51 protein-coding genes and 1 tRNA gene (1 of these 52 running past the window's edge) are annotated in these 57,671 nt (G+C 59.5%); 31 read left to right on the forward strand and 21 right to left on the reverse strand.

Features of this window, described 5'->3' with window-relative positions; translation table 11 throughout:
* A protein-coding gene (der, locus tag J2S67_RS02735; RefSeq protein ID WP_239446493.1) for a bifunctional cytidylate kinase/GTPase Der crosses the window boundary here: on the forward strand, positions 1-561 show its 3' end. Its footprint begins 1,596 nt before the window's first position; the window shows 561 of its 2,157 coding nt (coding positions 1,597-2,157); the start codon falls outside the window, past its left edge; it ends in the stop codon at positions 559-561.
* A gap of 152 nt (positions 562-713) precedes the next feature.
* Positions 714-2,135 (forward strand): argininosuccinate synthase, encoded by a 1,422-nt coding sequence (argG, locus tag J2S67_RS02740; RefSeq protein WP_035757534.1) that lies wholly within the window; start codon positions 714-716, stop codon positions 2,133-2,135.
* Between the two features lie 142 nt (positions 2,136-2,277).
* On the opposite strand, the gene J2S67_RS02745 is transcribed toward argG, so the two are convergent.
* Both J2S67_RS02745 and J2S67_RS02750 read right to left on the reverse strand, forming a co-directional pair.
* On the reverse strand, positions 2,278-3,804 hold the full coding sequence (locus J2S67_RS02745) for an amino acid permease (protein ID WP_377649904.1): 1,527 nt from the start codon (positions 3,802-3,804) through the stop codon (positions 2,278-2,280).
* A 139-nt stretch (positions 3,805-3,943) separates the two neighbouring features.
* The gene (locus tag J2S67_RS02750; protein WP_035757537.1) at positions 3,944-4,381 is read right to left on the reverse strand and encodes a hypothetical protein; all 438 of its coding nucleotides are present in this window, start codon (positions 4,379-4,381) and stop codon (positions 3,944-3,946) included.
* A 217-nt stretch (positions 4,382-4,598) separates the two neighbouring features.
* Between J2S67_RS02750 and J2S67_RS02755 the strand changes: the two genes are divergently transcribed.
* Positions 4,599-4,675, forward strand: a tRNA-Pro gene (locus J2S67_RS02755).
* Between the two features lie 138 nt (positions 4,676-4,813).
* On the opposite strand, the gene J2S67_RS02760 is transcribed toward J2S67_RS02755, so the two are convergent.
* Both J2S67_RS02760 and J2S67_RS02765 read right to left on the reverse strand, forming a co-directional pair.
* Complete coding sequence (locus J2S67_RS02760) at positions 4,814-5,992, reverse strand: IS1249 family transposase (protein ID WP_310245177.1); 1,179 nt, start codon at positions 5,990-5,992, stop codon at positions 4,814-4,816.
* Positions 5,993-6,237: 245 nt separating this feature from the next.
* Positions 6,238-6,498, reverse strand: a complete 261-nt coding sequence (locus tag J2S67_RS02765; protein WP_035757539.1) for a ribbon-helix-helix protein, CopG family — start codon at positions 6,496-6,498, stop codon at positions 6,238-6,240.
* Positions 6,499-6,885: 387 nt separating this feature from the next.
* On the opposite strand from J2S67_RS02765, the gene J2S67_RS02770 reads away from it, so the two are divergent.
* Together J2S67_RS02770 and J2S67_RS02775 are read left to right on the forward strand one after the other, a co-directional pair.
* Positions 6,886-9,027 carry a DUF5979 domain-containing protein gene (locus tag J2S67_RS02770; RefSeq protein ID WP_310246075.1) on the forward strand — a complete coding sequence of 714 codons (2,142 nt, stop codon included), beginning with the start codon at positions 6,886-6,888 and terminating at the stop codon, positions 9,025-9,027.
* A 172-nt stretch (positions 9,028-9,199) separates the two neighbouring features.
* Positions 9,200-9,973, forward strand: a complete 774-nt coding sequence (locus J2S67_RS02775) for a VOC family protein (RefSeq protein WP_310246078.1) — start codon at positions 9,200-9,202, stop codon at positions 9,971-9,973.
* 131 nt (positions 9,974-10,104) lie between these two features.
* Here J2S67_RS02775 and J2S67_RS02780 read toward each other — a convergent pair whose 3' ends face one another.
* Positions 10,105-10,647 (reverse strand): methylated-DNA--[protein]-cysteine S-methyltransferase, encoded by a 543-nt coding sequence (locus J2S67_RS02780; RefSeq protein ID WP_310246080.1) that lies wholly within the window; start codon positions 10,645-10,647, stop codon positions 10,105-10,107.
* A 135-nt stretch (positions 10,648-10,782) separates the two neighbouring features.
* On the opposite strand from J2S67_RS02780, the gene J2S67_RS02785 reads away from it, so the two are divergent.
* From J2S67_RS02785 to J2S67_RS02815, 7 genes are all read left to right on the forward strand, one after another.
* Positions 10,783-11,760, forward strand: a complete 978-nt coding sequence (locus tag J2S67_RS02785; protein WP_310246084.1) for a diaminopimelate dehydrogenase — start codon at positions 10,783-10,785, stop codon at positions 11,758-11,760.
* Entirely contained in the window at positions 11,760-12,194 is a 435-nt protein-coding gene (locus J2S67_RS02790) for an FHA domain-containing protein (RefSeq protein ID WP_070507215.1), read from the forward strand. The genes J2S67_RS02785 and J2S67_RS02790 overlap by 1 nt, the downstream gene beginning before the upstream one ends.
* A 50-nt stretch (positions 12,195-12,244) precedes the next feature.
* Positions 12,245-13,096 carry a hypothetical protein gene (locus tag J2S67_RS02795; protein WP_310246090.1) on the forward strand — a complete coding sequence of 284 codons (852 nt, stop codon included), beginning with the start codon at positions 12,245-12,247 and terminating at the stop codon, positions 13,094-13,096.
* An 84-nt stretch (positions 13,097-13,180) separates the two neighbouring features.
* A complete protein-coding gene (locus tag J2S67_RS02800) occupies positions 13,181-13,633 on the forward strand; it encodes an FHA domain-containing protein (protein ID WP_070490934.1) in 453 nt (150 codons plus the stop codon).
* Positions 13,630-14,430, forward strand: coding sequence for a transcriptional regulator FtsR (gene ftsR / locus J2S67_RS02805; protein WP_232219319.1), 801 nt, complete (start codon positions 13,630-13,632; stop codon positions 14,428-14,430). Before J2S67_RS02800 ends, ftsR begins: the two co-directional genes overlap by 4 nt.
* A gap of 26 nt (positions 14,431-14,456) precedes the next feature.
* Entirely contained in the window at positions 14,457-14,951 is a 495-nt protein-coding gene (locus J2S67_RS02810) for a bifunctional nuclease family protein (RefSeq protein ID WP_052048660.1), read from the forward strand.
* 258 nt (positions 14,952-15,209) lie between these two features.
* A complete protein-coding gene (locus J2S67_RS02815) occupies positions 15,210-15,743 on the forward strand; it encodes a MerR family transcriptional regulator (protein ID WP_310248687.1) in 534 nt (177 codons plus the stop codon).
* A gap of 272 nt (positions 15,744-16,015) precedes the next feature.
* On the opposite strand, the gene J2S67_RS02820 is transcribed toward J2S67_RS02815, so the two are convergent.
* Positions 16,016-16,882, reverse strand: coding sequence for a ParA family protein (locus J2S67_RS02820; RefSeq protein WP_083285184.1), 867 nt, complete (start codon positions 16,880-16,882; stop codon positions 16,016-16,018).
* 493 nt (positions 16,883-17,375) lie between these two features.
* Between J2S67_RS02820 and J2S67_RS02825 the strand changes: the two genes are divergently transcribed.
* Together J2S67_RS02825 and J2S67_RS02830 are read left to right on the forward strand one after the other, a co-directional pair.
* Positions 17,376-20,831: a pyruvate carboxylase gene (locus J2S67_RS02825; protein WP_310246103.1), complete on the forward strand. Its 3,456-nt coding sequence runs from the start codon at positions 17,376-17,378 to the stop codon at positions 20,829-20,831.
* A gap of 107 nt (positions 20,832-20,938) precedes the next feature.
* Positions 20,939-22,372 (forward strand): mycothione reductase, encoded by a 1,434-nt coding sequence (locus J2S67_RS02830; RefSeq protein ID WP_239446477.1) that lies wholly within the window; start codon positions 20,939-20,941, stop codon positions 22,370-22,372.
* Positions 22,373-22,411: 39 nt separating this feature from the next.
* Here J2S67_RS02830 and J2S67_RS02835 read toward each other — a convergent pair whose 3' ends face one another.
* The 3 genes from J2S67_RS02835 to J2S67_RS02845 all read right to left on the reverse strand — a co-directional run bounded on the left by J2S67_RS02835 (position 22,412) and on the right by J2S67_RS02845 (position 25,649).
* Positions 22,412-24,271: an AMP-dependent synthetase/ligase gene (locus tag J2S67_RS02835; RefSeq protein ID WP_084590500.1), complete on the reverse strand. Its 1,860-nt coding sequence runs from the start codon at positions 24,269-24,271 to the stop codon at positions 22,412-22,414.
* Between the two features lie 67 nt (positions 24,272-24,338).
* On the reverse strand, positions 24,339-24,869 hold the full coding sequence (locus tag J2S67_RS02840) for a hypothetical protein (protein ID WP_310246110.1): 531 nt from the start codon (positions 24,867-24,869) through the stop codon (positions 24,339-24,341).
* 6 nt (positions 24,870-24,875) lie between these two features.
* Positions 24,876-25,649 (reverse strand): alpha/beta hydrolase, encoded by a 774-nt coding sequence (locus tag J2S67_RS02845; protein ID WP_310248690.1) that lies wholly within the window; start codon positions 25,647-25,649, stop codon positions 24,876-24,878.
* Between J2S67_RS02845 and J2S67_RS02850 the strand changes: the two genes are divergently transcribed.
* The 3 genes from J2S67_RS02850 (at position 25,629) to J2S67_RS02860 (ending at position 28,196) form a co-directional block, all read left to right on the forward strand.
* The gene (locus J2S67_RS02850; protein ID WP_310248834.1) at positions 25,629-25,841 is read left to right on the forward strand and encodes a hypothetical protein; all 213 of its coding nucleotides are present in this window, start codon (positions 25,629-25,631) and stop codon (positions 25,839-25,841) included. The genes J2S67_RS02845 and J2S67_RS02850 overlap by 21 nt on opposite strands.
* A 94-nt stretch (positions 25,842-25,935) precedes the next feature.
* Complete coding sequence (locus J2S67_RS02855; RefSeq protein WP_035757569.1) at positions 25,936-27,315, forward strand: class II 3-deoxy-7-phosphoheptulonate synthase; 1,380 nt, start codon at positions 25,936-25,938, stop codon at positions 27,313-27,315.
* Between the two features lie 86 nt (positions 27,316-27,401).
* A complete protein-coding gene (locus J2S67_RS02860) occupies positions 27,402-28,196 on the forward strand; it encodes a nucleoside phosphorylase (protein WP_035757572.1) in 795 nt (264 codons plus the stop codon).
* Between the two features lie 85 nt (positions 28,197-28,281).
* On the opposite strand, the gene J2S67_RS02865 is transcribed toward J2S67_RS02860, so the two are convergent.
* Positions 28,282-30,477 carry a Stk1 family PASTA domain-containing Ser/Thr kinase gene (locus J2S67_RS02865; protein WP_310248695.1) on the reverse strand — a complete coding sequence of 732 codons (2,196 nt, stop codon included), beginning with the start codon at positions 30,475-30,477 and terminating at the stop codon, positions 28,282-28,284.
* A gap of 301 nt (positions 30,478-30,778) precedes the next feature.
* Positions 30,779-31,027: a WhiB family transcriptional regulator gene (locus tag J2S67_RS02870; protein ID WP_035757578.1), complete on the reverse strand. Its 249-nt coding sequence runs from the start codon at positions 31,025-31,027 to the stop codon at positions 30,779-30,781.
* A gap of 417 nt (positions 31,028-31,444) precedes the next feature.
* Between J2S67_RS02870 and J2S67_RS02875 the strand changes: the two genes are divergently transcribed.
* Positions 31,445-31,948 carry a hypothetical protein gene (locus J2S67_RS02875; protein ID WP_035757581.1) on the forward strand — a complete coding sequence of 168 codons (504 nt, stop codon included), beginning with the start codon at positions 31,445-31,447 and terminating at the stop codon, positions 31,946-31,948.
* 78 nt (positions 31,949-32,026) lie between these two features.
* Here the strand turns inward: J2S67_RS02875 and J2S67_RS02880 are convergent, their stop codons facing one another.
* Positions 32,027-35,761 (reverse strand): FHA domain-containing protein, encoded by a 3,735-nt coding sequence (locus tag J2S67_RS02880; protein WP_310246119.1) that lies wholly within the window; start codon positions 35,759-35,761, stop codon positions 32,027-32,029.
* Between the two features lie 446 nt (positions 35,762-36,207).
* Between J2S67_RS02880 and J2S67_RS02885 the strand changes: the two genes are divergently transcribed.
* From J2S67_RS02885 to prfB, 8 genes are all read left to right on the forward strand, one after another.
* Positions 36,208-37,437: a CpaF family protein gene (locus J2S67_RS02885; protein ID WP_070490916.1), complete on the forward strand. Its 1,230-nt coding sequence runs from the start codon at positions 36,208-36,210 to the stop codon at positions 37,435-37,437.
* The gene (locus J2S67_RS02890) at positions 37,434-38,288 is read left to right on the forward strand and encodes a type II secretion system F family protein (protein WP_310246124.1); all 855 of its coding nucleotides are present in this window, start codon (positions 37,434-37,436) and stop codon (positions 38,286-38,288) included. The genes J2S67_RS02885 and J2S67_RS02890 overlap by 4 nt, the downstream gene beginning before the upstream one ends.
* A gap of 152 nt (positions 38,289-38,440) precedes the next feature.
* Positions 38,441-39,232 carry a type II secretion system F family protein gene (locus tag J2S67_RS02895; protein WP_141739757.1) on the forward strand — a complete coding sequence of 264 codons (792 nt, stop codon included), beginning with the start codon at positions 38,441-38,443 and terminating at the stop codon, positions 39,230-39,232.
* Between the two features lie 33 nt (positions 39,233-39,265).
* A complete protein-coding gene (locus tag J2S67_RS02900) occupies positions 39,266-39,502 on the forward strand; it encodes a hypothetical protein (protein ID WP_035757590.1) in 237 nt (78 codons plus the stop codon).
* Between the two features lie 5 nt (positions 39,503-39,507).
* Complete coding sequence (locus tag J2S67_RS02905) at positions 39,508-39,918, forward strand: TadE/TadG family type IV pilus assembly protein (RefSeq protein WP_310246130.1); 411 nt, start codon at positions 39,508-39,510, stop codon at positions 39,916-39,918.
* Positions 39,918-40,409 carry a hypothetical protein gene (locus J2S67_RS02910; RefSeq protein WP_052048676.1) on the forward strand — a complete coding sequence of 164 codons (492 nt, stop codon included), beginning with the start codon at positions 39,918-39,920 and terminating at the stop codon, positions 40,407-40,409. Before J2S67_RS02905 ends, J2S67_RS02910 begins: the two co-directional genes overlap by 1 nt.
* Positions 40,406-40,837: a hypothetical protein gene (locus J2S67_RS02915; RefSeq protein WP_035757592.1), complete on the forward strand. Its 432-nt coding sequence runs from the start codon at positions 40,406-40,408 to the stop codon at positions 40,835-40,837. The genes J2S67_RS02910 and J2S67_RS02915 overlap by 4 nt, the downstream gene beginning before the upstream one ends.
* A gap of 105 nt (positions 40,838-40,942) precedes the next feature.
* Complete coding sequence (prfB, locus tag J2S67_RS02920; protein ID WP_070506400.1) at positions 40,943-42,061, forward strand: peptide chain release factor 2; 1,119 nt, start codon at positions 40,943-40,945, stop codon at positions 42,059-42,061.
* A 53-nt stretch (positions 42,062-42,114) separates the two neighbouring features.
* On the opposite strand, the gene J2S67_RS02925 is transcribed toward prfB, so the two are convergent.
* Together J2S67_RS02925 and J2S67_RS02930 are read right to left on the reverse strand one after the other, a co-directional pair.
* Entirely contained in the window at positions 42,115-42,834 is a 720-nt protein-coding gene (locus J2S67_RS02925; RefSeq protein ID WP_239446468.1) for an ABC transporter ATP-binding protein, read from the reverse strand.
* A gap of 73 nt (positions 42,835-42,907) precedes the next feature.
* Positions 42,908-44,035 carry an ABC transporter permease gene (locus J2S67_RS02930; RefSeq protein WP_310246138.1) on the reverse strand — a complete coding sequence of 376 codons (1,128 nt, stop codon included), beginning with the start codon at positions 44,033-44,035 and terminating at the stop codon, positions 42,908-42,910.
* Positions 44,036-44,267: 232 nt separating this feature from the next.
* On the opposite strand from J2S67_RS02930, the gene J2S67_RS02935 reads away from it, so the two are divergent.
* Positions 44,268-45,578: an ATP-binding protein gene (locus J2S67_RS02935; protein ID WP_310246140.1), complete on the forward strand. Its 1,311-nt coding sequence runs from the start codon at positions 44,268-44,270 to the stop codon at positions 45,576-45,578.
* A complete protein-coding gene (locus J2S67_RS02940; protein WP_070490909.1) occupies positions 45,575-46,210 on the forward strand; it encodes a response regulator in 636 nt (211 codons plus the stop codon). The genes J2S67_RS02935 and J2S67_RS02940 overlap by 4 nt, the downstream gene beginning before the upstream one ends.
* Positions 46,211-46,346: 136 nt before the next feature.
* Here J2S67_RS02940 and J2S67_RS02945 read toward each other — a convergent pair whose 3' ends face one another.
* The 4 genes from J2S67_RS02945 to J2S67_RS02960 all read right to left on the reverse strand — a co-directional run bounded on the left by J2S67_RS02945 (position 46,347) and on the right by J2S67_RS02960 (position 51,180).
* Positions 46,347-46,838 (reverse strand): Rieske (2Fe-2S) protein, encoded by a 492-nt coding sequence (locus tag J2S67_RS02945; RefSeq protein ID WP_239446465.1) that lies wholly within the window; start codon positions 46,836-46,838, stop codon positions 46,347-46,349.
* Positions 46,839-46,851: 13 nt separating this feature from the next.
* Positions 46,852-48,963, reverse strand: a complete 2,112-nt coding sequence (locus J2S67_RS02950; RefSeq protein WP_377650339.1) for a 3-hydroxyacyl-CoA dehydrogenase NAD-binding domain-containing protein — start codon at positions 48,961-48,963, stop codon at positions 46,852-46,854.
* A gap of 202 nt (positions 48,964-49,165) precedes the next feature.
* Positions 49,166-50,440 (reverse strand): HRDC domain-containing protein, encoded by a 1,275-nt coding sequence (locus J2S67_RS02955; protein WP_310246152.1) that lies wholly within the window; start codon positions 50,438-50,440, stop codon positions 49,166-49,168.
* Positions 50,441-50,520: 80 nt separating this feature from the next.
* Positions 50,521-51,180: a DUF3000 domain-containing protein gene (locus tag J2S67_RS02960; RefSeq protein ID WP_370977307.1), complete on the reverse strand. Its 660-nt coding sequence runs from the start codon at positions 51,178-51,180 to the stop codon at positions 50,521-50,523.
* Positions 51,181-51,428: 248 nt separating this feature from the next.
* On the opposite strand from J2S67_RS02960, the gene J2S67_RS02965 reads away from it, so the two are divergent.
* A complete protein-coding gene (locus J2S67_RS02965) occupies positions 51,429-52,958 on the forward strand; it encodes an ATP-binding cassette domain-containing protein (protein WP_083289404.1) in 1,530 nt (509 codons plus the stop codon).
* A gap of 1,082 nt (positions 52,959-54,040) precedes the next feature.
* The gene (locus J2S67_RS02970) at positions 54,041-54,370 is read left to right on the forward strand and encodes a hypothetical protein (protein WP_310246159.1); all 330 of its coding nucleotides are present in this window, start codon (positions 54,041-54,043) and stop codon (positions 54,368-54,370) included.
* Between the two features lie 125 nt (positions 54,371-54,495).
* Here the strand turns inward: J2S67_RS02970 and msrB are convergent, their stop codons facing one another.
* Positions 54,496-54,912, reverse strand: coding sequence for a peptide-methionine (R)-S-oxide reductase MsrB (gene msrB / locus J2S67_RS02975; RefSeq protein ID WP_310246162.1), 417 nt, complete (start codon positions 54,910-54,912; stop codon positions 54,496-54,498).
* A gap of 46 nt (positions 54,913-54,958) precedes the next feature.
* Between msrB and J2S67_RS02980 the strand changes: the two genes are divergently transcribed.
* Complete coding sequence (locus tag J2S67_RS02980; protein ID WP_310246166.1) at positions 54,959-56,164, forward strand: alpha/beta hydrolase family protein; 1,206 nt, start codon at positions 54,959-54,961, stop codon at positions 56,162-56,164.
* A gap of 81 nt (positions 56,165-56,245) precedes the next feature.
* Here J2S67_RS02980 and J2S67_RS02985 read toward each other — a convergent pair whose 3' ends face one another.
* Complete coding sequence (locus J2S67_RS02985) at positions 56,246-56,680, reverse strand: SufE family protein (RefSeq protein ID WP_035757603.1); 435 nt, start codon at positions 56,678-56,680, stop codon at positions 56,246-56,248.
* Between the two features lie 12 nt (positions 56,681-56,692).
* Complete coding sequence (locus J2S67_RS02990) at positions 56,693-57,613, reverse strand: sulfurtransferase (RefSeq protein ID WP_035757605.1); 921 nt, start codon at positions 57,611-57,613, stop codon at positions 56,693-56,695.
* Between the last annotated feature and the right edge of the window lie 58 nt (positions 57,614-57,671).

Below are 57,671 nucleotides of genomic sequence, written 5' to 3' on the forward strand. Positions count from 1 at the left end.
CTAGACAAGGCTGAGGCGGTCGTCGTGCTGTTGGCTGTGGATGAGGAGTTGGCCGAGCAGGACCAGCGGATCCTGCAGCAAGTGATTGACGCGGGCCGTTGCCTGGTTTTGGCGTTCAATAAGTGGGACACACTTGATGATGAGCGCCGCTACTATCTGGAGCGGGAGATCGAGCAAGACCTCAAGCATGTCTCGTGGGCTCCACGGGTCAACATCTCGGCGAAGACCGGCTGGCATAAAGACAAGCTCGCCCCGGCCCTGGATGTTGCCCTGGAGTCTTGGGACCGCCGTATCCCTACAGGCAAGCTCAACTCTTTCTTAGGTGAGCTGGTCGCTGAGCATCCGCACCCGCTGCGCGGCGGTAAGCAGCCTCGTATTCTGTTCGCGACGCAGGCGAGCGCGCGGCCACCTAAGTTCGTGCTGTTCACCACAGGCTTCCTGGACCCGGGCTACCGGCGCTTTATCGAACGCCGCCTGCGTGAGACGTTCGACTTCCGCGGGACCCCGATCGATATTCAGATGCGGGTGCGTGAGCGCCGCGGAAATAAGCGCAAAAAGTAACACTGGGTGCGCGGTTTCTCACGTTGAGAACGTGGATGCCGCACGAGTGCGCGGGCGCATGATGGTGCGCCCGCTGGAACTGTGACGCCTAGGATGCGGAAGTGACGTCTCGGATTCGGGGGCGCAAATTGTCCAACGTTAGAATGGCGAATATGTCTAAGGTTCTTTCCAATCTGCCCGTCGGCGAACGCGTCGGCATTGCTTTCTCAGGTGGCCTCGATACGTCTGTGGCTGTCGCGTGGATGCGTGAAAATGGCGCGATCCCGTGCACCTATACCGCGCACATCGGTCAGCCTGATGAACCGGACATCGAGGGAGTGCCTGGCCGCGCGAAAGAGTACGGCGCTGAGATCGCTCGCCTGGTTGATGTTCAGGACATGCTGGTTCAGGAAGGTATCGCCGCGCTACAGACGGGTGCTTTCCATATTCGTTCTGGCGGTAAGACGTACTTCAACACCACGCCTATCGGGCGCGCAGTGACCGGCATGATGCTGGTGCGCGCCATGAAGGAAGACGGCGTGAACATCTGGGGTGACGGCTCTACATACAAGGGCAACGACATCGAGCGTTTCTACCGTTACGGCCTCATGGCTAACCCGAACCTGAAGATTTACAAGCCGTGGCTTGATTCGAAGTTCGTTGACGAGCTAGGTGGCCGCCAGGAGATGTCTGAATGGCTCACCGAACGCGGCTTCCCGTACCGTGACTCCGCCGAGAAGGCGTACTCGACGGACGCGAACATTTGGGGTGCAACGCACGAAGCGAAGGATCTCGAGTTCCTCAACAACGGTGTGAACCTGGTTGAACCAATTATGGGTGTGGCTCCGTGGGATGAATCGGTTGAGATCAAGACCGAGGACGTCACGGTGACTTTCCACGAGGGCATGCCGGTTGCGATCAACGGCGTCGAATATGAAGACAAGGTCGAGCTGGTTAAGGAAGCCAACCGTATTGGTGGCCGCCACGGCTTGGGCATCTCTGACCAGATCGAGAACCGCATCATCGAGGCTAAGTCCCGCGGTATCTATGAGGCCCCGGGAATGGCGCTTCTGCACATCACGTACGAGCGCCTGGTCAACGCGATCCACAACGAAGACACGATCGCGACCTACCACAACGAGGGCCGCCGCCTGGGCCGGCTCATGTATGAAGGCCGCTGGCTGGATCCGCAGGCACTCATGCAGCGCGAAGCCCTGATCCGTTGGGTTGCGTCCGCTGTGACCGGTTCGGTGACGCTGCGTCTGCGCCGCGGTGACGATTACTCGATCATGAACACCGAGGGCCCGAACTTGTCCTACCACCCTGAGAAGCTTTCGATGGAGCGCGTGGGTAACGCTGCGTTCGGCCCGGATGAGCGGATCGGCCAGCTCACGATGCGTAACCTGGATATCGCTGACTCGCGTTCCCGCTTGGAGCAGTACGCGACCCAGGGCATTGTTGGCGGGGTGACCGCCCAGCTTGTAGGTGAGCTTGAGGCTGGTGGCGCTGACGCGATTGTTGCCGGCGCCGAGCAGGCTGATGAAGAGCTTGATGAGGCATCGAACCGTGCAGCATTCGACATGGGTACCGACTAACCCAGGGGTATCCTACTCAGCAATACAGCGCACGGCGTGCTGAGTCTCTCACTGACTCGAAACGTAGCGATGGGGCTGCGGTTCAGACGTTCAGACTGAACCGCAGCCCCATCGTTGTTTTGGATCGTAGTTCTAAAGGTTTTTACTCTTCGTTTGGTTCTGGGCTTACTTCCTGGCGTGGATCGTATTCGCCGGGTTTGAGGCCGGAGACGTCGATCTGATCGAGTGGGATGAGGCGGCCTTGTTTGGTGATGAGGGCGTGGATACCCCAGATCGCGAGGAAGATCGGCAGGCCGATGTATGAGGAGAGCACGGCTATGAGGTTCCCGTTTTGGATGGCTTCGAAGTTTTGGCCGATGGTGACCACGAAGATCACACTCAAGCCGACTATGGGCCCGAACGGGTAGAGCGGGGCCTTATACGGAAGCTCGGAGAGGCTGTGGCCTTGTTTGACGAAGGCTCTACGGAAGCGCAGGTGGCTCCAGGAGATGCCCGCCCAGACCGTGAAACCGCACAGCGCGGAGATGTTGAGTAGCCACGTGTAAGCCTGGCCTTCGCCCATGAGATGGGTAGTGAACGCGAACCCGCCGATCGCGGCAGTGGTGAGTAGCGCTGGGACAGGGACGCGCCGCTTGGACAGCCACGTGAAGATCTTGGGTGCACGGCCGGATTCGGCGAGTGCGTAGAGCATGCGGGTTGAGGAGTACAGGCCCGAGTTACCTGCGGAGAGGATCGCGGTGAGGATCACGGCGTTCATCACGCCTGCGGCGAGTGCGATGCCGGCGCGGTCGAACACGAGAGTGAACGGGGAAGCGGTGATGTCTTCGTCGTTGGCGGCCGCGAGCAGGCTCGGGTCCGTGTAGGGCAGCAGGAAGCCGATCACGGCGATCGCTGCGATGTAGAAGATCATGATGCGCCAGAACACGCCGCGGATGGCTTTCGGCATGTCGCGGCGCGGGTTCTTCGATTCTCCTGCGGCGACGCCTACGAGTTCGGTGCCTTGGAAAGAGAAACCAGCAACCATGAACACGGCGATGGTGGACCATGGGCCGCCCACGAACGGGGCTTCGCCTGTGGTCCAGTTGTGGAAGCCGGGGGACGGGCCGCCGATGATGCCGATGATCATGAGCACGCCGAGCACGAGGAAGACTAGGACCGTCACGACTTTGATGAGGGCGAACCAGAACTCGGATTCGCCGAAAGCGCGGGCTGAAAGTGCGTTGATAGTAGTTAGGAGAATGAGGAAGACGGCCGCCCAAACCCATCCGGGTACGTCGGGGAACCAGAAACGCATCACAAGCCCTGCTGCTACGAGTTCCGCGGCGAGGGTGATGGCCCAGTTGAACCAGTAGTTCCAGCCGGTAGCGAACCCGAATGAGGGGGATACATAGCGGGAGGCGTAGACCTCGAAGGAGCCTGCCACGGGTAGGTGGGTGGACATCTCACCCAGTGACTGCATAACCATGAGCACTACGAAGCCGATGAGTGCATAGGCCAGTAGCGCGCCGCCGGGGCCTGCTTGGGAGATGGTTGCACCAGATGCGAGGAATAGTCCGGTGCCGATCGCGCCTCCGATCGCGATCATGCGCATGTGGCGTGCGTGCAGGCTTCGGTTGAGCCTGTCTGCCGCATCGTTATGTGTGTGAGACGTGTGTTTGGTTGTGCCCATGGGGTGCCCTTCGCTTGTGTAGAGAACGCGTGAGGAGCTCACATCATGAGCGAAGACCTTACTCCTTTCTGGCCGCTTATGGGGGATAAAGTCACGAAGTGACGCGTGCAGGAACAGGCGGCAATAGCTTCTGCTGTGTTTACTGGTCTACGTAGGTGCAGAGGGCGCGGCCGGGTTTGACGTTGTCTTGGTGTTCAGCCACGACTTCACCGTTGATGAGGATGGTGCATTTCGCTGCCAGGTGCGCGGCTTGTGGCACGTCGAAGCTCACGCGCACGTCGGAGAGGTCGTTGCTTTCACGTTTCACAACGATCGGTTCGGTGGTTGCGGTGTCGAGTGTGCCGTGTTCACCGCCGATTGCTGGGCCGAGCTTCCAATCCATTGAGGTGAGGTCGGCCGGGTTGGTTGTGGTGGTTTGGGGTTGGGTTCCGGTTTCCACGGCGATGACGCGGAACTCGACTTCCACGGTTTCGGCGCCACAACCGGTGAGGCCCGCCCCGATCAACGCTGTAGCAAGGCCGGCTCCGAGCATCTTGGGCAAGCGACGTGCAGGTGTTGAGGCGTGGCGGGTGAACATACGGGCCTTTCAGTGTTTTGCGATCCACAATCGAAGCGTCAGTGATCTGTGATTGATCCGCGATTGTTCTGAGTTGTTGATCGTCATCATTGTCTCATCTGCTGATGAGCCGCGCGGGACTGCCATCGATTGGTCGCGTCATCGCGGCATAGTGTACGGTTGATCCGAGTCCGTCCCACCTTGTTTGGGTAGAGCCTATACAGTGCTGGATGGGTTGCGGGCTATGGCGCAGCTTGGTAGCGCGCTTGTCTGGGGGACAAGAGGTCGTCGGTTCAAATCCGGCTAGCCCGACCACGTTATATCGCTGGCGGGGTCACAACAGTTGTTGTTGTGACCCCGCCAGTGTTCTATCTAGGTTTTATCTAACTGTGCGGCCTAGAACTGGTGGGTTAAGGGTCAAAATGTGTGTCTGGTTTGGGTGTGTTGCGGGGGTTAGATGTGGCCTTTTTGGATGCCGATTGAGTGTGTGTAGGTGGTGTCGATAGCGTTGTCGTAGAGGGCTGGTCGTCCTGTTTGGTGGTCGGCTTGGTTCTTGTTGTGGGTCAGGGCTGGTACTTTGGCGAGTTGGTTTTGGCCCCAGTTGGACTGCCTGGCGATTTCTGTTGGATCGTCAGGCAGTTCTGTTTTCTGGTAGAGCCACCATTCCAGCATTTTTCGTTGGTGTTCTCCGGTTCTGCCGCGGTGGGTGCGGGTGAGCAGTTTCAGTTCGGCGTTGATCGCGCCTTCAAGGCTGTTGGTGGTGGATTTGATGCGGTGCCGGTGCTGTAGTTCGGTCGGTGGGTTGAGGTAGGTGAACAGGAGGTTGTTACGCCATAGGTGTAGCAGGCTGTTGTAGGCCTTACGGGTGTTCGGGTGTGTCCAGGCCCAGTGGCGTTGTTGGGTGATTGGGTCTGTGGTGAAGGTTTTCTGGTTGAGCCATCTCCGGTAGAAGGTGCCGTATTCATGGAGTTGCCTCGCCCAGGTGGCTGCTTCATCCAGGGTGGTGATCCGGGTCAGGTTCCGTGCTAGTTGATAGATCGCTTTGCCCGCATCGGTACGCGGGTGTGAGGTGGTGTAGCGTCGTACAACTCGTTGTGCATGCACCAGGCAGCGTTGGATCACGGTGGCAGGCCAGCATTTCTTGATAGCGCTGGCGGCTCCTTGTCCTCCATCGATGACAGCGATCACTGGTGCGGGGATACGTTGAAGTAGTCGTTGGTAGTCCAGGCTGGTTTCACGCTTGCACCAGTGCCAGGCCAGGACATGATCGAAGGTGGCTGCCACGATAAGACACCCGGCACCGGTGTAGGTTCCATCGATAAAGATCTGGTCATAGATCGTCCCGGCGTGTTTGATCATCGGGTCGGGTACTTCAACCAGCCAGCACCAGCTAAACCGTCGCTTCAACGTCGAAGGGCTCACCCCGGCCTGTTGTGCGGTGTCTTTCAAGCTACGGGTCGAGGTGCAGTGAGCGATGAACTGCTTGAACACTGCTGCTTTGGTGATGTCAGTCCGGGTTTTGGTGCTTGAGGCTCCACAGAGTTTGCACCGCCACCTTGTCCTACCTTGTGTGGTGGTGCCATTGCGTTTCATATCGCCACCGCAGTGGCATCGTGGTCTGTTCTTCGGCATCCAGCCACCACACCACTAGCCGGTAGCACATCAAGGGCACCACACCGAGGAATGAACGCTCACACCACCGATATATGCCCAGCAGCCATATATATCCGCTGAAACCCGCGCCAACACAGCCGAAAACACCAACCCCAGACACACATTCTGACCCTTAACCCGAACTGGTAGTCGGTGGCGTCGCTCGCGGGCCTCGGATTTAGCGTCTTTGATGGCCGCAAGAACAAGGGTGGCCAGGCGAATCATCATGCGCTGAGACTACGGGTCAATGCTTCTCTCGCGTACTCGCTTGTTGACATTCCGCGTCGTTTTGCCTCGGTCTCAACAAGCTTCCAAAGCTGTGCTGGGACGCGCACGCTGTGAACTTCCATCGGGTCAGTGCGAATCCAAGCGGGAGTTTCTTTAGTCAGGGTCGAGTCAGGGAATCCGGCTTCGGCTTCGTCCGCCCAGCGCTGCACGTCTGCGTCGGTAAATGCGACGCCGTTGACATCGGTGTATTTCGTCATCAGTCGTTCTGGCGTCAACCACCTCGTATCGACCTACGTGACGGGGTGGTGAAGTTGAAGCTATGAAATATATGCCCTGTGAAGTAATTCTGTGAGATCTATGCAGATCCCCAGATATTCGGCGCGAAATCGGCGAAAAGTACTCGAAACAAATCAACAATCAAGGCGTAACAGGTACTTGATGGTAGTCACATATAGATTCGGCGCATGCATGATCATCAAACTTCCTGTATTCTGTAAGGTTGTAAGCGGTAACAAGACTAGCCACCACTCGCGTGAGCCGCTTGTTGCGCTTAGTCCATGAAGTTCATGCAGTCTTTCTTAGCAGTTGAGCAAACCGCTAAAGCTCGGTCTAAGGAAGGCGTTCACCTCAGGAAGGAAAATTGCATGAAAACAAAGAAAAGTAGGCTAGGTGGCCTGCTTTTGGCGATGCTCCTGGGTGCGGCATCCCTGGTTGGAATCACCCCAGCCCAGGCAGCACCTGATTTCACTTACCCAGGCGCCATGTCCGACGTCAACGTGACGTTCAAGGATAAAGATGGCGGCCAGGCACGTGTCGATGACGAAGTAAAGGTCACGGCAAAGTGGAACGTTCCAAACGGAGCACAGGCTGGCGAAACCTTCGGCATGACCCTGCCGAAGGAATTCTCTAACTACGGTAACGGTGAGTTTTCGGTTCCAGATAAGGAAACAGGCGAAACCGTTGCTAACTGTAAGGTTACGAACGAGCCAGCGCCAACTGTCACCTGCACCCTGACTGACTTCGTCAACGGCAAGGAAGACGTAGGCGGCGAACTGTGGTTCCTCGCAACCCTCGACGAGCAGAGCGACAACAACACCGCTGATTTCATCATCGACGGCAAGACCGTCCCTGTTCCAATCCCAGGTGACGGCGGCATCGGCCCTGTAGGCCCAGGCCACGCAGCTGATGACCCATACAAGTACAGCGCACGCACCAAGCATGGTGCCGACGTGATCGCTTGGGGTATCCAGTTCCCTAACACCGTCGCCGAAGACGGTACTGTGACCGTTACTGACGCGATCGTTGATAACACCGAGTTCGAGCGTCACAAGGCCAACAACTTCGATATTGAGGTCGAATACCGCAACGTTGCCGAGGACGGCACCTTCGTTGAAGGTGAAGACTGGGCACCTGTTGACCCAGCTGACTTCGAGACCAACATTGCTGAAGGCAGCACCAACTTCACTGTCACGGTGAAGAACGTTCCAACCAATAAGCGCGTTCAGTACCGCATCCTTTACTGGACCAAGATGGACGGCAAGGCCTTCGAAGGCGACGTTTTCAAGAACACCGCAAAGGTCAACGGCAAGGACGCTGAGGCGACTTTCACCTACACCGCAATCGGTGGCGGTACTGGTTCCGGTAAGGAATACACCCGCTTCTCCATCGCCAAGGCAGTTGAAGGTAACGGTGCAGACCAGGTTCCAGCAGGCACCAAGTACACCGTGAAGTACACCGCTGCAGGTGAAGAGGACACCCTCGAACTCGAAGCCGGTGAAGAGAACCGCGTGAACTCCAAGCGCTACAAGATCGGCACCGAGTTCAAGATCACCGAAGTCAACCTTCCAGAGGTTGACGGTATCGAGTGGGGCGACTACGAGATCACCGGTGACGGCGTAACCAAGAACGAAGACGGTTCGTTCAGCGTTACCCCAGCAACCAATGAGCCAGCCAAGCTGACCTTGGTCAACAAGGCTGAGAAGAAGGTCCAGAACGGCAACCTGTCCGTTACCAAGGCGGTAACCGGCGACGGTGCTGACCTCGTTCCTGCAGACACCGAGTACAACGTCAAGTACTCCTACGAACTCGATGGCGAAGAGAAAACCGGCACCCTCACCGTCAAGAACGGCGAGACCGTGTCCCTGCCTGAGGACGTTCCTGCAGGCACCAAGGTCCGCCTGACCGAAGAGAAGCCAGCTGACTTCGAAACCGAAGACGGCAAGAAGGTCATCTACGGTGAGCCGAAGTTCTTCATCGGCGATGAACTGTGCGACGACATCCTCGTAACGGTTGAGGGCGATAAGACCAAGGAGATCAAGCTCGAAAACCCAACCACGGTTGAAGAGCCAGAGCCAGAGCCAGAGCCATCTGAGGAGCCAGAGCCATCTGATGAGCCAACCCCAGAACCTTCTGAGGAGCCAGAGCCATCTGATGAGCCAACCCCAGAGCCATCTGAGGAGCCAGAGCCATCTGATGAGCCAACCCCAGAACCTTCTGAGGAGCCAGAGCCATCTGATGAGCCAACCCCAGAGCCATCTGATGAGCCAACCCCAGAACCTTCTGAGGAGCCAACCCCAGAACCTTCTGAGGAGCCAACCCCAGAGCCATCTGAGTCTGAGACTCCAGCTCCAGAGCCAACCGAAACCGATACTCCGGAAGAGCCAGGCAAGAAGCCAGGTCTCGCATCAACCGGTGTCGAGAATGTCGCTGTAGGCCTCGGCGTAGCACTTCTGCTCGCTGCTGGTGGCGCAACGCTTCTCGTAGTACGTAAGCGGAAGAACGGCTAATGATGCTGTAACTGCTTGAGCATAATGTTCAAGCACAGCGAAGTGCCCTCGCAGGTCAAACCGACCGGCGGGGGCACTTCCTCTTAACGTGTCCCACTTCACTGGGGTGAAAGGATAGGCTCGGAGTAGGAAGTACAGAATGTGCTCAACCTGATCCAGGGAAGGTGATGACATGGAGATTGGTCGCTTTATCGAAGGGCAACCATGCTGGCTCGAACTCCGGACCTCTGTTCGGCGTGAAGCCCTCGACTTCTACACGGGCCTACTCGAATGGCAATACGAAGACCGTGAGGGACTCATCACCGCGTTGATCCGCGGCCGCGCCGTCGCCTCAATCGTCGACAAAGTGGATGACTCCCGCCCGGACGAATGGATCACCTACATCGCTGTAGCCTCCGTCGATGACGCCATCGAACGCGTCAAAGAAGCCGGCGGTGTGGTCCTCGAAGAAGCCCAGAACCGTCCAGGACTCGGTCGGGTTGCCCTGGTGGCTGACAGCCCAGGGGAGCTTGCGGCAGTCATGGGACTCATGGAGATCGGCGAACACCAAGGCTACGAGGTCTACTACAAGGCAGGCGCCCCGTACTGGCACGAACTTTACTCACGGAACTTCCCAGGCACCGTCAAATTCTTCCAAGAAGTCTATAGCTGGAAAGTCCAAAACGTATCTGACGTCGTCGGCCACGAATACGTGACCCTGCAGGGTGAAGAATCAGGCCCAGTGGCCGGCATCATGAACGCCTCGAAGGTCCTCAAAGACAACATCCCGGCAACCTGGCGCATCTACTGGGGTGTCGCCAACGCTGCAGCGCAAGTCGATGTAGTCGCCCACCTTGGTGGACGCGCCGCAAGCTTCCCAACCGAAACAAACATCGGCGCAGTCGCATCCGTGATCGACCCAGGCGGTGCACGCTTCCTGATCGGTTCCGGATATCCCGTGCTCTAGACAGGCTGGAGACAAACGGTTGTTGGTGCGCATCCTCGTTGAGGAGGCGCACCAACTGTTTTAACAAGACAGTCAGCAGGGCCTGCGCAGTGACGCCGTGTTTGCTGTAGCTGGTGGGTGTCTGCGCAGATTTAGCGGCCTGTGAGGCCCACGCTTTCCATCTGCAACAGATGCGCCTTAGCCTGCTCGCCACCCAGGTATGCGCCGAGACGACCATCTGACCGGACGATGCGATGACAAGGCAACAGTATCGGCAACGGATTGCTGGCACACGCGGTACCCGCGGCGCGCACCGCAGAGGCGTTACCGGCCATCTTAGCTAGTTGCGCATACGTGAGCCTAGACCCGTAAGGAATCTGGGAGAGCGCCCGCTGGGCTCTAACCCGGAACCCATCGCCGTGCGGTCCATCCAGCGGGACATCGAACCTCTCCCGTTTGAGCATGAAATACTCATCGAGCTGCTCCACAGCCTCATCCGCCCACGCTTGAGCCTGTTCACGGTGCGCAGGTTCGACTTCTACAAGTAGGTGTTCCATCCCATCTTCTGCACACGAGTGAACGCGGTGCTTGAACTCGACGCGAGCGATCCCCGAAGGCGTCGCTGAGACCACGAGCGTCCCGATGGCAGAGGACAGTTCAGCTACCGCAGCCACACCAAGCAACGGTTGAGACATGTTTATACTCCCAGCTTTGTGATGCAGATGACGCCGTGCGTCGTCACATCAAGGACCAAATAAGTGTGTGGTTTTAGAATAGTTCGTCAGGTGAACCGCCATATGGCTTCACACAACATACGGAGGGCACTCAAAATGGCTACAGAAACGCAACGAACTATCCGCGCCGGCATCGTCGGCTACGGCAATCTCGGCCGCAGTGTTGAAAAGCTTGTCCAGCAGCAGCCCGACATGGAATTGGTCGGCATTTTCTCCCGCCGTGATTCCCTCGAAACCGAAACTTCAGTGTTCCCGGTAGCGCAAGCCTCCGAATACGCGGACCAGATCGATGTCTTGTTCTTGTGCCTCGGCTCGGCAACTGACATCCCGGAGCAAGCGCCCGGATTCGCCGAGAACTTCACCACGGTTGATACCTACGACAACCACACGTTGATCCCACAGCACCGCAAAGCCATGGATGAAGCCGCCAAGAAGGGCGGCAACGTCGCATTGATCAGCACGGGATGGGATCCGGGAATGTTCTCCCTCAACCGTACGATGGGGGAGGCATTCTTCCCGAAAGCCCAGCAGAACAGCTTCTGGGGAACCGGTTTATCGCAGGGGCACTCGGATGCGGTCCGCCGTGTAGAGGGCGTGAAGTATGGCGTCCAGTACACCGTTCCAGCAACGGACGCGATCGAAGCCGCCCGTGCAGGCAAAGGCGAGAACATCAACAAGTATGAGGCGCATGAGCGCCGCTGCTACATCGTCGCGGAGGAATCCGAGCATGAGCGGATCCGCGAGACCATCGTGACCATGCCGGATTACTTCGAGCCATACAAGACCGAAGTGAACTTCATCTCTGAAGAAGAGTTCCTACGTGACCACCAAGGAATGCCGCACGGCGGCCGCGTGATCACAACCGGTGACCTCGAAGGTAGCCGAGCCACCATCGAATATTCACTGGACCTGGAAGCCAATCCGGATTTCACCGCAGCAGTACAGGTCGCTTACGGCCGCGCGGCGGCACGCTTGGCTGCTGAAGGTCGCACAGGAGCGGTCACGGTTCTTGAAGTTCCGCCATATCTGCTTTCGCCGACCTCCCTCGATGAGCTCGTAGAGCGAGACATCTAATGCCGCATCAACCTGAATCCGGCGGGGTGGACGTCACCACGCCGGAGATCCTGAACCGTGTTGCCCGCTCCCTGCCCGTGTGGGATCCACTACCGCCGGATAGCGCGTATGTTGAGTTGACCCACCCGGACGGTGCCCGCGTCCGTATCACAGCTGACGCGCTCATCGGCCGGCAACCCGGGGAGCACGCCGGGGAAGAAGGCGTGATCGGTGTGCCAGTTCAAGACCCGCACAAAAGTGTCTCCCGCGTGCATGCGAAGCTGTGGGTGACACCGTCCGCCCCGCCTTCAGTGAGCGATGCCGGGTCAGGAAACGGTACCCTTGTTCAACGCGGTGAGGACTATATTTCTGTTGAAGAGAACCCCGAACCGCTTGAAGATGGCGACATCATCTGGTTAGGTGACGTTGGATTGCGGACAACACTCCAGCATTAAACCTGCACGGTAGGAGCGGCACGGTAGAGAAACTCTACGGTAGAAAAACTATGGACCAGTACGAAACTGCCCACGGCGCCCGGCTCTGTGCCCACTACTTGCAGCGCGCCGTATCCGCGTGGCTCGCAGAGCCAGCTCCACACCAATGGATGGGGTTGCTTTCGGAGTTCTACGGGGCCTATGTGGCCGTGCCGGTCAACGAGTTCGGGCAACCGGTGACCTATGTTCATGAGGGTCAGCTCGCGGTTCCGGCGCACACCAGGCGCGAGGCGGTACCTGCGTGGTGTGCCAGAATCGGGTTGCAAGAAATCCCGGGTGTGAACATCATGCTCGGGGATGAACTACTGGAATACCTTGCTGCGCGGCATCCTGATCATTGCGTTGTATTAGACCCGCAAGAAGCGGGTATCGCTATCTACCCTGTTGATGAATACGTGGCAGGATATTCGCGTTTCGGCCGTCTCAAAGCGGCGCTACGTCGGGGCGAGGAAGGCTATCAACACCCGGCGGGGGAAGTGATCCAGGAGCTTCTCAAGCCTGGCGCCGAGATCGTGTATATGCTCAGTCCCGGCAGCGGGCTTCGGCCGGGGGAGCAGCCGTATCCGCAGTTGGTTAACAAACCAGCTGATGGCGTCGGTGTGGGCAACGGTGCCGCGGCGGGTGATGCTGCCGTGGCAGGCTATGCCGGCGCGCCGCCCGGCGGTGTTGTGGCTTGCCCCTTGTTCACATCGGCGCTTGAAGTGTTCCGTTTTCAGCCGCAAGCTGGAGCCGCTCAAACCAGTGTTGAATGGTTCCGCCGATACCTGCCAGCAGGCCTAGCGATCTGTATTGATCCGGCCGCTGACGGTAAGGTTATAGAACTTAGCGCCCAAGAATTGAACACAGCTGGTTTCTGGTTGTGACGCTGTGAAAGATAGTTGGGTCAAAGCAAACGCTCAGCATGCGATAAGGTTGTGACAGTTGTTAACACGAGTGAAGGAGTGGTCATGACTCAGGGCCAAGCGGATGGCCGCGGATATGGCGTGGAACCCTCCACCCAGACAACCTCAGTCGCCCTGCCACCAGTCAGCGACGAGGTCATTGCAAAATACCGTTTGTCTGAAGAAGAACGCCGTGCAGTAACGGCTCTTCCACAGGATTCAGCGCTACTGCTCTCCAACGAGGGTGAAGTCAAAGGCGCACGCTTCCTGCTGGATAAGGACGTGACCACGGTAGGACGCCGTCCGGATTCAGACATTTTCCTCGACGATGTCACCGTGTCCCGCAAGCACGCCGAATTCCGCCGGGAAGGCCGTGTGTTCCGTGTGGTTGACTCCTCGAGCCTCAACGGCACCTACGTCAACGGAGACCGCGTTGATGAAGTAGAGCTGCGTTCCGGTAGCGAGGTGCGCATCGGCAAGTACGTCTTGAAGTTCTACCAGCCACTTCCAGAGCAGTGACAAGACACAGAAGCCTTGACGTAGTTTTGGGTCGAAGCTCGGCTGCCGCGGCAGCGGCGCCGGCTACCGGCCCGAGCCGAGAACCTGCGCGCGCACCGCGTAAAGGCGTCAAGAACATCGGCGATGTCCTAGCCATCCTGCAAGAAGATTTCCCGGCAGTGACGGCCTCGAAGATTCGCTTCCTCGAAGAAAAAGGCCTCATCACCCCGGCTCGCACAGCAGCCGGGTACCGCAAGTACACCTCCTCGGATGTTGAACGTCTGCGGTTTATCCTCGCGCTACAGAGGGATCAGTACCTTCCGTTGAAGGTCATCAAAGAACACCTCGATGCGGTCGATGCGGGGGAGAACCCGCAAGCTCTGCCTGGCGGAACCACGATCGCTCCGCGCGTCCTTGATGAGGTGGAAGCCGAACAGATCGCAGGCCACGTGCGCCCGCTCACGCGCGCCGAGTTGGCTGGCCGTGCAGGAGCATCGGTCGCTTTCGTCGATGAGCTGGTTGAGCTCGGCATGATCGCCGCCGGTGAGGATGAACTCTTCGGCCCGAACGCCTTACAAAGCGTCATTGCCGCGTTGCGTCTAGCCGAGTACGGTGTTCAGCCGCGCCACCTGCGTCTGGTCCGTACCGCCGCGGAACGAGAAGCCGCACTCATCGAATCAGTCGTGACTTCATCGCACCCGCGCCGCGACTCGACCTCCTCCGCACGCGCCGCTGACCAAGCCGAGACGATGGCCGAGGCGCTATCAGTGCTTCACCGCGCGATGCTGCACAGCCGCATCGACCATTTCGACCGCTAGAGAACGCACAACCAGAGAGTGTTTCTGTGACGTTAGAAGGTTATCGAGCCGTTTCTGTAGAGAACGCGTTGATCGAGTTGCCTTCGCAGCAACCCGTTGTGGTGATGCATGAAATCACTGGGGACCGGGTGTTTCCGTTGTGGATCGGCTCAGCTGAATTCGCGGTGATCTCCAACTTATTGGATGGAAGCCCCGCCAAACGCCCCCTCACGCACGACCTCCTGCTGGACATAGTCGATGCCCTGGATGCCAACATCTTGCGTGTGCGGATAGTGGACGTGGACGACATGACCTTCCACGCCCGGATCGACCTCGACAACGGCCGTGAAGTGGACTCCCGCGCATCCGACGCCGTGATACTAGGGTTGCAGCTGGACGTGCCGATCCTGATCACGAGCGAGCTTCTGGACCATGTAGGCGTAGTGCGCCCTGTGGACGAAGACCCCGGCGCAACTGAGGCTCAAGTTGAGGAATTCAAAGAATTCTTGGAAGGCCTCGACCCTTCGGATTTCAAGGATTGACCCGTCAGCTTTTAGAGATTGAACGCGACACGCCTTCAAGTTAAACATGAAGGTCTTTGACCACGGGGCATATTCGGCCTAGTTTCTTAACTAGAAGAGTCTCCTCTTTACGACCTTGTTGTCTCACATCACTCGCATCCGAGAACTGCAAGGTTTAGAGCCGACCCAGTTCTCGAAGATTTGAACGCAAGGAGAGCGTACGTGACTCGCGACGTAGACCACCCGGATGTAGGCCATGTGGCGCCCGGAAGCCAGGGAATGCTGTTCGATGACGACCTCCCTGTGTTAGATGAAGCTGCGGGGTACCGCGGACCTACCGCATGCAAAGCTGCTGGAATCACGTACCGCCAGCTGGACTATTGGGCTCGCACCGGGCTTGTTGAACCAACCGTGCAGACCGCCGCAGGATCCGGCTCGCAACGGCTCTACAGCTTCCGCGACGTGCTCGTTCTCAAGGTTGTGAAGCGTCTGCTGGATACCGGCGTGTCCCTCCAACAGATCCGCACTGCAGTCGCGACCCTGCGTGAACGCGGGGTAGACGACCTCGCGCAGATCACCCTTATGTCCGATGGCGCATCGGTTTATGAATGCACCTCAGCTGACGAGGTGATCGACTTGGTCCAGGGCGGACAAGGCGTATTCGGTATCGCTGTGGGGCGAGTGTGGCGCGAAGTTGAATCCTCGATCTCCGAGCTACCGGTTGATTATGCGCGCAACGAAGACAACCCAGCACCCGTTGCACACCCAGAGGACGAACTCGCACGCCGCCGGGCACGCAAGTCCGCCTCCTGAACAGATACCCCAGCGGACTAGCCACGTAGCCTAACTGGCCTACCCTGCCACAGGGTAAAGCAGAACAGAACTTAAACGGCTGTGGGGCTGAGACGAATTGTCGTCTCAGCCCCACAGCCGTTTAATGCAAGTTTCTAAGTCAAGAGATCCTATGTGCGGGAGAGAACTCTCCAGCGGAGAGGGTGTTGGCGGAAGCTATGTGGCGGGAACTGTGCGGCAGGAGTGATAGGGGCGGCCGCAATGACAGGGTGGCAGCCGCGCGGCCGAGTATCTTAGCGGCGGCTGCGGCGTCCACTACCGCGGCGGCTAGCGTTCCTTTTCTTCTTCTCTTCCTTCAGCTGCGGCAAATCCGGTGCGATAGTGCGCAACGCTTCCTCGAAGGCCCCGGCCGTGTCACGTGCAGCACTTCCCGGCCAATGATGAACCGCATAAGCGGCCCCCTGAATCTGCTGCCAGTTCGGGGTCTCCGGGATCGGAGGCTGAACCAAGCCTTCGCCGAACATTACGGACAGCTCGTTCAAACGGAACGCATGCTCCGAGGAGTCACGGCGGTAACGGTTCGCGATCACACCGTAGGTGTCGATCGTGGTGTGGAACTCGTCACGGAACAGCTTCAGTGCACGTAGTGCGCGCTCGGTGCCCGCAACAGAGAACAGCGCCGGTTCGGCCACCAAGAGCACACCATCGGAGGTGTACCACGCCATCCGGGTCAACCCGGACAGTGAAGGTGGGCAGTCAATCAACACGAGGTCATAATGCTTTTCCGCGCCCTCGAGTACACGCTGAAGACGCTTCAGATCGCGCGTGCGGATGTCTGGGCGGTCATAGTAGCCGGTCATCGCAGACCCTGGCAGAACATCCAAAACCGCGTTCGGGTTGCCGTTGGCTTGCTCGCGCGCGGTCCACGCGGAAGGTGCGGGATCCGAATCGATCGAAGCCTTCCTCGGGGACTTCAACAGCTCACCGATCGGTTCCGTCGCGTTGGGCGAAACACCCAAACCAGTCGATGCGTCCGCGTGAGGATCAAGATCAACAACCAGGGTACGAACTCCAGCGGCGAGAGCGGCAGAAGCCAAACCCAAGGTGACGGAGGTCTTACCGACGCCTCCCTTCAGCGAAGACACGCTGATGATCTGCACAAGCAAACACATCCTTGATGAGACGGAACCATGAAGCACGCAGTTATGTTGCGCTCACTAGGCTACCGCCACGATGTATTCGAGCCGGGCAACCGCAGGGAAACCCTGCAGATCCACGCCAGCCTGTATGCGCAACACACTGTTCACATCATATCTAATAGGGTTCTAAGCCTCGGGTTGATTCCCGCTGTGTTCCGGAAGGTTTTTTCGATCCGTTGTGTTCGGTGGCGAAGCTCGTTGCATCGCCGGTGTCCGCACCCCGTGGCAGGGCCCGGGATAAGGCACGGGGTAGGGCCCCGGGATAGGGCACGGAACCGAGGCTGGCCCCGTAACATCGAGCGCTTATGTGAACCCGAGCCAGGATATTTCAGGAATCTATATAAGATGTTGCCATCTGGATATATGTCCACGGACGCTACCTCTCCAGCAGAGATACGTTTTCTTCGAGCAAGACGGCTGCACCAGTGTGGCCTAGATACAAGGAGGCTTGGCTGTGAAGCAGAAAAGCAAAGTGTTGGTCGCTAATCGTGGTGAGATCGCGATCCGCGCGTTCCGAGCCGCCGTTGAACTAGGGATGGACACCGTAGCCGTATATCCGTGGGAAGACCGCAAATCCATTCACCGGCAGAAAGCCGATGAGGCCTACCGCATCGGCGAAGAAGGCCGCCCGTTGCGTGCCTACCTCGATGTTGAAGAGATCATCCGAGTAGCGAAGTCCTCCGGAGCGGACTTTATTTACCCAGGTTACGGGTTCTTGTCCGAGAACCCGGACCTTGCTCGCCGCGCTGCCGAAGAAGGTTTGACCTTCGTAGGGCCGCCAGCCGAAGTTCTTGAACTTGCCGGCAACAAAGTCGCTGCGATCAACGCCGCCAAGCAAGCCGGCATCCCAACGCTCGCCTCGACCGACCCGTCAGAAGACATCGACCACCTACTCAGCCAGGCCGAGACAATCGGCTTCCCGATCTTCGTCAAAGCCGTCGCGGGCGGCGGTGGCCGCGGCATGCGTCGCGTTGAGAAAATCGAAGACCTCCGTGACGCCCTCGAAGCCGCATCGAACGAAGCCGCAACCGCGTTTGGTGACGGCAACGTCTACCTCGAACAGGCTGTGCTGAAGCCCCGCCACATCGAAGTCCAAATCCTTGCCGACGGTGAAGGCAACACGATTCACCTCTACGAACGTGACTGCTCGGTTCAGCGCCGCCACCAAAAGGTTGTTGAAGTAGCTCCGGCGCGAGACCTCGACCCAAAGGTGCGCGAATCGATCCTCAAAGACGCCGTGAAGTTCGCGAAGGCCGTGGGCTACCGCAACGCGGGAACCGTCGAATTCCTGCTCGACACCGAAGGCGAACGCGCCAACGAATACGTGTTCATCGAGATGAACCCACGCATCCAGGTTGAACACACCATCACCGAAGAAATCACCGACGTCGACCTCGTCGCAGCTCAGCTGCGCATCGCGATGGGTCAGACCCTCGCCGACCTCGGCCTGAGCCAAGACACGATCCAGCCGCGGGGAGCCGCGGTGCAGTGCCGCATCACCACCGAAGACCCAGCCCAAGGCTTCCGCCCCGACGTAGGAACCATCGCCGCATACCGTTCCGCAGGCGGCACCGGTGTACGCCTCGATGGCGGCACCATCTATGCGGGCGCCGAAATCTCGCCACACTTCGACTCACTGCTCGTGAAACTATCGACCCGCGGGGCGACCTACGACATCGCGATCCGTCGCGCCCTCCGCGCACTCGACGAATTCCGCATCCGCGGCGTGGCGACCAACATCCCGTTCATCAAAAACGTGCTGAGCCACCCCGAATTCCAGGCCGGGCCTGTCGCAACCGACTTCCTCGACAGCCACCCAGACCTGACCGACATTCAGCCAAGCCGCGACCGCGGAACCAAAGCACTGGCCTACCTCGCAGACGTCACCGTGAACCAGCCCCACGGTCCACGTCCCGACATCATCAACCCCGCACTCAAACTACCCGCCTACCCGGGCCACACCCTCAACGACCCGGAAGCATCCCCATTCGACACCGCCAGCGGTCCAGCACCAGCCGACGGTTGGAAACAAGTGCTCGATGAGCAAGGCCCTGAAGGTTTCGCTCAGGCCCTACGCGCGCGCACAGGCCTAGCCGTAACAGACACGACCTTCCGCGACGCACACCAATCGCTGTTGGCAACCCGCGTACGCACCCGCGACCTGCTCGCCGCAGCACCCGCGGTAGCCCACACCCTCCCACAACTACTCTCGATCGAAGCGTGGGGCGGGGCAACCTACGACGTCGCGTTGCGCTTCCTGGGTGAAGATCCCTGGAAACGCCTCGAACTCCTCCGCGCCGCAGTACCGAACATTCCAATCCAGATGCTGCTGCGCGGCCGCAACACGGTCGGCTACACCCCATACCCGCAAGAAGTCACTGAAGCGTTCGTCGAACAAGCCGCGAAAGCCGGCGTGGACATCTTCCGTATCTTCGACGCCCTCAACGACATCGACCAAATCACCCCGGCCATCGCCGCTGTACGCAAAACCGGGACCGCCGTGGCAGAAGCCGCACTCTGCTACACCGGCAACCTGCTCGACCCTGAAGAGAAGCTCTACACGCTCGAGTACTACCTCGAACTCGCCCAAAAAATGGTCGACGCCGGCGCGCACATCCTCGCAATCAAAGACATGGCAGGCCTGCTGCGCCCAGCCGCAGCAACCCGACTCGTGACAGCACTACGGGAACGCTTCGACCTACCAGTCCACCTCCACACCCACGACACCGCAGGCGGCCAACTAGCAACCCTGCTCGCTGCCGCACAAGCTGGCGTCGACGCCGTGGACGTCGCATCCGCGGCGATGGCAGGCACCACATCCCAGCCATCCATGTCCGCGCTCATCGCCGCAACCGACAACACCGACCACGAAACCGGGCTGTCCATGACCGCGGCATCCGACCTTGAACCATACTGGGAGGCACTACGCCAGGTCTATGCACCATTCGAATCCGGACTCAGCTCACCAACCGGGCGAGTCTACCGCCACGAAATCCCCGGCGGACAACTCTCCAACCTCAGGCAACAAGCGATCTCACTGGGGCTGGCTGACCGGTTCGAAAAAATCGAAGAAGCCTACGCGGCAGTTGACAAGATCCTCGGCCACCTCATCAAGGTCACCCCATCCTCCAAGGTTGTGGGCGACCTCGCGCTCGCGCTCGTAGGCGCCAACGTCGACCCAGCCGATTTCGAGCAAGACCCAACACTGATCGACCTGCCAGCATCCGTGGTCGGATTCCTCTCCGGAGAACTCGGGACACCAGCAGGAGGCTGGCCAGAACCATTCCGCAGCAAAGCGCTCGCCGCGGGTGCGAAAGACGTCTCCGTGGTGCCGCTGGATGCTGAGGATGCCGAAGCCCTCAAAGGCGAGGATGAGACCGTTCGGGAGACCCTCAACCGTTTGCTCTTCCCCGCGCCAACCAAGGAATTCAAGCAGAAGCAAGAAGAGTTCGGCGACCTCTCCGTGCTCGAAACCCGCGACTGGCTCTATGGCCCGGAACGCGGCGAAGAATCACTCATCCCGCTTGAAGAAGGTGTGCGCCTGCTGGCAAGCATCGAAGCGATCTCGCCAGCCGATGAACACGGCATGCGGACCGTTCACTGCCGACTCAACGGCCAATCACGCAACATTCAAGTTCGTGACCGCTCGGTTGAGGCTCGGGTCGAACAAGCCGAAAAGGCCGACCCCGACAACCCGGCGCACGTGGCCGCACCATTCGCAGGTGCAGTCACCGTTCGCGTCAAACCAGGCGATACCGTGGACCGCGGCGGCCGCGTAGCAACCATCGAAGCAATGAAGATGGAAGCTGCGATCACCTCACCGACCGGTGGGGTAGTCCGCCGCGTACTGATCGACGGGACCGGGCAAGTCAACGGCGGCGACCTCATCGTCGAATTCGAACGCGACTAAACACCCAACGCTGGGGCGCAGCCTCGGCCCTAGGAAAGGGACCGAGGCTGCGCCACAGTAGCGGCCCGCATGCGAACATGACTGGCCCTCCATGCGAAGATGAAGGCATGACTCATTACGATTTGGTGATCGTCGGTTCCGGCTCAGGTAACTCGCTTGTGACCCCGTTCTGGGACAACAAGAAAGTTGCCATCATCGACGGCGGGGTCTTCGGGGGAACCTGCCTCAACAAAGGATGCATCCCCACGAAAATGTTCGTGGTGCCCTCAACACTGGCCGCCGAAACCGAACACCTCCGTAAGCTCGGCATCGACATGCACGTCGACGCCGTGCACTGGGCGAAAATCCGTGACCGGATCTTCGGCCGCATCGACCCGATCTCAGAAGCCGGTCGTAAATACCGTGCCGAAGAGCTTGAGAACGTGGACCTCTACGAGGAGAACGCTCGCCTCGTGAACCCGCACAAACTCGTGACCGATTCCGGCAAAAAGATCAGCGCAGACCACGTGGTGCTCGCCAACGGCTCCCGCCCCTCACTACCATCGGTGCGCGGCATGGACCTCAAAGGTGTACACACCTCGGATACGATCATGCGCATCGAACGCCTCCCACGCACCATGGTGATCGTCGGAGGCGGGGTCATTGCCGCGGAGTTCGCCGCGATCTTCCACGGGCTGGGCGTTGAAGTCACCCAAGTGGTGCGCGGCGAACAACTACTCAAACACTTCGATGACGAAATCGCCGACGCCTTCACACAGGCCGCCCTACGGCGCTGGGACATCCACCGCGGCTGGGACATCAAACGCATCGGCGTGGGCGGAGATGCCGAACTCGCCGCAGAATTCACCCGCGGCGATGAAAAACTCACCCTCAACGCAGACATCGTGCTCATGGCCACCGGCCGCGTCCCGAACTCTGACACGATTGACGCTCACGCCGCAGGACTCGACACCGATGAATCAGGGTTCATCCAAACCGACGAATACATGCGGGTGCTCTCTAACGGTAAACCGCTAGAAGGCGTGTGGGCGCTTGGCGACGTCACCAACCACGCCATGCTCAAACACGTCGCTAACCGCGAAGCCCGCGTGGTCTCCCACAACATGGAAAACCCGAAACAGCTGCGTGCAGTAGACCACAGCGTCATCGCCTCCGCAGTGTTTTCCAACCCGCAGGTTGCCTCCGCAGGTCTCACTGAGGCTCAAGCGATCCGTGCCGCGGAAGACCAAGGCCGCGACGCCAACGACGTCATCGCCTACACCCAGCGTTACGGGGACGTCGCCTACGGGTGGGCACTCGAAGATGAGGAAGGCCTCGTGAAACTCATCGCCGAGAAATCAACGGGCAAGATCCTCGGTGCTTTCATCATGGGGGAGCAGGCACCAACACTGATCCAGCCGCTCATCCAAGCGATGACGCTGGGAACCGACGCATACACGATGGCGCGGGCACCCTACTGGATCCACCCGGCACTGACCGAAGTAGTCGAAAACGCGCTCCTAGGGTTGGAAACCCAGCCGCCAAAGAACCCGCCGCTATAAGACGCAGAGGCCTTAGTGGGGCCCCTGCCCAGGCCTTCACTAAGGTTTGTAGAGTTTCTCGACCTCATCCTGGAAGTCCTTCAACACAATCTGCCGGCGGATCTTCAGGCTCGGCGTCAAATGCCCTGTCTCTTCGGTCAGGTCAGTCGTCAAAACCCGGAACTTACGGATCGACTCAGCACGCGAAACCGTGTCGTTCGCCGAATCGATACCTTCCTGGATGTCCGCGAGAAGATCCTTATTTTCTACAAGGTCCTCAATCTTGGTGTCGGAAGGGAGGTTATGGCGTTCGAGCCAGCCTGGCAGCGCTTCCTCATCAACCGTGACTAGCGCGCCAACGTACGGGCGGCCCTCACCAACCACAACACACTGAGAAACGATCGGCACACTACGGACGCGGTCCTCCATGAGGCCCGGAGCTACGTTCTTACCGGAGGCCGTCACCAGGATCTCTTTCTTACGGCCCGTGATGGTGAGGAAGCCGTCCTCATCGATCGTGCCCAGGTCACCCGTGGCGTACCAACCATCAACGAAAGCGTCCTCCGTAAGGTCTTCACGGTTGTAGTAGCCCTTGAAAACACACACGCCCTTGACGAGGATCTCGCCGTCCTCGCCGAGTTTGATCTCATTGCCCGGGACCGGGCGGCCGACAGTGCCGATCTTGATCTTCTCGGGAGTGTTCACCGTGACAGGCGCCGCCGTCTCAGTAGCTCCGAAGCCCTCCAGCACGGTGAGGCCAATACCGTTGAAGAAGTGGCCCAAACGTTCACCCAGTGCACTACCGCCAGAGACCGCATGAGTCACCTTGCCGCCCATCGCGGCACGCAGCTTCTTATAGACCAGCACATCGAAAATCTTGTGCTTCACGCGGGTGCTCAGCGAAACCTTACCCTCAAGGGACTGACGCGAATACTCTTCAGCGACTTTCGCGGCACGCGCGAAAATTTTGCCCTTGCCGCCATCTTCAGCCTTTTGTTGCGCCCCGTTGAAAACTTTCTCAAACACGCGAGGAACAACGAGCAAGAACGTCGGCTTGAACGAATCCAGCGCCGGCAATAGGTTCTTCAAATCCGAGGTATGGCCGGTGCGTGTGCCACCGCCGACCGCCATCAACGCGATGAAGCGGGCGAAAACGTGAGCCAACGGCAAAAACAGGATCGTGGACGCGTCCGGGGTGATAACGCCGGGAACCGCTGCGGCCGCGTTGTCTGAAAGGTCCACAAAGTTCGCGTGCGTGAGTTCGCAACCCTTCGGTTTTCCCGTTGTGCCCGAGGTGTAGATGATCGTGGCGATGTCCGTCTTCTTCCGCGGAGCTTCCTGCTGAGCGCGCTGCTCCTCTGAGACGTTCTCGCCGGCAGCGCGCAGCTTATCCAACCCGTCCTCGTCGATCACCAACGTCGCTGAGATCTCAGAAAGCGACTCGGAATCCTTAGCGCGCTTAACAGCCTGGGCATGCCTGGAATTCTCAACGACAACGATCTGCGAGCCAGAATCCTTCAAAATCCAGGCGACCTGGCTAGGGGAGGAGGTCTCATAGATAGGAACCGAAATACCGCCGGCATACGCGATAGCGAAATCGACCAGGCTCCACTCATAACGCGTTGCTGACATCAACGCGACCCGGTCTCCGGGCTTCACGCCGTAATGCATCAATCCGCGTGCGATGAGCTTGGCATCCGCTGCGAAATCTCTAGCGGAAACATCAACCCAACCGTCGCTACCGTCCGGTTTAGAGAACAATGCAATATCGCCATTCTTCTCTAAATGACGGTCGACCAGGTGAACCAACGTAGCGTCTTCTGGGTTCACAACCTCGGCCGGAACAGAAACGGTTTCCACAAGCAAACTCCTGACTATCGCGTGCGGGACGAGCCACACCACCTCAAATGTGATGTGCATCACTTTGACTACCTACTACTTTATGCCATTGCCCCTACCCATGCGTAACCAGGTGTCTCTTAGACCGCTAAACACGCGCCCCGTCATCCCATGGATCACGAGGATGCCGCGGCAACGTCCAGCCCAAATACAACAAGGCACCCAGCTCACCGGCGATGAAAACCCACCACATGAAAGGCGCGATACTCACCTTGAACATGACCAGCAGGAGTATTACAAGCGGCAAGGCCACCACAACGGACCACGCCAAAACCCTGTCTGGACGTCCAGAGAAAATCGACGGCGGATCTTCAGGAACATAATCAGTGTCCTCACCCCACCCAGCGGCATCCTCTATCGGAGACCAATCCCGCGGACCTGCAAGGTGAGCACCGGAGCCGGCAGAATGAACAGCGGAGCTAGGTTCGGAGGGAGGCTCAGCCGTGGAATCAGCGTCAGCCTTTGTGATGGGATAGAACGGCTGAGAGGCGAAGAAATCCTCGAGCTCCTCCGCCTTCCGCTGTGCCTGCGCCTCAGCATCTGTTACGCCCGGGTCCATGGCCTCGAGGCGAGCTACAAGATCAGCCCACTCCGCATCGTCATCACGGCGGTCCTTCACCGCAACTCACACACCCTTCGCGGTATTCGCTACTGCATCATGCTTGCCGCCAGAATTGTGCTTGCCGCCAGAAGCACGCAAACGCTGAGCGATCTCATCAACCTCATCTCGGGACGTCGAGAAGATCAGCGGGGCATCCTCATCCAACGTAGCTACGTGATAGCTGTTGTGAAGCTCAACGTAACGCACCTGATCACGCACACGAGACTGAAGGCCACGGTAGAAAACCCTCACCGACGAATCCGGAATAATATGATCCACGGTGGAACGGAACAACGTGATCGGGGCATCCACCCCAGGCAACATGCGACGGGTGCGGGCCACCAAACGCGTCATCTGATCCACCGCGGTCACAGGCACCTGTTCATAAGCGGTCTCAGAAACGCCCTCTTTGTGGACGTCACCCCCGATTGAGCCAACCGTAGGCAAAAACCTCTTCATGACGCCCGCAAACGAAGCCATAGGTGGATATGTGAACGCAGGGTTCACAAAAAACAAGTGATCCGGGCGGCGCACCGCACCCAGATAGGCCGTCAACGTCCCGCCCATCGACAAGCCGCCCACCGCAACGGAATCGCACTCAGCGGCCAAAGCATCGTAAGCGTTCTCCACCGCCTGGCACCAATCATCCACGGTCACCGACTCAAGATCCTGCCAGCGCGTACCGTGGCCGGGAAGGAGGGGCATAGAAACAGTGTGCCCAGCATCATGAAGGGTCTTGCCCCAATCGCCCAAGCATGCCGGATTAGACGTGAACCCATGAATCAACAGAACACCCACACCGCTCGTACCGGCAACGAACTGCCCCCGCGCAACGCCGTTGTGCCCCTGCGCAACGCCGCGGCTCTGGGTGGCATCGTGACCGTGGGCAGCGCCGTGATCGTGCGTGGCATCGTGACCCTGGACAGCGCCGTGATTCTGAGTCCCCATCAATGGCCCTTTCTGGAAAATGCATCGGACATGAGTGGCTAGTGGACACACTACCGGCGTGCCCTAGGCGTTGACTGTATTACGCCTAGAACGCAAGACTTTATGCCCGCACCACTCGGCTCCGTAGACTAGAGAAATGCAGACAAACGCCACATTCCCTGACGCTGGATCCCAAACAGGCCCGGCCGCTAACCCGGCCCTGGACCGGTGGCGTTCGCTACCGATCAAACAGCAACCAGACTGGGCGGGCACCGAAACCCACGCACGTGCCGTTGCTGAACTAGGAAATAAGCCGCCGCTGGTCTTCGCAGGCGAAGTCGATGCGCTACGCGACCAACTGGCGCGAGCAACCCGCGGCGAAATGTTCGTGTTGCAAGGCGGGGACTGTGCCGAAACATTCGCCGGCGCAACCGCAGACAAAATCCAAGCCCGCGTCAAAACCATCCTGCAGATGGCCGTGGTCCTCACCTATGGTGCGCAAATGCCGGTACTGAAGATGGGGCGCATGGCAGGCCAATTCGCTAAACCACGCTCATCTTCGACCGAAACCCGCGACGGGGTGACCCTGCCAACCTTTCGGGGCGAGATCGTCAACGGTTTCGAATTCACTGAAGAAGCACGCAAACCAGACCCGATGCGCATGGTGACGGCCTACAACACCGCAGCCGCTACCCTCAACCTGATCCGCGCGTTCACACAAGGCGGTTTCGCTGACCTACGTTCAGTGCATTCCTGGAACCGTGGCTTCATGACCAACCCCGCCTACCAGGAATACGAAGAACTCGCCGCAGAAATCGACCGTGCCGTGCGTTTCATGGATGCATGCGGAGCCGATTTCGAAGCGCTACGCCGCACAGACTTCTACGCGGCACACGAAGCGCTCCTACTGGACTACGAACGCGCGCTGACCCGCACCGATTCCCGTACCGGCAACCCATACGCGACCAGCGCCCACTTCCTGTGGATCGGTGAACGCACCCGCGAGATCGACGGCGCACACGTCGATTTCCTCTCACACGTTGAAAACCCGCTCGGAGTCAAACTTGGCCCCACCTCCACAGGGGAGGACGCGCTACGTTTGATCGAGAAACTCAACCCCAAGCGCATCCCAGGCCGCTTGACGTTCATCACCCGCATGGGGGCCACCAACATCCGCGAAAAGCTCCCACCCATCGTGGAAGCGGTCAAGAACGCTGGCGAAGACGTTTTGTGGATCACCGACCCGATGCATGGCAACACCGTGACCAGCTCCAACGGCTACAAGACCCGCCGCGTGGAAGACGTTATGGACGAAGTCAAGGGTTTCTTCGAAGTGCACCAGTCGCTCGGGACCGTGCCAGGCGGTCTCCACATCGAAATGACTGGCGATGACGTAGCTGAATGCCTCGGCGGGGCAGACCCGATCCGGGAAGACCAGTTCGATGACCTCTACGAAACCGTATGTGATCCACGCTTGAACCATTCGCAATCCCTTGAACTAGCGTTCCAGGTAGCCAATGGCCTAGCGCACCGTTAACCCGTAGCCGTAGAACCGAACAACACGAGCCGAACACGAGCCGAACACGCAAGCTGAGCTCACAAGAGGGGCAGAGGAAGGGAACCATGAGCGAGAAGAACACCGAGACCGGTCTCACAACCGGCCCGTACGCCCTGTTTGATCGCGATGAGGACCGTAACGACCTCATCAGCGGGTTCTGGCGGGCTGACTACGCCCCCAACACGCTACCGGAGAGACTCGTGCTTGCTTTCCTGGGGCCCACCGTGGACGAGTTCGCGCACGAACGCGGCTGGGAATGCCGGGTTGAGCTGGATTCGATCACCCGCGACTACCCGTACTGGGTCACCGAACACAACGGGGTAGAAGTCGGCGTAGTGTTAGCTCCGCTGGGGGCATCCGCGGCAACACAGAACCTCGAATTCGGGGTGGCGCTAGGCGCTAACAAAATCATTGCAGTGGGTAGCTGCGGGGCGCTCGACACTCAAGAAGAGAACGTGTTCTTCATCCCGGAGCGTGCGCTGCGCGACGAGGGAACGAGCTTCAAATACTTGCCAGCTGAAGACTGGATTGACCTCGATGCTGCCGGCATTGAAGCTGTTGAGGCGGCACTTGCGGCTCAGAACCGTGCCGGGGAACGGGTCACCGTATGGACCACCGACGGGTTCCTGCGTGAAACTCCGGCGATCATCGAACGCCGCCGAGCAGCCGGATGCGACGTCGTGGACATGGAATGCTCAGCGCTCGCGGCAGTATCCCGCTTCCGCGGCGCAACCTACGGACAGTTGCTCTACACGGCTGACTCGCTCGCCGACCTCGACCAGCACGACCCACGCGGCTGGGGGAAAGCCTCCCGCGGCATCGCACTCGACCTCGCCATCGAGGCCGCAACCCGGCTGTAAGTCAGTAGCCGGCGCCGGTCTTCAACGGCTGAGGGGCAAGACAGCTGAGGGCAAGACGGCTGAGGAGAGCTACACGGCGTGAGGGCTAGACGACGCCGATCACAACGGTTGAGCCGCGCTTGAGCATCTCACCGGCCCGCGGACGTTGTTGCACCACGTTATCGAGGACTGTACCGAAGGAACCTTCCTCAACGGACACTTCGAATCCGGCGTCTTCGAGGATCTGCCGGGCTTCGTCCGTGCTCTTGAACCTCACATTCGGGACCTCTACCAGGTCAGGGCCCTTCGAGACGACCATCTCGATTTCGCTACCACGTTCCACTTTCTCGCCACCATTAGGGGAGGTGCGGATTACCGCACCTTCCTCGTAGGTGTCAGAGAACTCCGCTTCACCGACCACCACAGTGAAACCTGCGGCTTCGAGGAGATCTTTCGCATCGGACTCGTTGCGGCCCTGCACACGCGGGATCTCGACAGGGGCAGGGCCGGACGACACCACCACATCGACCTTTGAGGCTTCCGCGATGCTTGAGCCGAACTCCTCAGATTGTTCAATGATCTTGCCGGCTTTGGCTTCGTTGTGGCGTTCGGTCACCTTACCGAGCTTGAGATTGGCTTCCTCCAGCTGAGCTTGTGCAGCTTTACGGTCCAGACCGTTGAGGTTCGGGACGCTCACCATCCTCGGTCCGCGCGAAATCACCAGGTTCACTCCCTGGTACCGGCGGACCGACTCACCGGCTTTTGGGTCAGTAGCTATGACCTTGCCTTTCGCGACCGTGGCCGAGTAGTCCTCGCTCGTGTTCGCGTGGGTCCCGACTTCGTCAAGCTGGGATACCGCACTGGCTTCCGTCTGGTTCCTCAGATCAGGCACCACTACTTCAGCGCCCGGTCCGGAACCGAACCACCACGCACCCAGGCCGGCACCCAAGACCAAAATGAAGACGATGAGCGCGATGAACCAAGCCTTCCGTTTGGTTCCCGGCCGGGACACGGATTCAGATGGTTTGCGTGCCGCGCGCCCCGTGCGTGGTCCCGTCTTAACCGCGGAAGCACCCGCACCTGCTACGGAACCGGATTCGTTACTTTCGAAGGAACCCGGCCTGATCTCGTGCGATTGGGTGTCATCAGGCAAACTCAGCTGATGATGCGGGATCCCGCCCTCCGGAACCACAGTCGTATCCGAATCTGGCGGAGGTGGCGTGACAACCGATGTTCCTTCATCGTGCGGAAGCGGAACGTAGGTTGTCGGCGCATCGTTATCCGCCGCATCGTCGTCACTGCTCTGCGCTTGGTGACTGTTCTGCGCTAGGTGCTTAGCTCCAGCGGCGTCCCCGGCGTCAGTCAGTTCGTCTTCGCTCGGGCGGGTGCGGGCCAACAGGTTCTGTGTAGCGACCACCAGATCATGCAGGGTGACCGGTTCATCACCTAAGTCGAGGTCCTCTTCTGAAAGGTGACGCTCCACGTGGCGCAACGCGTTGAGGAAATCCCCGGCGTGGGTCGGGCGTTTATCTGGTTGCTGCTCGGTGGCCCACGCAACCAGATAATCGAAGTCCTCGTTCAGTTCCGGCACTGTGACCGATGGCGCGGGAACCGTCTCGTTGACGTGGCGCATCGCTACATCCCACGCCGTCTCCCCGGTGTAGGGTTGCCGTCCCGTCAAAAGCTCATACAGCAGAATGCCGCACGCATAAATGTCGGTGCGTTCATCTGCGCCGCGCCCGGTCACCAACTCGGGGGAGACATAAGCGACAGTGCCGACCAGCCCGCCGGTAGCGGTGTGTTCGCTTGCGGCCCGGGAAAGACCGAAATCTGCGAGTTTGATGCGGCCATCCGCTGAGATAAGAACGTTCTCAGGCTTGATGTCACGGTGCACCATGTTCGCTTCATGCGCGGCAGCGAGGCCGGAGAGGATCGCTTCCATGACTTCAAGCGCTGCCCGCGGAGCCATCGCGCCCTGGGTCCGCATGACATCACGCAACGTCACGCCCGGAACATACTCCATGACGAGGTAGGCTTCGGAACCGTCAACCCCTTGGTCATAGACATTGACAACGTTGGGGTCACTCAACCGCGCTGCCGCGATCGCTTCCGCCTCGAAGCGTTCAACGGATTCCTTGGTTTCGGCAAGGTGCGGATGCAAAACCTTCAACGCGACCTGGCGGCGCAGCTTCAAATCCGTACCCAAATACACCGTGGACATGCCTCCGCGCGCAACTCGGCGCTCGATGCGATAACGATCATCGAGCACTTCGCCAACTAATACGTCGCGGCGTCCTGGCATAGTCACACCTCGATCTTAGGGGAAAGCAGAGCAGAAACCATTCAAGCGCACCCTCATGGGGAGTCACACCTCGAACTATACGAGCCGTATTACCCCGGGGTATACGACCAAGGGATGAGCCGCGCAGAGATAGTCGCAACTCTTGATTGGTTGCGGCGCTGGGCTGGAAGCGGTGGGCGGGATGCGCTGGGCTGGATGCGGTGGCGGGTTTGAAGTTGGGGTGCTTGAAATTGCGATGCGTTAAACATGCGGGCGTCCGGTGTTTAGTCCGGACGCCCACATGGGTATGAATATTGAGTGTTTAGGATGCGCGGCGGGCGCGTGCGGCGCGGCGCTTCATTGCGCGGCGTTCGTCTTCGCTGAGCCCGCCCCACACACCGGCGTCCTGGCCGGTCTCCATTGCCCACGAGAGGCATTGTTCGATGACCGAGCAGGTGCGGCACACGCTCTTCGCTTCTTCGATCTGCAGGAGTGCAGGACCTGTGTTGCCGACTGGGAAAAAGAGGTCAGGGTCTTTTTCCAGGCAAGCGGCTTTATCGCGCCAACTCATGCGGTGAATGCTCCTTGGTTGCTGTGGCGACAGCCCACGATGCTCCGTGGGATCGCCGTGTTGTTGCGTCAGTGTCGCAACATGTTCGTTGTGCCTGCGGTCTTCATATCGGTAGTGCAGGCTGTTCGTTTTGTTTACATCGATGCTGGAGAAACAAGACGGCCCACATGACGTGGGCCGGTGCGTCTACAACATCAGGTACTGACATCAATTTTCCCACGGGGTTGGTAGCTAGACAAGGGTGAATGCTACTTGAAAGTCACTAATTGGTATGGCGTTGATCACCGTTTGTGCACTAAGAGCTGAGATTCTGTTGGCCTTCGTTATCCATCCGTACACGTTCGAAATGTAGATGTGGAAGACGGTTTCCCGTGCCAGGTTCGATGGGTGCACGTTCTCAGACCTAGAATGTTGGGCATGATGACTCAGCCTTCCCAGCCCGCCAAACGCTCCAAGCAGGCAGATTCTTCTCAGCAGGCGCACTCTTCCAACCAGGCGGAGCCTCGTGAGGTTCGCATGGTTGCTCCTGCATCTGTCAAAGTGACTGTGGCGATGCTTGGGTTGGAGGTCTTGGGGGTCGCGGCCGCTTTGATCATGTCGATCGTCAACCTCAATCAGCCGGGCCCGTTGAATATGCCGGGCCGCATCTTCATGTTGGTTCTGATTGCCGCGGCCGGTGCGGGTTTGTTAGTGACAGCGGTTCAGCATTACTTAGGTAAAGCGTTCACCCGCGCGATCATCGTGGTGTGGCAGCTGTTCCAGATCATCATTGGTGCCCAAGCGCTCGCCGGTGGCGGAGCGATGTTCGGCGGCGGTATCTGGTTGGGGCTTGCGATGGTGGTCACGGCCGCGGTTGCGTTGGTCATGGTTTTCTCCCCGGCCACGCGTTTGTACCTTTCGATCGACGACGTCCCACGCTGAAACCTGCGAACACGGTTGGTGGGCGTCCGCTGTGTTCTAGCTGGTTCCTGCTCATCTTTTACGGCACAGGTGAGCCCGTTACGGCACGTGTGAGGCGATGGCCCTGTAGGTTGCTTGATTGATGTTGACCAGCACGTGGCCGGGCTGCGTTGTGCTGGCCAGGGGTGGATTCCACCCGAGAGGCTCGTAGTCGCTGCCGTTCAACGGTGGGATAGCGATGGTGTGGGTACCTAGTGCTGTGCTGCGCCACCAGGGCATGAGGTAGGGCAAACGTGCGGGGGCGCTAGCGCCGAAGATGATGGGTTTGCCGTCCTTGATGCGGCGTTGGCATAGCGAGATGAGGCTGGGGCTGAGCGCTTCAGCGTTGTCGATGACCCAGATTGTTTTTTCTTCCTGATCTTCTTCGGGCTCGTGAGAGGTTGCTTCAGGGTCGATGCGCTCGACCGTATAGCCGCTGCACCATGCATTGATGAGCGTGTTGCGTGCACGGTCATCAGCGCCGATCACTAGCCCGGCTGGTCTGGCTTGCACGAGCACGGGAGTCTGCGAGGGAATTAGGGTGATATGCAGCGACGGGGCTGATCTTTCTAGGGTGGGCTGGGTAAGACCGCCGAGCGTGACGGTGTGCGGGGTGCGGTTCTCATCCCAGCGGTGGGGGTTATCCGCCAGTTGTGGTTCTGTGTCAGCGGTTGGTAGTTGAATTGCCAGCCCGTCGGCCGGCAGCGAGGCAGAACTGAGCACTCCGCGGCCTGGTAAGGAGGGGACGGGTCGGATGCGGGGCCATATGTGGCGGGCTTCAGCGGGGACTGCGAACGGCAGGTAGATCCGGTGGGTGAGCGTGGTGAAGATCCGTGAGGTCGCGAGATCTCGCCCGCCGTTGATGATGATCCCGATTTCGCCTTTGAGCGCGAGCTCCCGTACCGCGTGCTCCCTGTAGTTTGCTGCGCGCTCGGATGGGTCTGACCACCAGCTGTGTGGCGAGATGATCCAAAGCGTTGGCGGGACACCCGCGTGAGCATCGGCGGTTGCGTTCGGGAAGCGGCCGTTTTTCAGTTCTCGGAGCACCTCTGTTGCGAGGCTGGTCTGGTCGGGACCGACATAACAGCCCCACGCATGCTTGGTTGAGCGCAGTAGTCCGAGGCCGTCGAGCACGATGACCGAAGAGGCAGAAGGGCCGCGCCCACTTGTGTTGCCATCAAGAGCAGCGTTAGTAGCAAGGTCAGTCTTGGCAGCAAGATCAGCGTTGGTAGCAAGATCAGTTGCGTTGCCTCCAAGAATGTGGGCGAGGCCTCGGATGACGGTGGCGTCTTCATTGCCATCGGCTCCGCACATCCCGATCGAATACGGCATCGGCGGCGCGAACTCCGTGATTCTCACCTGGGGCGTGTTCATGAGCCCCAGCGGAAGCTCTGCATCCGGCGAGGATCTGGCTGTGAAGAGCTCGTGCGGGCAGACTGTCTCAGGTAAAGGTGGCGGAATGAGGGCGTCGGACAGTTGCTGCGGTGCCCGGGCAAGGATCCGTTCCAGGCGTTGAGCAAGCGTAGGTATCCCTCCGCCGCACACCTCGCGAGCTGAAATATCAGTGACCCGCGGGCCAAGGACACCGACACGTAGCGTGGGTGGCGCGTCGCTGGTGGGCTCCACGAGCCCATGAATCAACGGGCTACCGGAGGAAGAAATAATGACGCTTCCGGGCTCCGAAGCCGATATCTGCGCGGCGGCGGGAGAATTGATGAGTGACATCGAATCAGCGGCGTCCACAAGCCTGAGGCACATCACGAGCGAAATGTTCGCCTTGATCTCAGGAGTCACGATTCCCTGCGGCCGCTGGGTGGCCAAGACTAAATGCAGACCTAATGCACGCCCGAGCGTGGCTAGACGCATGATGTCGGTCAAGATGCTCGGGTGGTCTTGGGCGAGAATCCTGAATTCGTCAATCATCAGGATCAGCCGGGGCGGGGCATGCTCAAGCTCGGAAATGTCTGCGACTGAGGCCTCGTTCAACAGTTCTTCACGGCGGGTCAGCTCGACCCGCAGAGCCTCCACGATCCGGTAGATCTCACTTCCGTCAAGGTCAGTGACGCACGTTTCGATGTGCGGCAGCGCTTCAAGATCGCTGAAGGTTGCTCCACCTTTGAAATCGACGAGCGCAAGCCGTAGCTCTTCGGGGGAGTAACGGTCAGCCAGCCCGAGCACCCACGAACGTAGAAGTTCTGACTTGCCCGAGCCCGTGGTTCCTGCGATGAGGGCATGCGGCCCGTCCTTGACGATATCAATAACGAGCGGCGCACCGGCCGAGGTTATCCCCAAATCGGTAGCCACACCGTACCTGGCATCAGCGGTTTCGACGGGTGCGTCGGTACTGTGAGGCTCATCGGTACTGTGAGGCTCGCCGCTGCTGTGGGGTGACCCACCGATATCAGGCGTGCTGCCCAGCTGTGCAGCATCACCCTGCTGTGAAGCATCGCTCTGCTGCGAACCACTGTTGTGTTGATAGGTCAGTGCCGCGTGGTCAAGCGCATCAAAGCTGATGGTGTCAGGGCAGAAATCCTGCCGTGTCCCCTCGCTCAGCACCACAGCTTGTGGCCCAGCCGCACTGGACTCAGCGCACGAAATAACCCAATCACCAGGCAACGCGACACCCTCAGAGGCCAGAGAGCTACGCGTTTCAAGCTTCACCGTAACCGCCGACTGCACCGCGCCTGAACCCTGCGCTGCCCCTGAAGGCTGCGCTGCGCTAGGAGAGTGCGTTGCGCTAGGAGAATGCGCGGCGGATGAGGGGAACGCACTGCCTGGCGGGATGAGCAGGCATTCATAAGAGTTCACTGCGCTATCGAAGCGCACGCCATTTATACCCAGTAGACGGGCAGGTAAACGCGAAGAAGCCGGCAACACCATGCCCCACCCCGCAGGTATTCCACGCTCCAAGAAAGACACAACGACCGCGCTCAACACCTCAAGGCAACGCGCAGGCGGCCCGCAGATCGTCACCGTCGCGCCGGGTTGTACATGCACAACCGCCGGCCACTCAACAGGCTTACGTCGCAACCTAGAGGACAGCGCAACACTGCTTGGCTCACCGTTGACCGTCAGCCGAATACGTCGCTCGCGCACACTCCCGATACGTAGGCTAAGTGTCTGCGCGCTCGCCGAACCCCCTCCGCTCCACGCTGCCGCACCCCTCGCGCCCTGCTGTTGTGAACCGAGATGAGAAGACCTCTGATGCCACGACGCGACAATTCGTGCGGGAGTAGGCGCGTGACGGCGCAGAGTCTCGATGTGCTGCCAGGCTCGCTGCCGTAGCGTGCGGCGATAGCGCCGCCGGTCCGCGATGTTCTGCCCGACCATAAATGATCCGGTCAAAACCCCCAAAGCACCGAAAACCATCATGAACCACGATCCCAACGCGACCCAAAGAACAATCCCAATCCCCAAAGGCGCGATAGCCATGACCAAACCCAGCCACGGGAACCGCGGTGGGGCCTGCATCGAAACATCAAGCCCCTGCGGCAACGGCCCAGAACCACGCTGCCGCCGCACAGCAACCACCAGCCGCAACGTCGTGTCACCAACCGTCACCGTATCCGCATCAGTAACACCGCGAGCACTGCTACCCGAGGAAACGCGCTCGCCGTTGATGGTGACCTCGCCATCGAGTGCTGTGACGGTGATGCCGGTCGGGTCCACTCGTAGCAGTGCGTGTTCGCGGGAGGTAGTGGGGTCGTTGAGTTGGATTCTTCCTGGTCCTCGGCCGATGAGGGATTCGCCGCGGGGTAGTGGGAACACGGTTCCGCTGTCGGGGCCTGAGTCCACGATGAGGTGGAGTGTGTCTCGGTGCCGGTGTGAGGCATTCTTGCTGCGCCCGGTGGTGGTGTTTGTGTCTTCTAGGAGCAAATGTTTCAGATATTGCGCGGCGTCTTTCCGAAGACCCGGAAGCTGAAATACGCGTGGGTTTCGTGGATCGAGCAGCAACATGGTGGGGAACTCCTGGGTGAAATCATTGAATTTCCGTGGTTGAAGACAACGTACTGAAGAACCGGCTGTGGGCTCCCTGTGAGTTGCTCTGGTGTGGATAAGCTCCGTTATCCACATCTTTTTATTTAGTGCTTGCAACCGGTGCGTGTGTGCTTTTAGGGTCATGATCAAACACTGAGAAAAATTCGCCGCAAGAATTCGCTATGAAACTCAGCGAGACAGGATTCGCTGAAAAGAATTCCCTGATTCACATCACATGAGACAACACGCGTGAGGGGTGGAACATGAGTGAGATCGCTTCGATGATCGAACGTGATGTTCGCCAGCAGATGCGCCGGGATGGGGTAGACCCGGTGACTGCTCCAGCACACGTGCGCGCGCTGGTGGCGCAGGCACTTGAAGACTATGACCTGCGCACGCTCACGGAGTCGCTGACCCCGTTGAAGCGTCGTGATGATGTTGAGCGCCGCATCGTTGATTCGCTCATCGGGCTTGGCCCGTTGCAAGTGTTTATGGACGATCCTGAGGTTGAAGAGATCTGGCTTAACGGCCCGGATAGGGTGTTCGTTGCCCGTTCCGGGGTTGCGTCGCTGACCCCGGTCAGGATGACCCAGGACGAGCTACGTTCGCTGGTGGACCGCATGCTGGCTGGAACCAACCGCCGCGTCGATTTGTCCTCCCCGTTCGTTGACGCTGCATTGCCGGACGGCTCCCGGCTTCACATCGCGATCCCTGACATCACGCGTTCAGCGTGGATGGTCAACATCCGTAAATTCGTGGCTCAGGCCCATCGTTTGAGCGATATGGTGCGGCTCGGCTCGCTCAGCAACAGCGCGGCAGCGTTTCTGGACGCGTGTGTGCAAGCCGGGCTCAACATCGTGGTGTCCGGGGCAACTGGCGCGGGAAAGACCACGATGCTGAACGCGCTTTCCGCCTCGATCGGGGCGCGGGAACGCGTCATCACTGTGGAGGAAGTCTTTGAACTCAAGGTCCCGTTGCGTGACGTGGTCGGAATGCAGTGCCGCCCAGCCAACCTCGATGGAGTCGGAGAGATCACGCTACGGCGGCTCGTAAAGGAAGCGTTGCGGATGCGGCCAGACCGGATCATGGTCGGGGAAGTGCGAGAGGCTGAGAGTTTCGACTTATTGCTTGCCCTCAATGCAGGCCTGCCTGGGATGGCTACGATCCACGCGAACTCGGCGCGAGAAGCAATCAGCAAAATGTGTTCCCTGCCTTTGCTTGCCGGTGCAAATATCTCCCAAGAGTTCGTGGTTCCGACCGTGGCATCGACAATGCACGTGGTGGTGCACTGCTACCGCACCCCAGCCGGCGAGCGCGGGGTCGAGGAGATCGTGATGCTCAAAGGTTCGGACGGGCAGGGAGTTATCGAGACTTCCACGATTTTCAAGCGTTCCCGCGGTGAGCTGCTTCCCAACCGTGATGCTGACCCGGCGCACGCTCGTTTCGCGGCCCGCGGGGTCGATCCACGCATGTTTTTGGTGGAGCGGCTATGAGCGCGATTCTTGGGTTGACGCTTGGGCTGGGCCTGTTGCTGATTTGGCAGTCCGGTTTTCCAACGCGTGGTGGGAAGAAGTCCTTAACCTCGGTGAGTAGGTTGCGCCGGACTATGGACCGGGCCGGGTTGCAGCACGTGACCACGGTGACGTTTCTGCTCATTAGTAGTTGCATCGTGGTGGTAGCCACGGGCATCTATCTGTTGGTGACCTCAACTCTCACGGTGTCGCTGGTGCTCGCGGGGATCACCGCGGTCTTGCCGTCGTGGTGGTTGCGGCACAAAGCCGATCAACGTAGTAAGGCTTTGCGGGAGACATGGCCTGATGTCGTGGACCATCTGCGTTCGGCGGTGCGTGCCGGGTTACCGTTGAATGAAGCGCTGGCACAATTGAGTTTCGAGGGGCCGAAAGAGCTTCAGCCAGCGTTTAGGGCCTATGCGGCGGACCTCAAGGTCACCGCCAACATGGAAGAAACGCTCGACCGGCTCGCGCAGCGACTAGCTGACCCTGTGGCTGACCGCATCATCAGCGCAGTCAAACTCACCCGCGAGGTGGGTGGGGCCGATGTCAGCGTCATGCTCACCACGCTATCGGGTTTCTTGCGCACTGATGCGCGCACGCGAGGGGAACTCGAAGCTCGGCAGTCGTGGACAGTCAACGCTGCACGGCTGGCGATCTGCGCGCCGTGGGTCATCCTGTTGGTTCTCTGCCTCGAACCACGCGTAGCGCAGGCGTACTCGACACCAGTCGGGCTCATGGTTCTGCTTGGCGGAGCGCTCGTGGCTGTGGTGAGCTACCGCATTATGATGCGGATTGCGCGTCTCCCTGAACCTCAGCGGGTGATCGCTTGAACCTGTTCATTGCTTGCGCCCTGCTCACACTCACCGGCTTAGCCGGCATCGGATTCATCATCGATTTCATATTGCGAGGTAGAACCCTTCCGATCAGCGACAGGATCGCGGCCCAGTTCGGCGCCCGTACGCCCCGGCCGTGGAGCTGGGGCGTGCTCAACCCACTGAGATACCTCTCGTCATCAGCCGCACGGGCGGCCCGATACAACAGCGCAACCCGCAACAGCACGTACCCGGCGGGCCCACACATCGCGATGCGGGATCGGAAAATCGCGGCCATGCTCACCGCCGCCGGCCTCGACATCAGCGTGGCCGAACACAAACAACACAGGCTCATTGCCTCACTCGTCATGGCAGGGGCCGCCGGAACCATCTTCATAGCGCTCAGCACCCGGCAAAGCATCCAGCCCATAGCCGCGATCATCGCAGTCATCGCAAGCGCAATCGCCGGCGCCTGGATCGTAGACACCCGCGTCAACCAACGCATCAAACAACGCCGACGAGCCGCGATCGAGCAATGGCCAGAGTTCATTGAACTCGTAGCGCTCGCCGTTGCGGCAGGCGATGGCATGCGTTCAGCGATCGCCCGGGTAGGGAATCAGTTCCCTGGCGTATTGGGGGAGCGGATCCGCGACATGCTGATCCAGATGCGCGTGAACGGAAACGTTGGTGAAGCACTCGTTGAATTCGCGGCAGAACTTGAGAGCACCACGGTCCAACGGTGCGCATCCACCGTGAGTGTTGCGGCGGAGCGCGGAACCCCTCTGGCCGCGGTTTTACGGGATCAAGCCGCAGATGCCCGGGAATCAGCTCGGCGGGACCTTATGGAAACAGCGGGCAAACGTGAGCTCGGGATGCTGTTGCCCGTGGTGTTTGGTGTCTTGCCGCTCTCCGTGGTTTTCGCAGTGTTCCCGGGGCTGAGCCTGCTCACGATGTCTGTATAGAAACGTTGTATTCAGAAGTGAAAGGAATCAATCATGAACAACAAATTCGCTCGTTCACGGGTGGGTTCAGCCGTCACGGCCGCGTTGGTGAAGTTCTCGGCACTCATTGCCGGGGCAGCACCCGATGAGGACCGTGAACGCGGTGACGTTCCAGGCTGGGTTCTGGTGACTCTCATGTCGGCTCTGCTGGTTGCAGCGATCTACGCGGTCGCAGGCCCAGCTTTGATCAAGCTGTTCAACGATGCGATCGGTAAGGTCGGCGGCATGTGATGGTGATGTGTGAGAGCCAAGAGGCGGGCGCTGGAGGCGGCCAAGAGCATCCGGAGCGGGGTTCCTCTGTAGCAGAGACAGCGATGATCATGGGACTCGTCGCGCTCTTATTCGTCGGAATGATCCAGCTCGCGGTGTTCCTGCATTGGCGCAACATGGCGGCAGACGCAGCAACCCACGGGGCGCGCTTTGGCGCGTTCCCGGACCAATCAGCGAGCGCAGGAGCGCAACGAGCTCAAGAACTGCTGGACTCATCACTGCAGCCAGGTATGGGACAAGCCAATGCCGAACTCATCAGCCGAGACTACGGGCCAGCAGTCAAAGTCACCGTTACCGTTCGCGTACCGATCCTAGGGTTCCTGCCCGCGCCGTTCGAATACTCGACCAACGCGGTTGTAACCAAAGCGACGTTCTAATGCCCGCCACAACGCAGAACACAGCGCTTGAATGCAACGAACCCAACGAGACGGCGGCGGGGCAGGATCGGGGTAGCGCGATCATCGAATTCGTTGGTCTAGCGATCTTGCTTGCGATCCCGCTGATGTATCTGATGATCGCAGTCGCGATGGTTCAGGCGGGCAACCTCGCCGCGGTCGCGGCATCCGATCAAGCCGCCCGCATCATGACCAACAACGGTTCCACGCAGGACCAAGATGCTCCTGGGGCGCGTCCGCCTGGAACACGTGCCCAAGCCGAACACGCGATCGCGGATGTCATGCACGGCTACGGCATCAACCCGGACAATGCGCGGCTCACCCTTACATGCTCGGGGCAATGCCCCGGACCAGGCTCACTCATCACTGCACGCGTGGACGTTGACGTTCCGCTACCTTTCCTGCCCGAAGGCGTCCGGGGGATAGTGAAGGCACAGTCTGAGACCTCGATGCTGATAGGAGGAGCCGAATGACCGCCTCGAAAACAGAGGAGGAAGGCCGCATCACCGTCATGGTCGCGGGCCTGCTCGGGCTCCTCATCGCGGTGCTCGCGGTAACCTCAGCTTTGAATCACGTCGCGATCTCTCAACGGAAACTCACCTCGATCGCTGACTCGGTCACAAGCTCCGCAGTCTTGAGCAAATCCCAAGCCAAAGCGATTCAAGAAACCGGCCACCCGGATGTTTCCGCCGCACGCGCCGACATCGAAGCGCAGCTACGGCGCATCCCACTGCCAGACCAACTGGATAACCTGCGGATCGACAACATCGAATTCAAAGGAGAATCGCTCACACTCCACGTTAACATGTCCGCAACCACCAGGATCCCGATTCTAGGCGGCATGCTGCCCGGCACCACCCACGTACACACCCACTCCTTCAGTCGGGTGGAAATGCGTTAACTCAGCCACCGGGGCGATCCGACGCGGGATGGGCCTGAAACCGATACCGTACCGGCCTGAACTTCAGGTGGGCATAGTTGCATGCCGGGTAGACTTGAAAACACTATGTCTTCAACTGATTTTGCCGCCGAGATCCGCGACCTCCGACATACTCTTCACGAGATTGAAGAGGTCTCGGACATAGAGCAGCTTCAAACCGAGATCGAGAGACTCGAAAAAGAAGCCGCTGCACCCGACTTGTGGGATAACCCCGAAGAAGCCCAGAAAGTGACTTCCGCTCTATCCCATAAGCAGGCTGAACTCGGCCGCATCACCGGCATGGGGTCCCGCATCGATGACTTCGAAACCCTCATCGAACTCGCGGAAGAAGAAGGCGAACCGGAGCTGTTAGAAGACGCAGACTCCGAGCTAGCCAAGATCAAAGAAAAACTCTCCGAACTGGAGATCATGACCCTGCTTAACGGGGACTACGATGCCCGCGAAGCAGTCATCACAATCCGCGCTGGAGCAGGAGGCGTGGATGCGGCTGACTTCGCCGAGATGCTGTTGCGCATGTACCTACGGTATGCGGAACGCCGCGGGTGGAAAACCAAAGTCACCGACACCTCCTATGCTGAGGAAGCCGGCTTGAAATCCGCGACCTTCGAAGTCAACGAACCCTACGCGTTCGGAACCTTGTCAGTCGAAGCCGGAACCCACCGGCTCGTACGCATCTCACCATTCGATAACCAAGGCCGCCGCCAAACCTCGTTCGCGGCAGTCGAGGTGATCCCGCTCATCGAAACCACCGACCACATCGAAATCCCGGATAACGAACTTAAAATCGATGTGTTCCGTTCCTCCGGCCCAGGTGGGCAGTCCGTCAACACGACCGACTCCGCAGTGCGGATGACCCACATCCCAACCGGGATTGTGGTCTCAATGCAGAACGAAAAATCCCAGATTCAGAACCGTGCCGCCGCACTACGGGTTATGCAATCCCGGTTGCTTCTGCTGAAACAGGAAGAAGAAGCCGCGGAGAAGAAAGCACTCGCGGGCGACGTCAAGGCTTCCTGGGGCGACCAGATGCGTTCCTATGTTTTGCACCCGTACCAGATGGTCAAAGACTTACGCACCAACCACGAGGTCGGCAATACCGGTTCGGTTCTGGACGGCGACATCGATGGGTTCATCGACGCCGGCATCCGTTGGCGTGCAGGCCAACGCAACCAAGACGACGAATAAGCCAGACGACGACTAACCCAGACGAGGACTAGCCCCGACGGAGGCTGTGCCCGCTACGCGAACTGGGCTTGGCCGACTGTGATCTGCGAGGTTTCCTTGGTGTGCTCGGTGATCCGACCATCGACCAGGGTCACCATTTCATCGAAGCGGTGGGCGTGCTGTAGGTCGTGGGTCACCAGCAGAGTGGTGACATCGAGTTGCTTGGTCATGCGGATCAACAGGTTGATGATGGTCGCACCTGAACGTGAATCCAGCGCGGAGGTCGGTTCGTCCACGAGCAGCACCGACGGATTGGATACCAGCGCGCGGGCGATGTTGACGCGTTGACGCTGCCCACCGGAGAGCTGGGATGGCCGTAGGTTCGCTTGCTCGCTGAGCCCTACTGCTTCGAGTAGCTCACCGGCACGGATACGCGCGGCACGTTTCTGTACTCGCGTTCCCGCGAGCTCAACCACCGCGCGCACCTGTTCGTGCGCGGTTAGTGACGGCAGAAGATTGGACTGCTGGAACACGATCCCGATTTTCTCGCGACGCAGACGCGCGGCTTGTGCCGCGCTTAAGCGGCTGGCCTCAACATCGTCGATCATGACGGACCCCGAATCCGGTTGTGTCAGTGTCGCCGCGACCGTGAGCAGCGAGGACTTACCTGACCCGGATGGCCCCGTGATTCCGACGAGCGTGCCAGGTTCAGGACTCAGCGTCACGTTATCGAGCGCGGTCACGGTGTCGTTGCCGTCCGGGTAGGTCAGGGTCAGGTTGGTGAGGGAAAGCATGATGAACCTTTCAGAAGGATGGTGGCGGTGCGAGAAGCAGAACGGAATAGATGCGTAAGTGCGGGCTAGCGGTTTAGCTGAGGGCTTGCATCGGATCAGCTTTGGTCACTGAACGGAGGGCGAACGCTGCACCGATGAGCCCCAAGAGCGTCATGAGTAGTCCAGGGACGAGCGTTGTGAGCCAGTTGCTGACGAACGGTACGTTCGCAGAGACCGCTGGCCCAGCGAGCATGATGATCCCGATTCCCGCGCCAACACCAACGGCTAGAACGAGTAAGGATTGGCCGATCGCGTCGCGCAGAAGAGCGCTCAGGGGGGAGCCGAGTGCGCGCATCACGGCGATGTCCCGGGTGCGTTGCAGCGTCCACACTGTGAAGAACGCGCCAACAACGAGCGCGGAGATCGCCATGAGCATCCCGATCATGAGCCCGAGCGAGCCGACCTCGGAACGGAAAGAACCAACGGCCAAGAGCTGATCGAACCCGGCAGGGGAGACCGTGTTCGCGGCCTTGTTGATGGCTTGGGCGTCGTCATCGGAAACATCTGCATGCACTAACAAAGCGTTCGGTTGGCCGCTGCCTCCGGTGCGTTCGGAGAGTTCTTGCCACGCGGTCCACGACATCCCTACGACGGGCACGTGAGAATAGTGACCGGTTCCAGTGACCTCAGAGACCGTGAACTCGTGGCCTGCGACCGTGATCGTGGAACCAGCCTGAACACCGAGTTCTTCCGCGGCGTCTTCACTCACTGTGACGTCGCTGCCGGTCGGTGCTGCCGCGTCGTCGGCCTGGTTCGGGCCTGTGCCGGCGCCAAGGTCAGCGCCAGGGCCGTGCGCCATGATCGCAACGCCGGTGGTGTTCTCCTCGTGGCTTGCCGAGATTTGTGTGACGCCGATGGCGGTCACGTTGGTCTGGCCAATGTGCTCTTCCCACTCGCGCTGGGCTTCAGGGGAGATGGACGAGGTGGACATACTTGCGCTCTGAGCGCCGGTGGGGGCCGACATCACGAGGCGGTCTGCCTTCCAAGACCGCACGGTGTCGACGTTGGCGCCGGCGAGCCCGCCGGTCAAGCCGGTCAGGAACCCCACGAGCAAAGTCATGAGCATCACCACCACCGTGATGATCGCGAAGCGCCCCTTCGCGTGTAACACATCACGCCAAGCCAGAAACATTTCAACCTCTTCCGTTCGAACTTCCCCCACGCTGCGATGCAACACTGCCTGCGGTGCAGTGCGGTGCAATGCGCTTTTGCAGGGCAGTGCGGTTTTGCGGTGCAGCCTGGTTTTTCGTTATCTCCATTCCATCGACTTCCGCCCATGAATAGATCCCGCGGAGGACTGATCTTGGTTGCCAACATGGTTGAGGCCGAGGATCAACCTTTCGGTTGATGTATGGACGTCAAGGCGTGCGGTTGAGCGCAGTATTCTCATACATATGGTTGAGCTCACGCCTTCTTCTGCCCGTGCAGTGCCGGAGCCGGAGCATGTTGTTTCAGCGATGGCCCCGGCCTTCCGCTTGTTGCGGGCTGGCCTGCACATTGTGATGCTCGTGTGCGCTGGTATTGCTTTCGCGGCCGGTGTGGGGCTGAGTAAGACGCCGGGGCAGACGCATCACGGTTGGCCAGGCATGGCAGGCGTTGTGCTCTTCGTTGCCGGGTGGGCCGGTGGCGCGATTCAGGTTGAGCGAGGCAAGGTTCACGAAAACACCGCGGCAACCGTGGCCGGTCTGAGCCTCATGGGGGCGGCATGGATGCTGGCGGCGAGCCAGATCCTGGAAGCCTCGTATTTGGTATTTCCGTTCTTTTTCGCGTTGCTGTTCCTCTTGGGGATGAAGCTCGGCACGGTCGCTGTTGCGGCCGCCACGGCGTGCGCTATTTTCTTTGTTTCCCTTCACATCGGGTTTTCTTTCGCGGTTGTGATCGGCCCTGTCCTGGGGGCATCGGTCAGCATCATGATTGGTTGGGCGTTGCGCGCGGTCGCGTATCAGGCGGCAATGCGTGAATCTCTGCTACAGAGACTCTTGGACACGGAGCGGGAACTGACCGTGAGCCAGCGGGAGGCCGGGGTGCAGGCTGAACGTGCCCGCTTAGCTGGAGAGATTCACGATGGTGTCTCCCAGTCCTTGTCCTCGATCCAGATGCTGTTGCACGCCGCGGAACGTGGCCTGCCAACCGATGATGAGCATCGTAAGACGAAGGAATACATCGTCATGGCCCGTTCGGCAGCCGAAGACGCGCAGTCAGAGACGCGAGGGATGCTGCGCAGGATGGCACCGGCGGCGCTCTCTGATGAAACGCTCACCGGTGCCCTGGAGCGGCTTGCCGATGTGGGGGCAGGCCCGGCCGTGGTCGTGATGAGTGATGACCCACCGTTGACGATGAGCCAACAGTCTGCGCTGCTGCGGATCGCTCAAGGGGCGGTAGGTAATGCCCGCCAGCATTCCCAGGCCCACCGGGTTTTGGTTTCACTTGAGCACGATGACGCCACGGCGACACTCACGATCAGCGATGACGGGGTTGGTTTTAGTCCGTCGAAAGCGCCGGAAGGCACACCGGGCAGAGGCCACTTTGGTTTGGCTTTGATGCGTGAGCGGGCCCAACAGCTGGGCGGGGAACTCGTGGTGGATGCCCGGCCCGGTCAGGGCACAAGGATTTCTGTACGGATCCCGCTTGAAGCCGGCGCGTCACAAGGCGGAGGCCAGAACGGTGCGGGGCAAGCTAGTAACACCGGCGAGGAGGAGCTATGAGCGAAGCACGTGATCGCATCCGCATTGTTGTGGTGGATGATCATCCCGTGGTCCGGGCTGGTTTGCGCGCCCTGCTGGAGATGGAAGATGACCTCACGGTAGTGGGGGAGGCAGGAAGCGAAGACGATGCTGTTGCCGAGGTTGAGCGGGAGCGCCCTGACCTGGTTTTGATGGACCTGCGGCTCGACCATGAAGGCTCCGGCGCGGTAGCTATTCAGCGTCTGCGTGCAGCGGGGCTCACGATGCCGGTTTTGGTTTTGACCAACCACGATACGGACGCCGATATTCTCGCGGCAGTCGAGGCCGGAGCCTCAGGCTACCTGCTCAAGGACGCCCCACCGGAAGAGCTGTTGCCGGCAGTGCGCGCGGCAGCCGCTGGCCAGTCAGCGCTCGCCCCGGCGATAGCGAGCCGTCTCATGGAACGGCTCGTCTCACCCTTGCCGAGCCTGACGCTGCGCGAGCTGGAAGTGTTGCAGTGCGTCTCAGACGGGCTCACGAACGCCGAGATCGCCCAGAAACTCTTTGTTTCGCAAGCAACAGTGAAGACCCACCTGGTTCACGTATTCGAAAAACTTGGGGTGACCTCCCGCACCCAGGCCGTCGCCGAAGCCCGAGAACGCGGACTGTTCTAGACCGCGCTGCTATGCCGCGCTGCTATGCCGCGCTTCTAGACAACACTGCTGTGCCTGCCGGAATCACCATGAAAAACGGCAGGCCCCGGACAACGGGTGTTGTCCGGGGCCTGAAACCGTAGTGGCTTGCTAACTACTAGATGTAAACGAGGATGTCCTCGCCTTTGATCTCGCATGCAAACCGCGGTAGCGGCGCATTCGCTGGACCGGAAATGACGGTGCCGTCCTCGGCTTTGAACCAGGACTCGTGGCATGGGCAGTGGAAACGGTTCTCTGAACCCGGGCTGACTTCACACCCTGCGTGAGTGCAGACCGCCGAAAACGCCAGCACCTCCTTCTCGGAGGGGCGGAACAATACGAGCTTGGTCTGCCCTGCCGCCGCGCTCGCCTGAGACCCCACAGCAAGATCGCTGACCTTCATAACCGCCTCAGGCTTACCCGTGGCTTCAGGGATTTCTGCGGGGCCGCTTGGTCCGCATGCGGCAAGCCCCAGGGCGGCGGCACCCATGACCGCGCCACCTAGGACAGCGCGACGCGAGGCACAACAACCCTGATGCGCCGCATCGTGCTCAGCTGGCGAGGCAACCTCTGCCGCCGCTGCGTTATTTACCGGAGTTTTGTTTTCCATACTGCCCATTGTGTCACTTCGTGGATGCCGGTAAGCTCCACGCGCCGAACGCTTCACCGTTGGCGCGGGTGCTCGCACCAGACTGGTCAAGGAACGGGGTGATGCCGCCGAGGTGCTGCGGCCAGCCGGCACCTAGGATCATGCACAAGTCGATGTCTTGCGGGCCAGCTACAACACCTTCATCGAGCATGATGCGGATTTCAGTTGCCAGCGCATCGAGCACCGTTGTGAGCAGTTGATCCTTGGTGATCGATGCGTCCCCGCGTTCAAGCAAGGCCAGGTGCTCTTCCGGGATGAACTTCCGGCCCTTCTCGTCCTTCGACCAGATCGAGGTGATCTTGTTATCGATGAGCGTCTGTAGGTTCTTCGAAAGCGGGAAACGCTCAGGGAAGCTCGTGTTCAGCGTCTCAGCTACGTGCTGAGCAACCGGCAAACCGACCATCGCGAGCAGATCAAACGGGGACATCGGAAGGCCCAACGGATCCAACGCCGAATCCGCTTCGTGCGGGTCCATGCCCTGATCGAATGCGTCCATAACCAGACCGAGCAGCAACAACAGCAGACGGTTGACCACGAAGGCCGGTGCGTCCTTGACCAGCACTGCAGTCTTGCCGAGGCCCTTCGCGGCGGCGAACGCGGTAGCAAGAACCTGGTCCGAGGTCTCAGGCCCTCGCACAATCTCGATCAACGGCATCTGCGCTACAGGGTTGAAGAAATGGAAACCCACCAGACGCTCAGGATGCTCCAGGACCTCGGCCATCTCTTTGACCGAAAGCGAAGACGTGTTGGTTGCGAGGATCGCATCCGGGCGCACAATCTTCTCAACCTCACGGAAAACCTGCTGCTTGACGCCGATCTCCTCAAACACGGCCTCAATCACGAAATCAGCATCCGCGTAAACACCTTTATCGGTGCCAGCCGTGATGAGCTGCTGGATCGCGCGAGCGTCCTCTTCCTTCATCCGGCCACGTTCAACGTTCTTAGCGAGGTAACCGGCAACATGATCCAAGCCAGCCTGGGCCCGCTGCTCATCCATGTCCGTCATCACGACAGGCACCTGCAGCTTCTGAGCGAACACGAGTGCAAGCTGCGCGGCCATCAGCCCCGCACCGACCACGCCGACCTTCGAAATCTTCTGAGGCTCAACAGCCGGCACGCCAGCCGGACGCTTAGCGCGCGCCTGGAATAGCTCCAAGAACGAATAGATGGTGTTTTGGAATGCCGGAGTGAACATCAAACGCGCAAGCGTATCCACCTCAAGCTCAGCAGATTGCTTCTGCGTCATCGAACGGTTCGCATCCAGCGCATCAAGGAGAGCGGTCGGCGCAGGCCGGGTTTCAGCGTGCGTAGCTTTCTCAACAAGACCGCGCGCATACTTCAGTGCTGCATCCCAACGGGCAGAAACCTCAGGATCAGAGGGATCCTCGAGTTCGCGCTGAGCCTCAGGCGCTGTGCCATCCAGAACGGATGCCGCCCAATCCAGGGAGTCCTGCAGGAAATTCTCCGGCCCAAAACCAACATGAGCCCCGCCCATCTCAACAAGTTCGTTACCGGTAAGGAAACGGTTGCCCTTCAGCGGGTTCTCGAGCATGACCTTCAAACCGTTCTCGATACCCACGATGCGCGGGAAGCGATAGACGCCACCCCAACCAGGAATCAAACCGAGGCCAGCCTCCGGAAGCCCCAGCGCGCGTGTGGCTGTGTTGACGGTGCGGTACTTGAAAGCCAGAGCGGTCTCGAAACCGCCGCCCAGGGACTGACCGTTGATGAACGCGAAACTTGGAGCATCGGCATCAGCGATGACGTCGTAGGCCACGTGGCCGAGTTCTGCTAACCGGCGTCCGTCATCAGGATCCGAAAGGGTGCGGATGGTGCTGAGATCCGCGCCAGCAGCGAACGTGCGGCCAGTACCTGTGATAGCGATCGCGTCGATCTCACCGGCTTCGGCACGCTTGACTTGAGCTTCGGCCGCGCGGCCGATCTTCGCTAGGCCGGCAGGCCCCAAGGTTGCAGGATGTCCCTCTTTCTCTGCGACCATCGTCATGAGGGCGATGGTGTGGCCGCCAACCTCATGATCCTCAACCTCAACGTGGGTTACGATTTCGTTCGGGGCCGCCGAACGCAAGTCATCGAAACGTGCGAATCGGTCTGCGGTAGCTGAAGCGGAGTCGTTGGATGCAGCAGGGTTTTCGGTGGGGTTGACTGAATCGGTCACGTGAGTTCCTCCTAGGAAGCGGTTCAACCTCTCAACAGGAGGTTACCGCATAGTAGTGAGGTGGATCACATGCGGGGGAGGCTCGTGCTCAGCAGCGGGCCCGCTATGGAGTTTATGACGCGTCCGCAAGCGGTTCAGGTTCCAAGAACGCAACCGTGATCACGGCGGCTGTGCGGCGGATCTGCCATTCGCGGGCGTGCAGCTCACGCAATCGTTCGCTCACCGAATCAAGGGTGAGCTCCTCGGGCGGCTGCCACGAGATTTCTTTCAAAGTAGCGGGTGCCAGCAGGTTCTCGAGCGGCATCCCTAGCGCATCGGCGTCGCGTTCCAAACGCCAGCGCGCGGTCTGGTAGCGCTCGGCGGCATCAGGGAAGCGGTCATTCCAGGAGCGTGGGGGAGGCATCGTTGAGCGTCGCGCAGTCCGGGGAGGGAAACGGGTTGCGTTCCGAGCACGAGCAATAGCTGTGACCCAGCGGCGGGCTTCCTTTGAGGCTAGCCGGCCGCGGAAACCCTCAGTGCGCAACAGTGCCGGAACGGTCGCCGGGAGGTTCCGCGCCGCAGCGATAATCGCAGAATCCGGTAACAGACGGCCAGGCGCGCGGTCCTTATTTTGCGCAACCTTCTCGCGTTCTTCCCACAGTTCCTTAACCGCTAGGATCTGGTGCTTATCTTTCAGCTGATGCAAACCGTGGGTGCGCCGCCACGGGTCCTTCTTTGGTTGAGGCCCGGGTTTGAGACGTTCATACTCGAACTCCTCGAGCGCCATCTCCCACTTCTTTTGACCCCGAAGAAGCATTTCAAGCTGGTCCCGCAACTCGATCAAAACCTCAACATCGAGGGTTGCGTAATTCAGCCAATCTTGAGGCAAAGGCCGCACCGACCAGTCCGCCGCTGAATGCTCTTTAGCTAGACGCACACCCAGCATCGTCTCAGTGACATACGCCAGACCAACCCGAGGCAGGCCGGCCAAGCGGGCCGCCAGCTCGGTATCGAATAACTTATTCGGCTGTAATTCAAGCTCACGCAAGCACGGCAGATCCTGATGTGCAGCATGCAAAATCCACTCGGCATCAGCCAGCGCTTCATTCACGTCCAGAAGATCATCGAACGCTTCAGGATCAATCAAAAACGTCCCGGCACCGGCCCTACGCAACTGCACCAAGAATGCACGCTGACCGTAACGAAAACCGGACGCCCGCTCCGCATCGACCGCTACAGGGCCGTGCCCCTCACGTAAACTCGCTACCGCGTTATCTAATGCGGCGCGCGTGGAAATCACCGGCGGGATCCCGTCTGCAGGAGAATCAAGCAGGGGGAGAGTTGAAGGATCGCGCTCCGGGAACTGACCAGAGGCGAGAAGTGCTACCGGCGGGGGATCTAGCTTCATGGTTCTTCTTATCATACTGGCCGGTGACCAGATGAGGCATACTATGCCCGATGCTCAGGCTGCCTCAGCGGGGAACTTGCTTAGGTAAGGCGGACGTTGGGAAGCGGTGTAATCCCATCTTCGAGAGGGGGGAGCCCCGCGAACGAACAGACCATGTCACACCAGGCTTCAAGCTGGTTTTGTACGTTGTAGTTCCCCGGGGTCCAGGAGGCCCGAAGCTCGATGTTGACAGAGTCCGGCCGCTGTTGAAGATCGCCGAAGTTCTCGCTTAAGGCACGCGTCGCTGTCCCTCCGGCGCGGCGGTAGGGTGCGCCATGTTCCTCGAGGGCTTCAACCAGCCACGTCCAGGCGACAGAGGCGGCGAGCTGATCGTTACCCATCTCGCCATCAACTTCGGCGCGGATATAGGTCACGATGCGCATGGTGCCGTCCCATACCGTGTTGCCTTGCGGATCAAACAGTAAAATGAACCTGCCCGTGGCAAGCTCCGAGCTAGAGTCCGTTTCAGCGCTTGGAACAGCGCTTGAACCCTTGATGGTTTCGTCTTTAACGTCACCTTGAACGGCTGCGACATTCGCTTTGAGCGCGACCGCGTACGGGGCTAGACGTTTAGGTGCGGGGATCTCCTCGAGCGTCATCTCAGGACGAACCAGGGCGCGCTTCAGACCGTCCAGCACCATCGAAAATTCGTGCGGAACACCGGTTGACCTCAACCGTGTCGTGTCTGCGCTAAAACCCACACCGCTAGCTTATGGAACACGAAAATCTTTTGGTGACGGCACGCCGATAACGCTCAACCCGGGTCATCTGCCAGCGACTGTGCGTAACGCTTCCTGGCGTAGGTTAGAATTCAGTTATAGCATTCTGTCGTTTGTAGAGAACTCAAGAGAATCCAAGCTGTCAGCTGGCGTGGACGTCGACCATGCTCCGACGTCGACCACGTTTTGTTGCGCCATCACGGCAGTCTTGAAAGGTAGCTTCATAAACCATGCTCGACCAGGACTCCATCCTCTTTTCAACTCGCGGCCTCCAAAAGCGCCACGGCTCCAAGGACGCGCTTGTCGATATCAACCTCGACATCGCACGCGGCGAGATCATCGGCCTGGTGGGCCAGAACGGTGCCGGAAAGTCAACGTTGCTCAACGTCATTGGCGGCGCCTACAAGGCTGACGAGGGCGAAATGATCCTCGCGGGGGAGCCGTACAACCCCGATTCACGTGAGGCAGCCTTGGCCGCTGGAGTCAGTGCAATCCCGCAAGATTTCACAGTCGACCCAGAGCTCACGGTGGCCGAGGAGATCTTCGCCACCTCGTTCCAAGCCAGCGCTCCGTATGAAGAAAAAGTCAAGCAGGCTCAAGAACTGCTCGAAGCCGACGGGATCAACATCGACCCTAACGCGCGTCTAGGCGACCTCGCACGCGCTGAACAGGTCTGCGTGCGGTTGCTCCGCCTCTCCTTCGAAGAGTCTCACCTGCTGCTTCTGGACGAGATCACCGCGGTCTCCAATGACCTCGAGATCTCTGTGTTGCACGCCATCACCAACCGCCTGACCAAACAAGGCCGTTCTGTCGTCTACATTTCCCACCGTCTGGATGAGGTGCAGTCCCTCAGCGACCGCATCGTCATCATTCGTGACGGACGAATCTTCGGCGAACTCGAGCCAAGCGAATCCGGTGGCGCGCCCGGCATCGCCAACGCGATCTTCATGCGCGAGTTCGCCCCAGTTGAGCGGCCTACGGAGCTTGCAGATCCCGAGCCGCTGTTCGAGATCGAGGCGTTTGAAGCAAAGGGCGTCAACCCTGTCACGCTCACGGTCAACCGCGGCGAAGTTCTCGGCATCACGGGTATGCGCCGTTCCGGCCACATCGAACTCGGCGCGGCCATCGGCGGCCTCAACCCGTCGACCGGTGGAACGTTGCGACTCAACGGCAACGAGATCAGCATTCAGTCAACGGAGGATGCCACCAAGAACGGCATCGCCTACCTGCACGACGAAGACAACGCTCGCGGCATCACCAAGGATGACACGATGGCGAGCGCCACGATGCAGCCGATGGAAGGCACCTCTTTCGTTGAGGAAGCTAAGCGTTTCCGTGAAGTTGTGGCAACCATGCAGCGCCTCGACATCAGCGCGGTCGGCCCACACGAATCGATCGGTAACCTCTCCGGCGGTGACCAGCAGAAGGTAGCGCTGGCGAAGTGGCTGCAGGCTGACGCCGATGTTGTTGTGCTCAGCCACCCGACCCGCGGTGTTGACGTTGCCTCGCGTGAAGTGGTTTACGAAATGATTAGCGAAATCACCGGCCACGGTGGCGCTGTCATCCTGATCTCGAGCGACATGACCGAGGTGCTCGATAACTCGAACCGCGTAGCTGTCATGCGTGACGGTGACCTCATCGACGTGTACCCGAACGCGGGGCTCACGGAGGACATGCTGGTCATGATCGCTCTTGGCAGCCAGTGGAAGACGGGTGGCTCTGGCCGCCGTGCAGTATCGCCGAACGGCAACGATAGCTAGGTAGAACGATGGCTGGGTTCTTTAGCTGGTTCAAACGTGGCGGAGAATCGAGGGACGATGACCTCGACCTGCAACAACCGTACGCAGCTTCCGATGAACTCGACGAGACCGGTCTATCCTCTGGCGGTGCTGAAGGGACCTCCAACACATCAGCGTGGAGAGCACCCAAGCATCAGGACCGAAGCAGGGATGAGAAGCCACGGCGCAGGCCTGAACATGCAGCGTCCTCGCCAGATGAGGCTGATGCTTCATTCGACGATGTGCTGAAACACTCCGACGAGACGGAGCCAGGAGCACAACCACGGCCAACAAACCGGCAACGGCCAGTTGCGATGCCAAGGCCAGAGGTGAAGTCACGGCCGGCGCCCGCTTCACGGCCAGAGGCACGGGCTGAGTCAACGCCTGCAGATTCGAAGTCGGAACGGACGCCAGAACACAGGGCAACGCCTGAGCCGACTCACGAACCTGCAACGAGGCTAGTGCCGGTATCCGAAGCCGGCGCGAGGCGGAGGCCAGCACCTGGTTCCAAACCAGCGCCGCAGCCGAACCGTGATTCCGCACGCGAATCAGCTGCGACGCCGAAGCCTGCGGCCCAGCAGGAACCGAAGCCAGCGACAACGCCGAAGCCAACGACAGCGCCGAAGCCAACGACAGAGTCGAAGCCTGCTCCAGAGCAGAGGCAGGAGCAGTCACCGAGGCCGGAACGAAAACCGGATCCACAACCTAACGTAGAACCACAACCGAAACCGGAGCCGGTTCAAGAGGAATCGGTGGCTGCTGTCAATCCGCGGCCCCGTGACCGTTCGCGATACAACGCGCGTCATTCCGGTGGGTCATTTTTTGATAATTTACCTATCGGGGAGTCAGGCAGACGCCCCGAGTTGCGTGTCCTGGACGAAAATAAATTAGAAAAAGACAAAAGTCCGACGAGCGAAGACAACGCGTTCGCACCTGCTTTTGAAGACTCGACGGAGCCGACAGGCTCCGCCGTACGAAGCTCTGTTTCCGCGCAATCGGAAACGGAAACCGCGAGCACCGATGCAACTGACGGTGCCGCCCCAGGAAATGAAGGGAAGACGCCCATGGCACAACTTGACCAGACTGTAAACGAACTACTCTCCATTGACGGCGCAACTGGTGCCGCAATCGTTGACATCGACTCGGGCATGGCGCTCGCGTTCGGTAACTCGAACGTGGTTCGTGCAAAGATGAACACCATGAACGACATTGGTCTCAACGGCCGGATCGAAGACATCATGATCACGTTGAACGACCAGTACCACCTGGTCAACATCCTCGCCACTGAGGGCACCGCAGGCTTGTTCCTGTACCTGACCCTTGACCGTGCGAAGGCTAACCTGGCATTGGCCCGCCACAAGCTCAAGCAGGTTGCTAAGCAGGTTTCGGTCTAATACACGTTGGTCTAGTACCATCCGGGCCCATCGACTGCCTCGCCCTTTCGGGCGGGGCAGTTTTGTTTTGCTTCGTTTCACGGTGCTCTATATCCACACCGATGTCAGCTGCGTTTCTGAACGGGTCATGAGACCGGCTTCTGAACCAAGCAGATCGAATTGATGCAGTACCGCTGATCCGTTGGGGTGTTGAAGCCTTCACCCTCAAAAACGTGCCCCAAATGCGAATCACACCTCGCGCACCGCACCTCAACGCGGCGCATCCCTAACGAATCATCCACCAGATAGCGGATCGCAGAAGAATCCTCCGGCGCATAGAACGCTGGCCAACCGCACCGGGCATCAAACTTCGTGTCCGAAGAAAACAGTTCAGCCCCGCAACCGCGGCACGCATACACCGCCTCGGTGGCATCGTCTGTGTACGCGCCCGTTCCCGGCCGTTCTGTGCCAGCCTGACGCAACACAAGATACTCTTCACGGCTGAGCGCTTCACGCCACGCGTCATCGCCGCGGCCCAACGGATCGTCAACAAAGGAATGCATAGAGTCAGTCTACGAGGCGCTAGCCACAAGTGAGATGATGGGGTGCATGGGATTCGCAGCTAACAAGAAACTGCACAGAACCAACCACGCCGGCACGCCTAAATGGGCTGTCGCAGGGCTAGGAGCAGGAATCGTCGGGACCGGCGTGATCACCGGTTTAGGGTCCCTCTTCGCCCGTGCAGTCGTGACTCCTTCGCGAAACAACCCAGAGCCCGTGAAGATTCTCGGCACAGGCGAGGACCGCGTCGGCCAATACATCGATCTGCAATCCCGCGGCCCAGAAATCACAGCCCCCGGCCGTTACTCCTTGTGGTTCAACAACTACACCGGGCACATGAAGATCGGGGACATCGTCCCGACGCCGTCACGCAACAGTGTGCGCCGCCGCATCATCAGCATCGACCACGGCGACATCAGCCAGGCAACCAGCGGCAGCATTGGCGGCAACTACTACATCAACCCAGCGGATGCTGGCGTGCAGGCAACGCAAGTGTACGTGCCACTCACAGCTGGCCCTGCGCCGGCGTGGCTCGTTGAGGGCACCACCCACCCGGAAACGTGGGCGATTCTGATCCACGGGCGCGGAGCATCCCGGCTTGAAACCCTGCGCGGGCTCAAACCATTGAGTGAACTTGGCCTCACGGTGCTTTCCATGAGCTACCGCAACGACGGCGAAGGCCCGGAAGTCAACAACGGCCGCTACGGCTTAGGCGCGACCGAATGGCACGATGTGGATGCGGCTATCAGCTACGCGCTCAGCCACGGCGCCCAAGACATCGTGCTTGTGGGCTGGTCGATGGGCGGAGCCATCTCGCTACGCACCCTCGAGCTGTCGCGTTACCGGCACCGCATCCGTGCGTTGGCACTGACCGGCCCTGCAGTCGACTGGTTCGAGATCCTGCGGTATCAAGCGAAGATCAACAACATCCCGTACCTCTCGGGACGGATCGGGGAGTGGCTACTAGGCCAGCGTATCGGGAAGAAGCTCACCGGCCTGACCTCACCCATCGACCTCAACGCGCTGAACTGGGTTGAACGCGCCGACCAGATCACCACTCCTGTGCTGATCCAGCATTCCCGCGACGACCGGTTTGTGCCATACATTTCATCCGAACGGCTCGCGAAAAAGAACCCACGCTACGTCACGCTCGTACCATTCACACGCGCCGGGCATGTACGCGAATGGAACGTCGACCCACACAAATGGGAAACAACACTCAAAAACTGGCTCCAGAAAACTCTCCGGATATAAACGACAGCGCATATAAACGACAGCGCGCCCACCCGAAACGGGTGAGCGCGCTGTCACAGCATGAAGCACCGTGAAACACGGTCAAGTGTGCGCGAGTTCCTTCCGCACACGGTTCTTAATCCGCCCCAGCATCGCCGTCATCCCACGCAAACGCAACGGTGAAACAGCGCGCGATAAGCCGATAGTTGACGGGTAATCATCCGGGGTTGCAAGAACCTCCTCAGCCGGTAGCCCATGGAGGCCCTCAACCAACACGCCTGCGAAACCGCGCGTAGTAGGCGCCTCAGGCGGGGCCGTAATGAACACGCCCACCGTATGCTCGGCATCATCAGCGACCTCAACCGTCAAAAACACAGGGGACTGGCACTCAATCACCTGTTCAAGGTCAGCATCTTGGTAACGCTCAGGAAGCTCGGGCAGGTTATCTGAAAACTCGAGCAGCAACTCAAGCCGCTGCGGTTCAGGTAGCGCGTTGAAATCCTCTGCGATCTCTGCCAAAGCAGCTGGCAAAGCCATCGAAGCTCCCTCCTAAGCGCCGCGGACGGTAGAGCCAGGCTTCACGGTACCCGGCTGCTCACCCACAACAATCGGGACGCCCACAACATTGCCCCACTCAGTCCACGAGCCGTCATAGTTACGGACATTCTCGAAGCCGAGCGCGTACTTCAAAATGAACCACGTCAGCGCCGAACGCTCGCCAATACGGCAATACGCAATCACGTCATCGCCTGGTTTCAAACCGGCCTGATCCATGTAGAGCGCCTCAAGCTCAGCGCGAGGCTTGATCACCGAACCCTCACCAACTGCGCTTGACCACGGAACTGAAGCCGCCGTCGGAATATGGCCGCCACGCAACGCACCTTCCTCCGGATAATCCGGCATGTGCGTGCGCTCGCCCGTGTACTCCTGAGGGGAACGGACATCGATCAACGGGGTAGAACCGAGCAGTGAAAGAACCTCGGGCAAGAAGACACGCAACTTCGAATCATCACGGTCAACCACCGGATAATCCGTCGCCTCACGCTCAGGCACCTCACGCGTCAGTTCACGGCCTTCCGCAACCCACTTATCGCGGCCGCCATCCATCAAGCGAACATCCGGGTGACCAAACAACTCCAAAACCCACAGCGCATACGCTGCCCACCAGTTGGACTTATCGCCATACACCACCACGGTGTCCTCACGACTGATGCCCTTACGGCTCAACAACGCCGCCATCGCCTCACCATCGAGGTAATCACGGGTCACCGCATCGTTAAGCTCGGTATGCCAATCCAGCTTGACCGCACCCTCGATGTGTCCGGTCTCATACAGCAGAACATCCTCATCGGACTCCACGATCACAACGCCGGGCTTATGCAGATGATCCGCGACCCACTGCGTGGATACCAGCTTCTCCGGGTGCGCATATTGCGCGTGGCGAGCTTCCTCCGTTAAAACCTCTGACATACCTGAACGATCTCCTTATATTTTGTTCACGTTCGGACCTAGCGACAGCATTACGCTG

It is taken from the genome of Pseudoglutamicibacter albus (genome assembly GCF_031458175.1).
GTDB classification, from domain to species: domain Bacteria; phylum Actinomycetota; class Actinomycetes; order Actinomycetales; family Micrococcaceae; genus Pseudoglutamicibacter; species Pseudoglutamicibacter albus.

Excerpts from the sequence above, each read along its gene's own strand:
- argG (WP_035757534.1), top strand. The coding sequence starts at position 714 with ATGTCTAAGGTTCTTTCCAATCTGCCCGTCGGCGAACGCGTCGGCATT.
- J2S67_RS02745 (WP_377649904.1), bottom strand. The coding sequence starts at position 3,804 with ATGGGCACAACCAAACACACGTCTCACACACATAACGATGCGGCAGAC.
- J2S67_RS02750 (WP_035757537.1), bottom strand. The coding sequence starts at position 4,381 with ATGTTCACCCGCCACGCCTCAACACCTGCACGTCGCTTGCCCAAGATG.
- J2S67_RS02760 (WP_310245177.1), bottom strand. The coding sequence starts at position 5,992 with ATGCCGAAGAACAGACCACGATGCCACTGCGGTGGCGATATGAAACGC.
- J2S67_RS02765 (WP_035757539.1), bottom strand. The coding sequence starts at position 6,498 with ATGACGAAATACACCGATGTCAACGGCGTCGCATTTACCGACGCAGAC.
- J2S67_RS02770 (WP_310246075.1), top strand. The coding sequence starts at position 6,886 with ATGAAAACAAAGAAAAGTAGGCTAGGTGGCCTGCTTTTGGCGATGCTC.
- J2S67_RS02775 (WP_310246078.1), top strand. The coding sequence starts at position 9,200 with ATGGAGATTGGTCGCTTTATCGAAGGGCAACCATGCTGGCTCGAACTC.
- J2S67_RS02780 (WP_310246080.1), bottom strand. The coding sequence starts at position 10,647 with ATGTCTCAACCGTTGCTTGGTGTGGCTGCGGTAGCTGAACTGTCCTCT.
- J2S67_RS02785 (WP_310246084.1), top strand. The coding sequence starts at position 10,783 with ATGGCTACAGAAACGCAACGAACTATCCGCGCCGGCATCGTCGGCTAC.
- J2S67_RS02790 (WP_070507215.1), top strand. The coding sequence starts at position 11,760 with ATGCCGCATCAACCTGAATCCGGCGGGGTGGACGTCACCACGCCGGAG.
- J2S67_RS02795 (WP_310246090.1), top strand. The coding sequence starts at position 12,245 with ATGGACCAGTACGAAACTGCCCACGGCGCCCGGCTCTGTGCCCACTAC.
- J2S67_RS02800 (WP_070490934.1), top strand. The coding sequence starts at position 13,181 with ATGACTCAGGGCCAAGCGGATGGCCGCGGATATGGCGTGGAACCCTCC.
- J2S67_RS02815 (WP_310248687.1), top strand. The coding sequence starts at position 15,210 with ATGCTGTTCGATGACGACCTCCCTGTGTTAGATGAAGCTGCGGGGTAC.
- J2S67_RS02830 (WP_239446477.1), top strand. The coding sequence starts at position 20,939 with ATGACTCATTACGATTTGGTGATCGTCGGTTCCGGCTCAGGTAACTCG.
- J2S67_RS02835 (WP_084590500.1), bottom strand. The coding sequence starts at position 24,271 with ATGCACATCACATTTGAGGTGGTGTGGCTCGTCCCGCACGCGATAGTC.
- J2S67_RS02850 (WP_310248834.1), top strand. The coding sequence starts at position 25,629 with ATGAATCAACAGAACACCCACACCGCTCGTACCGGCAACGAACTGCCC.
- J2S67_RS02855 (WP_035757569.1), top strand. The coding sequence starts at position 25,936 with ATGCAGACAAACGCCACATTCCCTGACGCTGGATCCCAAACAGGCCCG.
- J2S67_RS02860 (WP_035757572.1), top strand. The coding sequence starts at position 27,402 with ATGAGCGAGAAGAACACCGAGACCGGTCTCACAACCGGCCCGTACGCC.
- J2S67_RS02865 (WP_310248695.1), bottom strand. The coding sequence starts at position 30,477 with ATGCCAGGACGCCGCGACGTATTAGTTGGCGAAGTGCTCGATGATCGT.
- J2S67_RS02870 (WP_035757578.1), bottom strand. The coding sequence starts at position 31,027 with ATGAGTTGGCGCGATAAAGCCGCTTGCCTGGAAAAAGACCCTGACCTC.
- J2S67_RS02875 (WP_035757581.1), top strand. The coding sequence starts at position 31,445 with ATGATGACTCAGCCTTCCCAGCCCGCCAAACGCTCCAAGCAGGCAGAT.
- J2S67_RS02885 (WP_070490916.1), top strand. The coding sequence starts at position 36,208 with ATGAGTGAGATCGCTTCGATGATCGAACGTGATGTTCGCCAGCAGATG.
- J2S67_RS02890 (WP_310246124.1), top strand. The coding sequence starts at position 37,434 with ATGAGCGCGATTCTTGGGTTGACGCTTGGGCTGGGCCTGTTGCTGATT.
- J2S67_RS02900 (WP_035757590.1), top strand. The coding sequence starts at position 39,266 with ATGAACAACAAATTCGCTCGTTCACGGGTGGGTTCAGCCGTCACGGCC.
- J2S67_RS02905 (WP_310246130.1), top strand. The coding sequence starts at position 39,508 with ATGTGTGAGAGCCAAGAGGCGGGCGCTGGAGGCGGCCAAGAGCATCCG.
- J2S67_RS02910 (WP_052048676.1), top strand. The coding sequence starts at position 39,918 with ATGCCCGCCACAACGCAGAACACAGCGCTTGAATGCAACGAACCCAAC.
- J2S67_RS02915 (WP_035757592.1), top strand. The coding sequence starts at position 40,406 with ATGACCGCCTCGAAAACAGAGGAGGAAGGCCGCATCACCGTCATGGTC.
- prfB (WP_070506400.1), top strand. The coding sequence starts at position 40,943 with ATGTCTTCAACTGATTTTGCCGCCGAGATCCGCGACCTCCGACATACT.
- J2S67_RS02925 (WP_239446468.1), bottom strand. The coding sequence starts at position 42,834 with ATGCTTTCCCTCACCAACCTGACCCTGACCTACCCGGACGGCAACGAC.
- J2S67_RS02935 (WP_310246140.1), top strand. The coding sequence starts at position 44,268 with ATGGTTGAGCTCACGCCTTCTTCTGCCCGTGCAGTGCCGGAGCCGGAG.
- J2S67_RS02940 (WP_070490909.1), top strand. The coding sequence starts at position 45,575 with ATGAGCGAAGCACGTGATCGCATCCGCATTGTTGTGGTGGATGATCAT.
- J2S67_RS02945 (WP_239446465.1), bottom strand. The coding sequence starts at position 46,838 with ATGGAAAACAAAACTCCGGTAAATAACGCAGCGGCGGCAGAGGTTGCC.
- J2S67_RS02955 (WP_310246152.1), bottom strand. The coding sequence starts at position 50,440 with ATGAAGCTAGATCCCCCGCCGGTAGCACTTCTCGCCTCTGGTCAGTTC.
- J2S67_RS02965 (WP_083289404.1), top strand. The coding sequence starts at position 51,429 with ATGCTCGACCAGGACTCCATCCTCTTTTCAACTCGCGGCCTCCAAAAG.
- J2S67_RS02970 (WP_310246159.1), top strand. The coding sequence starts at position 54,041 with ATGGCACAACTTGACCAGACTGTAAACGAACTACTCTCCATTGACGGC.
- msrB (WP_310246162.1), bottom strand. The coding sequence starts at position 54,912 with ATGCATTCCTTTGTTGACGATCCGTTGGGCCGCGGCGATGACGCGTGG.
- J2S67_RS02980 (WP_310246166.1), top strand. The coding sequence starts at position 54,959 with ATGGGATTCGCAGCTAACAAGAAACTGCACAGAACCAACCACGCCGGC.
- J2S67_RS02985 (WP_035757603.1), bottom strand. The coding sequence starts at position 56,680 with ATGGCTTTGCCAGCTGCTTTGGCAGAGATCGCAGAGGATTTCAACGCG.
- J2S67_RS02990 (WP_035757605.1), bottom strand. The coding sequence starts at position 57,613 with ATGTCAGAGGTTTTAACGGAGGAAGCTCGCCACGCGCAATATGCGCAC.